General features: G+C 69.7%; 45 protein-coding genes and 1 pseudogene. 25 read left to right on the top strand and 21 right to left on the bottom strand.

What is annotated here, in order from left to right:
- Positions 1–182 precede the first annotated feature (182 nt).
- The 3 genes from HV826_RS24320 to HV826_RS24330 are packed head-to-tail and all read left to right on the top strand — an operon-like array spanning position 183 to position 3,627.
- Complete coding sequence (locus tag HV826_RS24320; protein WP_176419393.1) at positions 183–1,268, top strand: glucose 1-dehydrogenase; 1,086 nt, start codon at positions 183–185, stop codon at positions 1,266–1,268.
- Between the two features lie 22 nt (positions 1,269–1,290).
- Positions 1,291–3,156: a glycoside hydrolase family 15 protein gene (locus HV826_RS24325; RefSeq protein WP_176419394.1), complete on the top strand. Its 1,866-nt coding sequence runs from the start codon at positions 1,291–1,293 to the stop codon at positions 3,154–3,156.
- Between the two features lie 27 nt (positions 3,157–3,183).
- Positions 3,184–3,627, top strand: coding sequence for a hypothetical protein (locus HV826_RS24330; RefSeq protein WP_255217389.1), 444 nt, complete (start codon positions 3,184–3,186; stop codon positions 3,625–3,627).
- 57 nt (positions 3,628–3,684) lie between these two features.
- Here HV826_RS24330 and HV826_RS24335 read toward each other — a convergent pair whose 3' ends face one another.
- Positions 3,685–4,125: a DUF6209 family protein gene (locus HV826_RS24335; RefSeq protein WP_176419395.1), complete on the bottom strand. Its 441-nt coding sequence runs from the start codon at positions 4,123–4,125 to the stop codon at positions 3,685–3,687.
- Positions 4,126–4,281: 156 nt separating this feature from the next.
- On the opposite strand from HV826_RS24335, the gene HV826_RS24340 reads away from it, so the two are divergent.
- The 3 genes from HV826_RS24340 to HV826_RS24350 all read left to right on the top strand — a co-directional run bounded on the left by HV826_RS24340 (position 4,282) and on the right by HV826_RS24350 (position 7,889).
- Complete coding sequence (locus HV826_RS24340; protein ID WP_176419396.1) at positions 4,282–5,403, top strand: App1 family protein; 1,122 nt, start codon at positions 4,282–4,284, stop codon at positions 5,401–5,403.
- A gap of 96 nt (positions 5,404–5,499) precedes the next feature.
- Complete coding sequence (locus HV826_RS24345) at positions 5,500–6,594, top strand: hypothetical protein (RefSeq protein WP_176419397.1); 1,095 nt, start codon at positions 5,500–5,502, stop codon at positions 6,592–6,594.
- 32 nt (positions 6,595–6,626) lie between these two features.
- Complete coding sequence (locus HV826_RS24350; protein ID WP_176419398.1) at positions 6,627–7,889, top strand: hypothetical protein; 1,263 nt, start codon at positions 6,627–6,629, stop codon at positions 7,887–7,889.
- Positions 7,890–7,908: 19 nt separating this feature from the next.
- On the opposite strand, the gene ppk1 is transcribed toward HV826_RS24350, so the two are convergent.
- The gene (gene ppk1 / locus HV826_RS24355) at positions 7,909–10,068 is read right to left on the bottom strand and encodes a polyphosphate kinase 1 (RefSeq protein ID WP_176419399.1); all 2,160 of its coding nucleotides are present in this window, start codon (positions 10,066–10,068) and stop codon (positions 7,909–7,911) included.
- Between the two features lie 182 nt (positions 10,069–10,250).
- On the opposite strand from ppk1, the gene HV826_RS24360 reads away from it, so the two are divergent.
- Positions 10,251–10,748 carry a hypothetical protein gene (locus HV826_RS24360; protein ID WP_176419400.1) on the top strand — a complete coding sequence of 166 codons (498 nt, stop codon included), beginning with the start codon at positions 10,251–10,253 and terminating at the stop codon, positions 10,746–10,748.
- Between the two features lie 87 nt (positions 10,749–10,835).
- On the opposite strand, the gene HV826_RS24365 is transcribed toward HV826_RS24360, so the two are convergent.
- A complete protein-coding gene (locus HV826_RS24365) occupies positions 10,836–13,049 on the bottom strand; it encodes a tryptophan synthase alpha chain (RefSeq protein ID WP_176419401.1) in 2,214 nt (737 codons plus the stop codon).
- A 243-nt stretch (positions 13,050–13,292) separates the two neighbouring features.
- Here HV826_RS24365 and HV826_RS24370 point away from each other — a divergent pair, with 243 nt between their 5' ends.
- On the top strand, positions 13,293–15,569 hold the full coding sequence (locus tag HV826_RS24370; RefSeq protein WP_176419402.1) for an ATP-binding protein: 2,277 nt from the start codon (positions 13,293–13,295) through the stop codon (positions 15,567–15,569).
- 9 nt (positions 15,570–15,578) lie between these two features.
- Here the strand turns inward: HV826_RS24370 and HV826_RS24375 are convergent, their stop codons facing one another.
- The 4 genes from HV826_RS24375 to HV826_RS24390 form a co-directional block, all read right to left on the bottom strand.
- On the bottom strand, positions 15,579–16,478 hold the full coding sequence (locus tag HV826_RS24375) for an MBL fold metallo-hydrolase (RefSeq protein WP_176419403.1): 900 nt from the start codon (positions 16,476–16,478) through the stop codon (positions 15,579–15,581).
- 139 nt (positions 16,479–16,617) lie between these two features.
- The gene (locus tag HV826_RS24380) at positions 16,618–17,121 is read right to left on the bottom strand and encodes a cupin domain-containing protein (RefSeq protein ID WP_217917336.1); all 504 of its coding nucleotides are present in this window, start codon (positions 17,119–17,121) and stop codon (positions 16,618–16,620) included.
- Between the two features lie 183 nt (positions 17,122–17,304).
- On the bottom strand, positions 17,305–18,234 hold the full coding sequence (locus tag HV826_RS24385; RefSeq protein WP_176419404.1) for a TIGR02266 family protein: 930 nt from the start codon (positions 18,232–18,234) through the stop codon (positions 17,305–17,307).
- 142 nt (positions 18,235–18,376) lie between these two features.
- Positions 18,377–19,729, bottom strand: coding sequence for an RtcB family protein (locus HV826_RS24390; protein WP_176419405.1), 1,353 nt, complete (start codon positions 19,727–19,729; stop codon positions 18,377–18,379).
- Positions 19,730–20,006: 277 nt separating this feature from the next.
- Between HV826_RS24390 and HV826_RS24395 the strand changes: the two genes are divergently transcribed.
- Positions 20,007–20,333 carry a hypothetical protein gene (locus HV826_RS24395; protein WP_176419406.1) on the top strand — a complete coding sequence of 109 codons (327 nt, stop codon included), beginning with the start codon at positions 20,007–20,009 and terminating at the stop codon, positions 20,331–20,333.
- Positions 20,334–21,571: 1,238 nt separating this feature from the next.
- On the opposite strand, the pseudogene HV826_RS37420 reads toward HV826_RS24395, so the two are convergent.
- A pseudogene (locus HV826_RS37420) lies at positions 21,572–21,682 on the bottom strand (hypothetical protein); the annotation flags it as partial.
- A gap of 311 nt (positions 21,683–21,993) precedes the next feature.
- Here HV826_RS37420 and HV826_RS37425 point away from each other — a divergent pair.
- Positions 21,994–22,236, top strand: coding sequence for a hypothetical protein (locus HV826_RS37425; protein WP_255217390.1), 243 nt, complete (start codon positions 21,994–21,996; stop codon positions 22,234–22,236).
- 355 nt (positions 22,237–22,591) lie between these two features.
- Here HV826_RS37425 and HV826_RS24410 read toward each other — a convergent pair whose 3' ends face one another.
- The 3 genes from HV826_RS24410 to HV826_RS24420 form a co-directional block, all read right to left on the bottom strand.
- Positions 22,592–23,056 carry a PaaI family thioesterase gene (locus tag HV826_RS24410; RefSeq protein ID WP_176419407.1) on the bottom strand — a complete coding sequence of 155 codons (465 nt, stop codon included), beginning with the start codon at positions 23,054–23,056 and terminating at the stop codon, positions 22,592–22,594.
- Positions 23,053–23,505, bottom strand: a complete 453-nt coding sequence (locus HV826_RS24415; protein WP_163779430.1) for a PaaI family thioesterase — start codon at positions 23,503–23,505, stop codon at positions 23,053–23,055. The genes HV826_RS24410 and HV826_RS24415 overlap by 4 nt, the downstream gene beginning before the upstream one ends.
- 69 nt (positions 23,506–23,574) lie before the next feature.
- Positions 23,575–24,576 (bottom strand): hypothetical protein, encoded by a 1,002-nt coding sequence (locus HV826_RS24420; protein WP_176419408.1) that lies wholly within the window; start codon positions 24,574–24,576, stop codon positions 23,575–23,577.
- Positions 24,577–24,739: 163 nt separating this feature from the next.
- Here HV826_RS24420 and HV826_RS24425 point away from each other — a divergent pair, with 163 nt between their 5' ends.
- The 3 genes from HV826_RS24425 to HV826_RS24435 all read left to right on the top strand — a co-directional run bounded on the left by HV826_RS24425 (position 24,740) and on the right by HV826_RS24435 (position 29,300).
- Positions 24,740–28,147, top strand: coding sequence for an amidohydrolase family protein (locus HV826_RS24425; RefSeq protein ID WP_176419409.1), 3,408 nt, complete (start codon positions 24,740–24,742; stop codon positions 28,145–28,147).
- Between the two features lie 48 nt (positions 28,148–28,195).
- On the top strand, positions 28,196–28,660 hold the full coding sequence (locus tag HV826_RS24430; RefSeq protein WP_163779424.1) for a macro domain-containing protein: 465 nt from the start codon (positions 28,196–28,198) through the stop codon (positions 28,658–28,660).
- Between the two features lie 61 nt (positions 28,661–28,721).
- On the top strand, positions 28,722–29,300 hold the full coding sequence (locus HV826_RS24435; RefSeq protein ID WP_176419410.1) for a hypothetical protein: 579 nt from the start codon (positions 28,722–28,724) through the stop codon (positions 29,298–29,300).
- Between the two features lie 165 nt (positions 29,301–29,465).
- Here HV826_RS24435 and HV826_RS24440 read toward each other — a convergent pair whose 3' ends face one another.
- Both HV826_RS24440 and HV826_RS24445 read right to left on the bottom strand, forming a co-directional pair.
- Positions 29,466–30,344, bottom strand: coding sequence for an SDR family oxidoreductase (locus HV826_RS24440; protein ID WP_163779422.1), 879 nt, complete (start codon positions 30,342–30,344; stop codon positions 29,466–29,468).
- A gap of 46 nt (positions 30,345–30,390) precedes the next feature.
- Positions 30,391–31,059 carry a TetR/AcrR family transcriptional regulator gene (locus HV826_RS24445; RefSeq protein ID WP_176419411.1) on the bottom strand — a complete coding sequence of 223 codons (669 nt, stop codon included), beginning with the start codon at positions 31,057–31,059 and terminating at the stop codon, positions 30,391–30,393.
- A gap of 65 nt (positions 31,060–31,124) precedes the next feature.
- Between HV826_RS24445 and HV826_RS24450 the strand changes: the two genes are divergently transcribed.
- The 8 genes from HV826_RS24450 (at position 31,125) to HV826_RS24485 (ending at position 40,496) form a co-directional block, all read left to right on the top strand.
- Positions 31,125–32,834, top strand: coding sequence for an acyclic terpene utilization AtuA family protein (locus HV826_RS24450; protein WP_176419412.1), 1,710 nt, complete (start codon positions 31,125–31,127; stop codon positions 32,832–32,834).
- 4 nt (positions 32,835–32,838) lie between these two features.
- Positions 32,839–34,455: an acyl-CoA carboxylase subunit beta gene (locus HV826_RS24455; protein WP_176419413.1), complete on the top strand. Its 1,617-nt coding sequence runs from the start codon at positions 32,839–32,841 to the stop codon at positions 34,453–34,455.
- Between the two features lie 14 nt (positions 34,456–34,469).
- The gene (locus HV826_RS24460) at positions 34,470–36,464 is read left to right on the top strand and encodes an acetyl-CoA carboxylase biotin carboxylase subunit (protein WP_176419414.1); all 1,995 of its coding nucleotides are present in this window, start codon (positions 34,470–34,472) and stop codon (positions 36,462–36,464) included.
- A 111-nt stretch (positions 36,465–36,575) separates the two neighbouring features.
- Complete coding sequence (locus HV826_RS24465; RefSeq protein WP_176419415.1) at positions 36,576–37,628, top strand: hypothetical protein; 1,053 nt, start codon at positions 36,576–36,578, stop codon at positions 37,626–37,628.
- 12 nt (positions 37,629–37,640) lie between these two features.
- On the top strand, positions 37,641–38,558 hold the full coding sequence (locus HV826_RS24470) for a hypothetical protein (RefSeq protein ID WP_176419416.1): 918 nt from the start codon (positions 37,641–37,643) through the stop codon (positions 38,556–38,558).
- A gap of 9 nt (positions 38,559–38,567) precedes the next feature.
- Entirely contained in the window at positions 38,568–39,155 is a 588-nt protein-coding gene (locus tag HV826_RS24475) for an imm11 family protein (protein ID WP_176419417.1), read from the top strand.
- Between the two features lie 7 nt (positions 39,156–39,162).
- The gene (locus HV826_RS24480; protein ID WP_176419418.1) at positions 39,163–39,744 is read left to right on the top strand and encodes an imm11 family protein; all 582 of its coding nucleotides are present in this window, start codon (positions 39,163–39,165) and stop codon (positions 39,742–39,744) included.
- A 14-nt stretch (positions 39,745–39,758) separates the two neighbouring features.
- Positions 39,759–40,496 (top strand): Imm49 family immunity protein, encoded by a 738-nt coding sequence (locus HV826_RS24485; protein WP_176419419.1) that lies wholly within the window; start codon positions 39,759–39,761, stop codon positions 40,494–40,496.
- Between the two features lie 15 nt (positions 40,497–40,511).
- On the opposite strand, the gene HV826_RS24490 is transcribed toward HV826_RS24485, so the two are convergent.
- Positions 40,512–41,723, bottom strand: a complete 1,212-nt coding sequence (locus HV826_RS24490; protein ID WP_176419420.1) for an MFS transporter — start codon at positions 41,721–41,723, stop codon at positions 40,512–40,514.
- 62 nt (positions 41,724–41,785) lie between these two features.
- Here HV826_RS24490 and HV826_RS24495 point away from each other — a divergent pair, with 62 nt between their 5' ends.
- On the top strand, positions 41,786–42,838 hold the full coding sequence (locus tag HV826_RS24495; RefSeq protein WP_176419421.1) for an isopenicillin N synthase family oxygenase: 1,053 nt from the start codon (positions 41,786–41,788) through the stop codon (positions 42,836–42,838).
- Between the two features lie 64 nt (positions 42,839–42,902).
- Positions 42,903–43,547 carry a glutathione S-transferase family protein gene (locus HV826_RS24500; RefSeq protein WP_176419422.1) on the top strand — a complete coding sequence of 215 codons (645 nt, stop codon included), beginning with the start codon at positions 42,903–42,905 and terminating at the stop codon, positions 43,545–43,547.
- Positions 43,548–43,595: 48 nt separating this feature from the next.
- On the opposite strand, the gene HV826_RS24505 is transcribed toward HV826_RS24500, so the two are convergent.
- From HV826_RS24505 to HV826_RS24525, 5 genes are all read right to left on the bottom strand, one after another.
- Entirely contained in the window at positions 43,596–43,964 is a 369-nt protein-coding gene (locus tag HV826_RS24505) for a metal-sulfur cluster assembly factor (protein WP_176419423.1), read from the bottom strand.
- The gene (locus tag HV826_RS24510; RefSeq protein WP_176419424.1) at positions 43,957–45,036 is read right to left on the bottom strand and encodes an amidohydrolase family protein; all 1,080 of its coding nucleotides are present in this window, start codon (positions 45,034–45,036) and stop codon (positions 43,957–43,959) included. The genes HV826_RS24505 and HV826_RS24510 overlap by 8 nt, the downstream gene beginning before the upstream one ends.
- A gap of 42 nt (positions 45,037–45,078) precedes the next feature.
- On the bottom strand, positions 45,079–47,355 hold the full coding sequence (locus tag HV826_RS24515) for a PAS domain S-box protein (RefSeq protein WP_176419425.1): 2,277 nt from the start codon (positions 47,353–47,355) through the stop codon (positions 45,079–45,081).
- A gap of 257 nt (positions 47,356–47,612) precedes the next feature.
- Entirely contained in the window at positions 47,613–48,842 is a 1,230-nt protein-coding gene (locus HV826_RS24520; RefSeq protein ID WP_176419426.1) for a type II toxin-antitoxin system HipA family toxin, read from the bottom strand.
- Position 48,843: 1 nt separating this feature from the next.
- A complete protein-coding gene (locus HV826_RS24525; RefSeq protein WP_176419427.1) occupies positions 48,844–50,517 on the bottom strand; it encodes a DUF262 domain-containing protein in 1,674 nt (557 codons plus the stop codon).
- A gap of 450 nt (positions 50,518–50,967) precedes the next feature.
- Here HV826_RS24525 and HV826_RS24530 point away from each other — a divergent pair, with 450 nt between their 5' ends.
- Positions 50,968–52,467: a M20/M25/M40 family metallo-hydrolase gene (locus tag HV826_RS24530; protein WP_176419428.1), complete on the top strand. Its 1,500-nt coding sequence runs from the start codon at positions 50,968–50,970 to the stop codon at positions 52,465–52,467.
- 234 nt (positions 52,468–52,701) lie between these two features.
- Positions 52,702–53,028, top strand: coding sequence for a hypothetical protein (locus HV826_RS24535; RefSeq protein ID WP_176419429.1), 327 nt, complete (start codon positions 52,702–52,704; stop codon positions 53,026–53,028).
- 8 nt (positions 53,029–53,036) lie between these two features.
- Here HV826_RS24535 and HV826_RS24540 read toward each other — a convergent pair whose 3' ends face one another.
- Together HV826_RS24540 and HV826_RS24545 are read right to left on the bottom strand one after the other, a co-directional pair.
- On the bottom strand, positions 53,037–53,939 hold the full coding sequence (locus HV826_RS24540; protein ID WP_176419430.1) for a phosphotransferase family protein: 903 nt from the start codon (positions 53,937–53,939) through the stop codon (positions 53,037–53,039).
- A gap of 9 nt (positions 53,940–53,948) precedes the next feature.
- Positions 53,949–55,678: MDR family MFS transporter (locus tag HV826_RS24545; RefSeq protein WP_255217391.1), on the bottom strand; the 1,730-nt coding region annotated here is incomplete at its 5' end.

A 55,678-nucleotide genomic window follows, 5' to 3' on the forward strand; every position in this document is an offset into this window, starting at 1 on the left:
GTGGGCAGCGGTTTCGTGCATGCACAGCGTTGACCCCTGGGCAACGCGGGCGCGGGCGCTGTTCACCAGCGGGCCCGCGGCGCCACACGTCCGTGTCTGAGCGAGCAGCCGTACCTGGCAGGCAGCACCGTGTCCCGTCCGCGCCTGGCAACGTGCCGGGACGTGCAGCGCAAGGAGGCCGTATGAAGGCCGTGGCCGTCTTCCCCCAGCAGCGCGAGGTGCGCGTCATCACCGACGCCCCCGAGCCCCGCATCCAGTCACCCACGCAGGTGAAGGTGCGGACGCGGGAAATCGGGGTGTGTGGCACGGACAAGGAAATCATCGAGTTCGTCTACGGCTCCCCACCGCCGGGCTCGGACCACCTCATCCTGGGCCACGAGTGCCTGGGCGAGGTGGTGGAGGTAGGCGAGGCCGTCCGGGGTCTCAGCCGCGGCGACTGGGTGGTGCCGCGCGTGCGCCGGCCGTGCCCGCATGCCACCTGCCCGCCGTGCCGCGGGGGCCACCCGGACTTCTGCATCACCGGCGACTACACCGAGCGGGGAATCAAGGGCGCCCACGGCTTCGGCGCCGAGTACTTCGTGGAGGACGCGGCCTACCTGCACCGGGTGCCCACGGAGCTGCGCGAGGTGGCGGTGCTCACCGAGCCGCTCACCATCGCGGAGAAGTCCCTCCGTCAGTTGGAGCGCCTCCAGGACCGGCTGCCGTGGAAGGCGGGCCCGGGCCGCGCGGTGGTGCTGGGCGCGGGGCCGGTGGGGCTGCTGGGCGCCATGGCGCTGGTGCGCCGGGGTCATGCCACCACGGTGTATTCGCGCAGCCCCAAGCCCAACGCGAAGGCCGAGGCGTCGGAGGCGCTGGGTGTGCCCTACCTCTCCTCGAAGGAGGTGCGGCCGGAGGAGCTGGTCCGCAGGGTCGGCGCCGCGGACGTCATCTACGAGGCCGCGGGCGTGGCGAAGGCGGCGCTGGAGACGCTGAAGGCGCTGGGACCCAACGGCGTCTGCATCCTCACCGGCGTGCCGTCGAAGGAGGAGCCCTTCGACGTGTCCCCGGTGCTCAAGGACATGGTGCTGGGCAACCAGGTGCTGGTAGGTACGGTGAACGCGGCGGATGTCGACTTCGACATGGCGCTGGAGGACCTGCGGCACTTCCAGGCCCGCTGGCCCGGGGGGCTGGAGCGGCTCATCTGTGCCCGGCACTCGCCCGAGGACTACCATGACGTCGTCACTGGCAAGAAGGCTGGCGGCATCAAGGACGTCATCCGCTTCATCTGACCCCTTCGACAAGGAGCGACTCATGGCAACGGGAAGCGGCGGCGCTTCGGTGACGGGACAGCCGGTGGCCATCGAGGACCACGGCGTCATCGGTGACCTGCGGACGGTGGCGCTGGTGGCCAACGAGGGCACCATCGACTGGTTCTGTTTTCCGCACTTCGACAGTCCCAGTGTCTTCGCCGCGCTGTTGGACCCTGAGAAGGGAGGCCACTGGAGCGTCGCGCCGGAGCCCGACGGGGTGATGAAGCGGCAGTTCTACTGGCCGGACACCAACGTGCTGGTGACGCGCTTCTACACGCCGGACGGCGTGGGCGAGCTGGTGGACTTCATGCCCATGGCAGGCAAGAAGGGCGTGAAGGAGGAGCGGGAACTCCTCCGGCGCGTGCGCGTGGTGCGCGGGGAGATGACCTTCCGCATGGAGTGCTTCCCGGCCTTCAACTACGCCAGGGACCCGCACGAGACGAAGCTCATCCGCAGCGGGGCGACCTTCTCCTCCCAGACGCTCCAGCTCACGGTGTCCTCGTCGGTGCCGCTGCAGCAGGCGGAGCGGGGCGTCACCGCGTCCTTCACCTTGCGTGAGAACCAGTCCGCCGTCTTCTCCCTGCACCCGGGCGCGCGCACGTCCTGCGAGGCGGTGGTGCATGACCACCAGTCCTCCGAGGACCTCTTCCGGGAGACGGTGGAGTACTGGCGCCACTGGCTGTCGGGCTGTCAGTACAGGGGCCGGTGGCGGGAGACGGTGCAGCGCTCGGCGCTGGCGCTCAAGTTGATGACCTTCGCGCCCACGGGGGCCATCGTCGCGGCGCCTACGTGCAGCCTGCCCGAGTCACCGGGTGGCACGCGCAACTGGGACTACCGCTTCTGCTGGCTGCGCGACGCGGCCTTCACCGTGTACGCGTTCCTCCGCATCGGCTTCAAGGAGGAGGCCGCCGCCTTCATGCGCTGGGTGGAGGCGCGCTGCGCGGAGTATGACACCGGGCCGCTGCCCTTGATGTTCGGCATCGACGGCAAGCGCGTTCCGGAGGAGCAGGAGCTGCTGCACCTGGCGGGATATGGCGGGGCGCGTCCGGTGCGCATCGGCAACGGGGCGGCGGACCAGTTGCAGCTCGACATCTACGGCGAGCTGATGGACTCCGTGTACCTGTCCAACAAGTACGCCGCGCCCATCTCGTATGACTTCTGGCGGCACCTGCGCCGGCTGGTGGACTGGGTGTGTGACAACTGGGAGCTGCCGGACGAGGGCATCTGGGAGGTGCGCGGCGGGCAGCGGCAGTTCGTCTATTCGAAGCTGATGTGCTGGGTGGCGGTGGACCGGGCCATCCGGCTGGCGGACAAGCGCAGCTTCCCGGCGGACCGGGCCCGCTGGCACAAGGTGCGGGACACCATCTTCGAGGACATCATGGAGAAGGGGTGGAACCCCGAGCGTGGCGCCTTCGTGCAGCACTATGGCGGTCATGCGTTGGACGCGGCGAACCTGCTGATGCCGCTGGTGTTCTTCCTGTCCCCGGTGGACCCACGCATGCTCCAGACGCTGGATGTCATGCGCAAGCCGCCGTCCCAGGGCGGCCTGGCGTCGGACGGGCTGGTGTTCCGCTACGACGTGGAGGCCACGTTGGATGGGATTGCCGGCAGCGAGGGCACCTTCAACCTCTGCAGCTTCTGGCTGGTGGAGGCGATGACGCGCGCGAGCGTGGCCCGGCCGGACCTGCTGGAGGAGGCGCGGCTCATCTTCGAGCGGATGCTGGGCTACGCCAACCACGTGGGCCTGTACGCGGAGCAGACGGGCATGTCCGGCGAGGCCCTGGGCAACTTCCCGCAGGCGCTGACGCACCTGGCGCTCATCAGCTCCGCGTACAACCTGGACCGCACGCTGGGCCGGCGGGACTGAGGCCCGCCGCGCGCCTGCGAGGCGGAGGTGCGCGCCCTGGCGCCCTGGGTGACGGTGTCGGGCGGCTGGGCCTGGCACTTCATGGCCCCGCCGCACGAGGAGCTCAAGCGCTTCCACGACCACAAGGACGTGGACCTCTTCGTCGAGCCCGCGCGCTTTCCGGAGCTGATTGCCGTGCTCACCGCGCGCGGCTACCACCGCATCTGGACGCGCTTCGACGCCACCTCCACGCACTTCTACCGCTACGCCCGGCACGATGCGGGCGGCAAAATCCTCCTCGACGTCTTCGTCCGGCGCGTGCCGTCCGTGGACGCCGGCGGGATTCGCGTGGTGGACCCGGCCACGCTGCTCACCTTCTACGGTGACATCCACAGCACGGATGACTGCGTGTCGGTGCTGGCCGCGCGGCGGCTGCTGGACAAGGGCCACAGCCCCCTGGGCCGCGCGGAGCTCGTCACCGGGCCCCGCTGAGCGCGACAAGCAAGCCCCGTGGGCGCGGCGACGCAACCCGCGCCCACGGGCTCGCCGTCACTGCACGGTGAAGAGGTGGTTGTTGCCGAAGTTCGAATCCCAGGCCTGGCAGCCCCAGCGGCTGGTGTTCTCGAACCAGACGGCCAGCGTGCCCAGCGTGTGGAGCGGAATGGACGGCGCGGGCGGGTTGGGCGTGGACGAGAAGCCCGCCACCCAGAAGCGCTGCACCGGGCCGTTGTTGAACTGGTAGTAGCCCGTAATCGTCCACCCGGGCGTGGTGCCGTTGATGTCGCCGCGGCACTGCGGCAGCCGGTCCGCGCTGTAGTGGATGGCCGCGGTGGAGCCGAAGGGCAGCGGGTTGGAGGAGGCGAGCACGTTCCAGCCCTGGGCGGGCGACTGGAAGGTGATGCTGGAGGAGGACTGCGAGGAAGCGGCCGTCCCGGCGAGCAGCACGGCGACGGCGGCGGCGAGGCACCAGCGGGGGGATTGACGCGGCAAGGCGAGGCTCCAGGTCGAGTGGGGACTGCATGGCGGATACGCACACCGCGGCAGGCATGGGCTGCGACGGTCCGCCAGTGGACCCTCACCGGTTTGTGCCGCTCAATCGCTGGACTCCTCTAGAGTCAGGCTCCACACACCGTTACGCCCCGCGCCATGGCCGACTTTCTTCCTCGCTTCTACCGACTCGCCGTCCGCGTGGACGCCCACTATGACGCGCTGAGCCGCAAGCTTCGCCAGAAGCTGGGAGTCGCGCCGCCGCTGCGCATCCTCCCCTACCGGGGCTACGGCACGCCCGAGCGCGCCGTCATCAAGGCCCGCGTGCTGGAGGACCGCAACGTGCGCCCGCCGCAGGAGCGCTACACGCTGGTGGGCAGCGCGGTGGCCTCCTACAAGCGCTACATGACGCGCGAAGTCCCGGGCGCGCACGTCGCGGTGCGGTGGGGCGACAAGCGCTGGGAGGGCACCACCGACGAGGAGGGCTTCCTGGAGCTGTGGGTGCCTCCGCCGGACGGGGTGCGCTCGGGCTGGCACATGGTGGAGCTGGAGCTGCTGTCGCCGGACGCGGAGGGCGTGCCCCGCGTGGCCGCGCCGGTGCGGATGGCCGGGCCCGGCGCGGAGTTCGGCGTCATCAGCGACATTGACGACACCGTCATCGTCACCGGCGTCACCGACGTGCTGAAGCGGGCCTGGGCGCTCTTCCTCACCGAGCACCGCGTGCGGCTGCCCTTCCCGGGCGTGGACGCCTTCTACGCCGCGCTCCAGCACGGCCGGGGCACGAGCGCGGACAACCCCATCTTCTACGTGTCCAGCAGCCCGTGGAACCTCTACGAGCACCTGGACGAGTTCCTCTCCCTGCACAAAATCCCCACCGGTCCGCTGCTGCTGCGCGACTGGGGCCTGTCCAGCCAGGGCTTCGCGCCGGGCGGGGGCCATGGGCACAAGCTGGAGAAGATTCGCGCGGTGCTGGGCACGCTGTCGCACCTGCCCTTCATCCTCATTGGCGACAGCGGACAGGAGGACGCGGAGCACTACCGCACCATCGTCCGCGAGTTCCCCGGGCGCATCCACTGCGTCTACATCCGCAACGTGCCCGGGCATCAGCGCCGGGCCGAGGAGCTGGCGCTCATCGCCGCGGACATCCGCGCCGCGGGCAGCCAGATGCTCGTGGTGGATGACACCACCGAGGCCGCCCGTCACGCCGCGCGCGAGGGGTGGATTCAGTGGCGCGAGGTCCGCGAGGTGGAAGCCCACCGCCGCGAGGACGCCGAGCGCTGAGGCCCCAGGGCTCCGGGCGGAGCCGGAGGGCATGATACGCTGGGAGAAAACAGACACACTCCAGGTGTCTGGCTCCCAGAAGAGACCACCCCGCCCATGCGACAGAACGCGATTGTTCCCACGGTGTTTTTCCTGACGCTCCTGGCCTGTAGCGAGAACCGGGAGAAGCTCCAGGGGAACAGTCCGGCGCAGGCGCCAGCCAAGGCCCTGGCGCGCGCCGAGCCCAATGGGAAGCTCGTCCAGCACAAGCTGCTGGACGACAAGTTCCTGGAGATGGCGACGCTGCCGCTGCCGGACAACTGGATTCTCAACAACGGCAAGGCCGCCATGAGCGGGCCGGGCAACGTGAATGTCTACATGTTCCCCATGCGGACGTTCGTGTCCTCCAACGACGCGATGATGCAGGCGGCGGTCCGCCGCTCGGGCGGGAAGATGCGGGCCTTCACCTCCATCCAGGACGTCATCCAGCAGGACCTGGTCCCGACCGCGAAGAAGGACGGCAGCAAGCTGGTGAAGCAATACGACGCGCCGAAAATCGCGGCGTCCAACAAGGGCTTCTCGGACCTGCTCTACAAGGTGGGGCCCATGCAGCAGCGCTTCCTCGCGCGGGTGACGGAGTGGGAGGACAAACACGGCGCCCCCTACCTGATTGTCGTCCACCTGAGCGCGACGAACCTCGGGAACATGGTGACGTGGAACTACTACTGCCATGCGCTCGAGGCGCCGAAGGAGCGGTACGAGGAGAGCAAGGACATCCTCCTCAACGCCCTGGCGAACACCCGCTACAACCCCGAATACGTCCGGGCCTACAATCAGGCGGAGATGGCCCGGGAGCGCGGCAGCTGGGCGGCCCACAACCAGCGCATGCAGGCGAACAAGGCCGCCTTCGAGGCTCAACAGAGGGCCTTCCACGAGAAGAACGACGCCATCAACCAGGCCATCGCCTCCAATTACGCGCAGGGCAACGCCGCGTCGGACCGCAACCACCACCGCTTCCTCAACTACATCAAGGACGAGGAGACGGTCCGCGACGCCGCCGACGGTCAGCGCCACCAGGTGCGCTCGGGCGCCAACCAGTACTGGATGAACGGCAACGGGCAATACGTCCCGTCGAACAACCCCAACTACGACCCGAACCGGGACCCCTCGCTCAACCACCAGCAATGGCACGAGGCGCCCATCGAAGAGTAGGAGCTGTGACTTTCCTTGGAAGGAAGTGACTCATGCGTGGAACGCTGACGAAGTCGATGGGCTGGGTGCTCTCCGCGCTGCTGCTGGGCGCGTGCAGTCCCACGGAGCTGACGGACGAGGGTGACGCGGAGCTGGGGGCGCGCGAGCAGGGGGTGCTGTATCCCCCTCCGGCGCCGCCGAGCGGCAACATCCTGGACGCCACGGCCTTCATGGGGCCGCTGAGCCTGGGCGGCTCGGTGCAGACGCAGTTCACCACGCAGCCGCAGTACCTCTCCTTCGCCTTCTCGGCGGCCGCCGGCGCGCAGGTGAAGCTCGAGGTGACGCACCTGGGCAGCAGCATGTACCTGGACACGGGCCTGTTCGTGTACGGCCCGAAGGATGCCAGCGGCAGCTACGGCACCACGGTGGTGGCCCAGGACGACGACGCGGGCTACGGGCAGCTGAGCAAGATTGCGTCGCTGTCCTTGCCCCAGGGTGGTGAGTACCTGGCCGTGGTGTCCACGGGGACGGGCGTGGGCAAGCGCTTCCGGCTCCAACTGAACTGCCTCAACGGCCAGTGCGTGGACCCGGCGGTGTACGCCGCGTGTGATTTGGACGTGGCCACGCGCATCGAGGTCTGCGTGCAGGCGCTGGTGGAGGAGGTGGACCCGGTGCTGGGCCGGCCCCACACGGCGGCGGAGGCCTTCGCGGCCTGCACCGACGCGACGGACGCCTACCACGCCTACGTGGAAGGCTGTGCGCCGTCCGCCCCGAAGCCCTGGTGCGCGGACGGCCTGTCGACCTTCATGGAGCGGATGTGGCCGGTGTGCCAGGCCTTCTACCGGGCCTACTACGGCGTGGGCCCGCTGGAGCTGGGCGAGCTGCCGCTGAGCAGCGGCTTGCAGGCGGCGCTGACGGCGGGCAACACGCGGTGCAACACCGGGGAGCGCTGGTGTGACGGCGTCCTCGAGACGTACTCCGTGCCAGGCGTGGCGGGCGTGCCGTGGAGCCTGGACCCGGTGGCGGACCTGGCGCTGTACACCCTGCTGGGCCAGGACGTGCAGTACTACCAGTTCGAGCGGTTGCCGGACCTGACCTACGCGGAGCTCGTCGCGAGCAACGACTACTGGTTCCCCGAGCTGGTGTCGGCGCTGCCCGCCGCGTTGGGCAACGGCACGGAGACGCCGCGGGTGGCCCACTACTACACCCGCATCCCGATGGCCCCGGGTGCCAATGACTACCACCACGTCTACGTGGTGCTCTTCCCGCAGTCGTACCGCGTGGCGGCGTTCCACTTCGTCCAGCACGAAATCTGAGCGCGAGCGCCGCCGCTGTTCAGGACAGCGGACGGCCGCCCTGGACCTGGGCGATGCGCTGGGCGCGCTCCATCATCTCGCCCTGGGCCCAGCGCTTCTCCTCTCCGGCGCGTGGCTGTCGGCGGCGCCAGCTCCCGTCCGCCGTCAGCTCCCAGGCGGACGTGGTGTCGGCCATGCAGCGCTCCAGCGAGTCCTTCACCTGGGCGGCCAGGGCGGCGTCCTCCACCGGCGCGAGGATTTCCACGCGGTGGTCCAGGTTGCGCGGCATCAGGTCCGCCGAGCCGATGAAGCACCGCAACTCCGGGCCGCGCTCGAAGATGTAGATGCGCGAGTGCTCCAGGAAGCGGCCCAGCACGGACACCACGCGGATGTTCTCCGACACGCCGGGGACGCCCGGGCGCAGGCAGCAGATGCCGCGCACGTTCAGCTCCACCCTCACGCCCGCGCGGGACGCCTCGTAGAGGGCGTGGATGATGCCGGGGTCCACCAGCGCGTTCATCTTCATCTGGATGCGCGCGGGGCGCTCGGCCGTGTGCGCGGCGACGGTGCGCTTGATTTGCTCCAGCAGCCCCTGCCGCATGGTGAGCGGGGCCACCAGCAGCTTGCGGAAGCTCTTCGGCCGGCCGAAGCCGGTGAGGTAGTTGAAGACGTCCGCCACGTCCGCGCCAATGTCCGGGTCCGTGGTGAACAGGCCCATGTCCGTGTAGAGGCGCGCCGTCTTCGGGTTGTAGTTGCCCGTGCCGATGTGGACGTAGTGCCGCACCTTGTCGCCCTCGCGCCGGACGATGAGGATGGCCTTCGCGTGCGTCTTCAGGGACGGAATCCCGTAGACGACGTGCACGCCCGCCTCTTCCAGCGCGTTGGCCCAGCGGATGTTGGTGCGCTCGTCGAAGCGGGCCTTCAGCTCCACCATGCACACCGCCTGCTTGCCGCGCTCGGTGGCGGTAATCAGCGCCGGCACCAGCGGCGAGCTGTCCGACGTGCGGTACACCGTCTGCTTGATGGCCAGCACGTCCGGGTCGGCCACGGCCTCGGTGACGAAGCGCTCCACGGAGGTGGCGAAGGACTCGTAGGGGTGGTGGACCAGCAGGTCCCCCCGGCGCATGGACGCCATCACCGTGCCGCCGTCCGGCGCGTCCGCGTCCGTGCGCAGGCGGGCCTGGGTGACGGGGACCCACGGTGGGTCCTTCAGCTCCGGGAAGCCCGGGGCGAAGGCGATGGACTGCAAGTCGTTGAGGCCCACCAGGCCGTGCTCCTCGTAGATTTGCCGTGCCTCCAGGCCCAGGGCCTCCACCAGCGGCTCGAGCAGCTTGGGGCTCATGCCGGCCTGGACTTCCATGCGGACGACGTCGCCGAAGCGGCGCTCGCGCAGCTCCGTCTCCACGGCCTTGAGCAAGTCCTCCGCATCCTCGGACACGGTGAAGTCCGCGTCGCGGGTGACGCGGAAGGTGCTCCAGCTCAGCACCTCCATGCCGGGGAACAAGTCCCCCAGGTGCTGGGCGATGACTTCCTCCAATGGCACGAAGACGTTGCCCTTGAGGGGCAAAAAGCGCGGCAGCAGCTCCTTGGGCACCTTCACCCGGGCCACGCTCTCCTCGTCCGCGTCCGGGTCCCTCAGCAGCACCGCCAGGCTGAGCGACAGGTTGGAGATGTAGGGGAAGTGCCGCCCCAGGCCGATGGCCAGCGGGGTGAGGACGGGGAAAATCTGCTCCTTGAAGCGCTGGTCCACCTGGGCGCGCTGCTCGGCGTTCAACTCCCTGGCGGAGAGGATGCGCAGGCCCTTCTCGGCCAGGGCGGGGCGGAGCACCTTCTCGAAGGCGTCGCCGTGGCGCCGCGTCTGCCTGAGGATGCCGTCGTGCAACTTGTCCAGGGTGTCGCTGGGGGAGGCTCCGTCGGGAACCAGGCGCGCCACGCCGTCGCGAATCTGCTCGTGCAGACGGGCGACGCGAATCATGAAGAACTCGTCCAGGTTGCGCGCGTAGATGGAGATGAACTTCAGCCGCTCCAGCAGCGGAACCTCCGCGGACTCGGCCAACTGGAGGACGCGGTCATTGAAGGCCATCCAGGACAGCTCCCGGTTGAAGAAGAGCTCGGTGTCCTTCGACTCCGCGCCGGCCGGGAGCACGTCCCGGTTGGCGGGCTTCTGGGGGGCGCTGCGACCGCCGCCGCGTTTCGGCATGGTGACTTGACTCCTCGTTGGCTCCCTTGGACGGGATGTAGCAGGCCGACCCCCTGCTCATTGTAAACTCGCGTGTTACCTGGGAAAGGGAGCCGTCAGGCGATGTAGGCCCTCCCAGGTGGGCGGGTAGGGGGAAAGGGCGAGTGGCGTGGACTTTGTTGCATCCGCGATATGAGGACTGCATGTCAGGCGACGTGAGCGCGACGGAGACGAACCCCCAGGTGGACACGGCCAGCGGCCTCTTCACGGCCTTCCAGAAGGAAGGCAAGGTCCCCCGGGGGCGGTGGGCGAGCGCCCTGCTGGCGGCCCTGGTGCCGGTGGTGCTGGTCGTGGGCCTCTGGGCCATCGCCAAGGGCGAGGAGCGGACGTTCCGCATCGTCACGCCCAGTGGCTTCAAGTCCATGCGGGGTGGGATGACCACGGAGCAGGTGCGCGCCGTGCTCGGGCGGCCCATCACCCTGGAGCGGGAGGCCAATGGGGCGGAGTGCTACCGCTACGGGCAGCCCAACTTCGTCAATCCGCAGTTCCTCATCTATTCCGTCTGCTACGAGGACGGGAAGCTGCGGGACGTGAAGACGCACCAGTACTCCGCCTGGAACGTGGACCCCGTCTCGGGGACGTTCGCCGCGCCGGGCGAGGAGCCCGCGGCCTCGGCGCCCGTGCCTGCTCAGGGCGGCTGAGGCGGCCGTTCGTGCTGGGGCGTGAAGGCGAACCGGCAGGCGCCGCACCGCTAACGTGAGCCCCACGGCGTCCGGGCCGTCTCCCCGCTACCAGCAGTCGGAGTCCGCCGAGTCCGCGGCACCATCCGCGTCGTTGTCCGCGCCGTCCGCGCACCGGCCCGTCTCTGTCTCGGCGTGCTCGCTGATGTGCAGCGTGTAGCGGATGGGCGTGTCCTGGTCGGGGTTCGCCATGCCGTCCACCACCACCAGCACTGCCTGGCCCTGTTCCAGCGTCACCTTCACGGCGGGCGAGCCTGGGGGGCCCCCGTCCGGGTTGGAGGCGCAGCCCAGCTCCGTGCCCCGGCAACCGGTGAGCACGTAGAGCGCGTTGCCCCACTCGCTCGGGGCCGTGTCGAAGACGTAGGTGCCCGCCTTGGGCGCCGTCCACAGGTGCGCGCGGTCCTGTTGGAGCAGCGCGCCGCACGTGCCCTGGAAGCCATCACCGGAGCCCGCCGTCTCGCCGTGGAACGTCACCGGCAGCGCGCTGCCCAAATCATGGTGCGCGCAGCCACGGCCGCCGCAGCCCGGCGCGTCATGACAGTCCGTGTCCGCGCAGTCCACCCAGCGGTCCCCGTCATTGTCCATGCCGTCGAAGCAGGCCCCCGCCTCGCTGGCCCGCAGCTCGTCGATGTGCAGTTCGAAGTACCCCGCGCTGAAGCGGTCCGGGCTCGCCGCGTCCACCACCACCAGCACCGTCTGTCCCTGCACCAGCGGCACGGAGACACGCGCGCCGCCGCCGTAGCTGATGCCGTCCTTCGCGCACGCCAGCTCCGCGCCCCCGCAGCCGCCGCTGCGCACGGAGATGAGCGAGCGGATGGCCGACCTCGCCGTGTCGAAGGTGAAGAGCGCGCTCCTGGGCGCCGTCCACAGGAAGCCCCGGTCCGGCGCGCCGCTCCCGCCGCAGGAGGACAGGTGGTCATCCCCCGCGTGCGCGGTGGAGCCCTTCACCATCACCGGCAACTCGCTGCCCAGGTTCCGGTCCACGCACACGGACGCGCTCGCCGCGCAGACGTTGGGGACCCCCGTTGCGCCGCAGGACTCCGGCGCCGTGCAGGTGCCGCACTCCAGCACGCCGCCGCACCCATCCGGCACGGCGCCGCAGTCCTTGCCCAGCAGGCCGCAGGTGTATGGGCGGCAGGAAGGCGCCGCGCACACGTTGGGCGTGCCTCCGCCCCCGCACGTCTCGCCATTCGCGCACGTCCCACACTGGAGCGCGCCGCCGCACCCATCCGGCACGGTGCCACAGTCCTTGCCCAGCGCTTCGCAGGTGGCCGGTGTGCAGAGGGGACGGCCACAGACGTGGTCCACGCCGCCCCCGCCGCACGTCTCACCCGCCGGGCAGACGCCGCAGTCCAGCAGCCCGCCGCAGCCATCCGGCACGGCGCCGCAATTCCTTCCCTGGGATTCGCAGGTGAGCGGGGTGCACACGCCGCCGCCGCACACGTTGGGCTCGCCGCCGCCCCCGCAGGTCAGGCCGTCCGCGCAGCCGCCGCAGTCGAGCATGCCGCCGCACCCGTCCGCCACCGGCCCGCAGTTCTTCCCCAGCGTCTCACACGTCCCCGGGGTGCACGGTGGGTGGCCACAGACATGGGGCACGCCGCCGCCCCCACACGTCAGGCCGTCCGCGCAGCCGCCGCAGTCGAGCATGCCGCCGCAGCCGTCGGACACCTGCCCGCAGTCCTTCCCCAGCGCGTCGCAGGTGGCCCGCTTGCAGAGGCCGCGGCCACACACGTTGGGCGCGCCGCCGCCGCCGCAGGTCAGGCCGTCCGCGCAGCCGCCACAGTCCAGGATGCCGCCACAGCCGTCCGGCACGGCGCCGCAGTCGCGTGCCAGCGACTCGCAGGTGTCCGGCGTGCAGGTGGGCTCGCCGCACACGTTGGGTGTGCCCCCGCCGCCGCAGGACTCGGGGGCCTCGCAGGTGCCGCAGTCGAGCACGCCTTCACAGCCATCCGACACCGGCCCGCAGTTGAGCCCCAGGGCCTCACAGGGGGTGGGCTCGCAGGGCGCCGGGCCGCACACGTTGTGCCGGCCACCGCCTCCGCACACCTCACCGGGGCCACAGGCGCCGCAGTCGAGCGTGCCGCCACAGCCGTCAATGGCGATGCCGCAGTCCATGCCCTGGGAGGCGCACGTCATGGGCTCGCAGGCGGACACCCCCCGGCGGCTGTCCGCGTCCTCGTACGGCTGCGTCTGGCTGCACGCCACCCATAGCACCAGCCCGCACGCCCAGAACCCCGCTCCCCGTCGCCCCGCTCCGCGCATGCGCTCCCGTCCCGCCCTTGCCACCACCCGCGCCCAACGTGGGGCCGGGCTTCGCGCATGCCCAGCCAGGGTGTGAGGCGGGGTTGGACGGTGCACACACCGCGGCGCGCGGGCGCGGGCGCCGTCCCCCCGAGCGCCCGGTTTCCGACGTTCCCGTCACCCGGCGAGCCCCTGGATTCAGGGTGCGGAGCGGCTCACCCTGCCCGAGGGCAAGGGCGGTGGACCGTCCGAGGAGGAGGGGAGGTGGCACGTCCGTGGACGTTCGCGCAGCGCGCGGGCGCCGGCTTCATCATCTCGTTGGTGGTGGCGCTCGTGCTGGCGGGAACGTCCGTGGTGGCGCTGCTCTCCGTGCGGGCCAACCACAAGGCGCGCATCCTGGAACTGTCCCGAGACGTGCTGGACATCAAGCAACTGGAGCGGACCTTCAACGACAAGGTCGTCAGCGGCCGGGGCTTCGCCTTGACGGGAGACGTCTTCTTCGCCCAGGACATGTCCGTCGCGCGCGAGCGCTTCCTCGCCACCTACGAAGCCCTGAAGCGCCGGCTCACCCAGGAGCCCCTGGCCACGCAGCTGGAGGCCGTCTCCCACGCGGAGCTGGAGCACGAGGAGGCCATGCAGGCGCTCATCCTGGAGCGCGAGGACGGCGTGCCCCGCCAGCGACTGGAGCAGATTTTCGACGGCCACGTGGCGGACACGCGCCGCCGCGCCATGGACAGCCTCCGGGTGCTCCATCAGCAGACGGAGGCCCGGCTGTCCCAGGGCATCCATGAGAGCCTGGCCACGGACCGCAGCGCGCTCGGGCTGTCCCTGCTCGCGGGGAGCCTGGGACTGGCGGGCGCGACGATGCTGGCGTGGACGCTGACGCGCAAGCTGCGGCCCATCCAACAGGAGGCCGAGGCCAGCGCCGAGCGCTTCCAACTCCTCGTGGAGGGGGTGCGCGACTACGCCTTGTTCCTGTTGGACGCGCGGGGCCAGGTGGAGAGCTGGAACCCGGGCGCGGAGCGCATCATGGGCTACCGCGAGGCGGAAATCCTGGGCCAGCCCTCCAGCGTCTTCTACCCGCCAGAGGCGGTGGCGGCGGGGATTCCGGAGAAGGACCTGGCGCGGGCCCGGAGGGACGGGCGGCTGCACACGGAGGGCTGGAGGGTGCGCAAGGACGGCTCGCGCTACCTGGCGGACACCAACATCACCGTGCTCCAGGACGCGCGCGGGCAGCCGCGCGGCTTCGCCAAGGTGACGCGCGACATCACCGAGCGGCGCCAGGCCGAGCGCACGCAGCAAGTGCTGGCGGAGGCAGGGGGCCTCTTCCACCAGTTCCAGGACCCCAACCAGACGGTGGCCGAGCTGACGCGCATCATGGTGCCGGAGGTGGCGGATGCCTGTGTGCTCTACCTGATGACGGCAGGTGGTGACCTCTGGCCTCGCGCGGTGGCGCACGCGGTGCCGGAGAAGGAGGCCTGGCTGTGGGACGCGGCGCGGCGCTTTCCCCCGTTGCGCGAGTCACAGGGGGGCATCTGGCAGGTGCTGCGCACGGGGCGCTCCGAGCTCACGAGCGACGTGTCCCCGGAGGCGCTGTCAGAGGGGCTGGAGGGCCCCGAGCACGTGTCGCTGATGGAGAAGGTGGGCGTGCGCTCCTACCTCGGCGTGCCGCTGCGGGTAGGGCAGCAGACGCGCGGGGTGTTCGTGCTGCTGACGTCCGCGCCGGAGCGCAGGCTGACGATGACGGACCAGGTCCTGGTGGAGGAGGTGGTGGGCCGCGCCGCGCTCGCGCTGGACAACGCCCGGCTCTGGAGCGAGGCGCAGGACGCGGTGGAGCTCATCGGCGTGGCGGCGCACGACCTGGGCAATCCGTTGAACACGCTGCAGTTGCTGCTGCGGAAGCTTCAGCGGACGGAGCTCGCGGGGGAGCAGAAGGCGCGCGGCGGGCTGGCGGCGGCGCTGAAGCAGACGCAGCGGCTGGGGCAGCTGCTGCACAACCTGCTGGACTTGTCGCGGCTGTCGTCGGGGAAGCTGATGCTGGACGTGGCGCCGGTGGACCTGTCGGAGCTGGTGCATGAGGTGGTGGAGCGCTTCGCCGAGCAGGCGGCGGAGGCGGGCTGCAAGCTGGAGTTCAACGCGGAGCTGGGGCTGGTGGGTCGGTGGGACCGGCTGCGGTTGGACCGGGTGGTGACGAACCTCTTGTCCAACGCGCTGAAGTTCGGCAGGGGACGGCCGGTGGAGGTCCGGGTGGAGCACGCGGCCGTGGCGCGGGCGCGGCTGGTGGTGAGGGACCAGGGCGTGGGCATTGCCCCGGAGGCGCAGCGGCGCATCTTCGAGCGCTTCGAAAGAGAGCCCGCCGGTGGCCAGCACGCGGGCTTCGGGTTGGGCCTCTATATCGTCCGGCAGCTGGTGGAGGCGCACGGCGGCACCATCCGCGTGGAGAGCACCCCCAGCGAGGGCGCCGCCTTCATCGTGGAGCTGCCGCTGATGCTGCTGGGCGCGGAGCTGCGCGAGCCACCCGATGCGCCCCTTCATTTGTGAGCCCGCGCGTCACGCGTGCAGCGGCGGCTGGGTGTCCACGAAGGCCCGCAGGGGTGACAGCTCCGGCGCCTTCTCCTGCTCCTCCAGCAGCTCGAACTCCAGCGAGTCATGCGCGCAGAACACCGTGACGTTCCGTCCGTGCCGCCGCACCAGCTCGCGCAGCCGGCGCATGTTGTGCCAGCGCAGGTAGCCGTCCTTCTGCATCAGCTTCTGGTAGGCGCGCAGCCCTGGCGTGCACCGGTACCGGTCCGGGGCCATCTCCCCGTGGTAGAAGTACGCGTCTCCGGCGTGCAGCAGCCACCCGCTGCCATTCTGGATGGCCACGCCCGCGTGGCCCAGGGTGTGGCCCGGCAGCGGCACCAGCAGGATTTCCGGCGGCAGGCCCGTCAAGTCCCGCACGCACTCGAAGCCGAACCAGCGCTCACCGTCTCCACCGGAGGGGTACGTCACCCACTGCGTCTCGTGCATCCACTGCAACGGCCGGTAGCGGCGCCGGTCCAACGGCGTCGCCTGGGCCACGGCGCCCCGGTACTCGTCCGACAGCAGGTGGACCCGGGCGTGCGGGAAGTCGTCCAGGCCTCCAGCATGGTCGAAGTCCAGGTGCGTGAGGACGATGTCGCGCACGTCCTTGGCCTGGAAGCCCATGCGCTCGAGCTGCCGGATGGCCGTGGAGCCCTCGTTGAGCTGGGGTCGCGTCAGCAGGTCGAGGAACAGGGGCGACAGCCGGGGACGCCGGTGCCTCACGTCCTCCAGGCCGAAGCCGGTGTCCACCAGGATGAGCCCCCGCCGGCCTTCCACCAGGAGGCAGTGACACGTCAGCGCCGCGGGCCCCGTGAAGCCCTTTCGTCCGTCCACCAGCCGTCCGCCCGGTGGGCACATGGTGGTGCAGTTCAGGTGGTGGATGCGCATCGCTTCCGCTCCTCGGCAGGGAGCCGCTCGGGCGGCCCGGGTCCAGCGCTAAAGGTGCGCCGCGCGGCGCCACGGAGGAATCCGCGGGAGCGGTGTGGCAGAAGGCTCGCCCGCCCGGCGGGGTGCCTGGACGTCCGCCTCAGAGCTGCTGCAGGTGCTCGGCTGTCCGCTCCTCGCGGACGTTGCCGGTGTTGAGCGTGGTAGCGGGCTCGAAGAGCAGGACGTGGACCTCCTCCTCCGCCACGGGCCGGTGCTCGACGCCGCGGGGAATGATGATGAACTCCCCTGGGCCCACGTCCACCGTGCGCTCGCGCAGCTCCATGCGCAGCTGGCCGTGGAGCACGAGGAACAGCTCGTCCTCGGCGTCGTGCTGGTGCCAGACGAAGGAGCCGTGGAGCCGGGCCAGCCGGACGTGTTGGCCGTTGAGCTCGCCCACCACCTTCGGAGACCAGTGCTCGGAGAAGAGGGCCAGCTTCTGCGCGAGGTTGACCTTGTCCACCTCGGGCGCCGGCGCATCCAGGGCGGCACATGCGGGCGGAGTGCCAGTGCCCTCCAGGGCACGGGCAGTGCCGTCGCGGCGGCGGGAGTCCCAGCGCGGACGACGTCCGGCGAGGACCGTGGGGCTGCGATGAGGCGCGCTCATGCGGGTGTCATCTCCTTCCATGGCGCCGCTGCATTGGCTTGCGCCATGAACTCGACGTCGGAGTGTCTGTCTTCTGCGGAGGATAATCCCGCCTGTCAGCGCGCGGGAGTGCCACGAGGTCGGCTACCCGACGGATGGGGTGAAACATCGCGCCCGCGTGTCGTGAAGGCATCTGTCTCAGGCTCAATCCGGGAAGAACATCGGGTCGCGCGTGGTGACGAACGAGGAGATGGCGCTGGCCACCTCCAGTGGCAGCCCGGTGAATTGCACACCTACGCCCGGCATCAGCTCCGGCGTGCGGGAATTGGCCTCGCGCACCCAGCGCACCACGCCCGTCACCTTCATGGGCCGTCCGCCCGGCAGCGTGAAGTCCAGCTCCACCTGCGTGCCGCGCGGCACCGCGTCCACCGTGGCGATGAAGACGCCGCCCTCGCTGATGTCCAGTGAGAAACCCGTGAAGAAGTTGGAGTCGCTGCGCATGTCGATGGAGGTGTGCATCCGCACCCGTCCGTTGCGCCGCGCGTCGTTCTCCGGCGTTGCGGCGGGCCGTGCCGCGGCTGCTGGAAGGGGCGCGTGCCCCTGGGCCCTCGCCGCGGCGGCCGCCCGAGCCAGCTCGGCCTGCCGGGCCTTGGCTGCTTCGTGCGCTGCCCGCGACACGGCTTCCTGGCGGGCCTTGGCCGCCTCGGCCTGACGCTTGAGCACCGCTTCCGCCTCGGCCACCGCACGGGCTACCTGCGCCGCCTGCTCCTGGTGTGCCCGCAGCAGCGACTGCATCTCCGAACCCGCCTGCCGCCGTGCCTGGAGCGCCACCTGCCGTGCCTCCAGCGCCCGGGCGCGCGGCGCCTCCACGTCCAGCGCGGGCGCCGCGGCCAGCTGAAGCCGGGAGGACTGCTCCCCCAGCATGGGGTCGGCGCCGGGGGCCTGGTGGGCTCGCGTCAGCGCCTGCCGCGCCTGCTCCAGCCGGGTGGCCAGCGCGGACGCCTCCGCCGTGGCCTGGGCGATTTGTTCATGGAGCCGGGCCTCCAGCGTCAACAGCTCGCTCTCGGCGTGAGCCAGCTCCGCTTCACGGGAGACAGCCGGGGGCATGCGGGCAGCAGGGGACGGCGAGCTCATGGGCGAAAGACTCCAGGGCCTCCCACTGTAGCGTCCCCTGGACGACCCCACGAGCCCTACGCGCCGACCCGGAAATGACCCGGGGCTGGCCGCGCCCGGGTGCCCGCCAGCAGACAGGCGGCCAGGCCCCGCCCGGGCCGCCTCAGTCCGCGCCCTTGATGCAGGCCACCGGCTTGAGGCGGTGCGCCACCCGGGCGAGCCCCGCCATCTCCACCGTCGCCAGGACGTCGTCCAGGTTCTTGTAGCAGGGGCCGGACTCGTCCAGCGGCGTCTGGCGGGTGTTGAGGAGGATGCCCGCCTCGGCCAGGCGCTTGTCGGTGGCGTCCTGCTTCAGCACGCGCCTCGCCTCGCCGCGCGACAGGCGGCGGCCGGAGCCGTGGTTCACCGAATAGATGGACTTCTGCGCGCCCGGCTCGGCGAAGAGGATGGCGCTGCCCGTCTCCATGGAGCCCGGGATGAGGATGGGGTGGCCCGTCTTCTCCCAGGGGGTGCCCTTCAGCGCGGGGTGCCCTCCGGGGAACGCGCGCGTGGCGCCCTTTCGGGCGACGAACTTCCCCGCCTCCTTCTGGATGAGGTTGTGGGAGATTTCGTAATACACGCTGGCCGTGCCGCCGAAGACGTCCTCCAGCGCGGCGCACACCGCCTCACCGATGATGAGCCGGTTGGCCACCGCGAAGTTGGCCGCCATGTTGTGGAGGTTCCAGTAGTCGCGGCCCAGCGGGCTCTCCGCGTCCAGCCAGACATGGTCCTCGCTGCGGCGCTTGAGGCCCAACTGCGCGGCGCCCTCCACGAAGAAGTGCTTGGCGATGTTCCACCCGAAGCCGCGGCTGCCGGTGTGCAGCATCACCCACACGCGGCCGTCCTGGTCCACCTGCATCTCGGTGAAGTGGTTGCCGCCGCCCAGGCTGCCCAACTGCTCACGCTTGCCGAAGGCGCGCTCGGGGATGTCCACCCGGTCGTCCTCGACGGGGATGTAGTCGCGCTCGGTGACGGACGAGCCCCGGCCCAGGGCCTTGGCGCCGTGGCGCACCACGTCCGCGAAGGTGCGGTCCGTCACCCTGCGCTGCTTCTGCACGCGGCTGGCGCCCACGCCCACGGCGATGCGCCGGGTCACCTCGTCAATCCAGCGGCGGCGCTTCGTGGCGTCGGCGACGTCCTCGGCGGTGAGCGTCGTCTGCAACTGCACCATGCCGCAGCCAATGTCGTAGCCGGCGGCGGTGGGCAGGAGGATGCCGTCCGTCTCCACCACCGTGCCAATGGGCACGCCGTAGCCCAGGTGACAGTCTGGCGTGACGGCCACGCGGGTGACCCCGGGGAAGGATGCCGCATTCACCACCTGGTCAAAGACGGAGTCCTCCAGTCCAGGTTGCTCGGGGCCCTCCCCCCACAGCAACTTGTCGGACAGGAACAGGTCCGCATCGACCTTCATGCTCTTGGTCTTCGCCAGGACGTAATGGCCCTCTGAGACCTTCTCCAGCCGCTGCTTCCAACTCATGACTCGAATCCCCCAGCTGGGATGAACACGCGGCAGCGACGGGAGCGTCCAGGGAAGCTGACGCCAGGAGCCGAAACCCGAAAACAGGAGCAGAGGATGCTGGGGGCACAGGCGGGAAGGCGAGCGAATTCGGAGCCGCACGCGGCCGCGGCCGGGGCGTGCCCGGCCGGGCGAAAGTCAGCCCGCGAGCGGACGGCGAGGTTCCTATCGCCTTGGGACTTGTCACGTCCGGATTCCATTCCCATCCATTCCGCAGCATCCAGGTAGGGGGTGGGCGATGGGTTTCCTTGGTGGGATTTTCCTGGCGGTGGCGTTGCAGGCGGGACCCGTGGAGAAGGAGCAGAAGCCGGTGGCGGTAGCAGCCCCGGTGTTCAATCCCTCCGCGTGCGCGAAGAAGCGGGTGGACCCTTGTGGGTGTCACCATGTGTATGGCATCCGGCACTGCCACCCGAACCGGAAGGGTGACCACTGCGAGGCGCCGGTGAAGGCGGAGGTCGAGGCCCCACGCAAGCGCCAGGACGCCTCGAAGAAGGCCGACACGCAGGCCCGGACGCGCGAGCCGGAGAAGAAGCAGCTCGACCCGAGCAAGTCCGTGTCCATGTAGGACTCAGGCGCGCGGGCGATTCGCGGAGGAACGCGGAGACCTCGCGCGCCAGCAATTCCGGCGCGGTGACGTGGGCCAGCGTCCGCGCCAGCGCACGGCCGGGCCAGGAGCACCTCCGGGCTGTTCGCTCCCAACAGGACGAGTGTGGACGTGTGCACCTGGCGTAGGCCTCCAGGTCCAGGGAGAGCCCTTTCAGGGCGCGCAGCTCCCGGGCGAAGCGGGGTGTCATCTCCACCTGCCGCGACCACTGAGGCGTCTGCCGGAAGGCCGCCAGCGCATGTTCGGGTGTGAGGAGCACCTTCCGGTTGAACGCCACGGGCGCCGCGTCCGGTTCTTCGTGTGCGTGGGTGGCGGTGGCGCCCGAACACGAGCGCAGCAGCTACCGCATCGTCGTCACCGATTGATGCAGGGTATCGGCGGTCATGGTGCCACCATGTGCCATGAACGGCGTCCGCGTTCCTCCGCGCGGGGACGAGGGGCGTGGGCACCGCTGAACCAGCGCTTCGCTCCGACGGAACCGGCCTGGGACAAGGCGCATACGAGGGCGGTGCTTCACCTGCCGCCGCGCTCTTGGTGAACACGGGGGCAGCGCCGGATAAGGGCTCGGGCAGCACTTGCTCACGTGGGCTCATCGTGGCTGGGGACGGTTCAGCCGATGCGATGGGCGCCACCTCTACGCTTGCCTGAGCTGACGTGTCCGCCGTGGGCATTGGATGCGCGTGTTCGCGTCCCGGAGGCGGATTGCCACCACTTCGAGGCTTGGAGGGCTCATCTGAAGAGAGCGCTCTCCAGAGGGCCTCCGCGGCAGTGTCGACGTCTTCTTCGCTCACGACCTCGCCCCGTCCCGCCCGGCGCACGAGCTCCGACAGCACGCCCCACACCATGCACTCATGGAGCCAGGTGCGGCCTTCGGGAAACACCTTCTCGCGCTCGCCATGTTCGAGGACCTCCAGCACCTGCGCGCGCGTCCGTCCGTCATGCTCACCGGGTGTGTCCGTGTCCGGATGGTTGTGAAGGAAGGTGAAGCCCACGAGGTGGGGCTGCAACAGCGCCCAGGTCGCGAACTCGCGCCAGAAGGCGATGAAGACGTCGCGAAACCCCTGTCTCAGCGGATCACCGTCCGCCATCTGGTAGGCGACGAAACCCGTGTAGGACAGCTCGCGCTCGGTGAGGGTCCGTATCGCTCGCGCGATGCCCTGCTTGCTGCCGTAGTAACGGTACAGCGAGCCCACCGAGAGCCGTGTCGCACGCGCGAGTTCCGCGGCCCGGACGTTGTCGAAACCCCGCTGTGCCAGCAGCTCCGCCGCGTCACGCAGCCTGAAAGCGCGCATCTCCGCCAACGTGTACATCCGCCCATCCCCCTGCCTTCGCGGCCGTCGCTTGGAAGGAACGTTCCTTCCACGATGACCTGTCTACAGGGAGGGGCTGACACGAGGTGGGAGGTCGGGTCGGCGAGCCAGCGGCGCTGCCTCCGAGGGCGGGGACACCCGGGTGGCGCCATCGCCCCCGCCGGGTGGGCTGTTCGGCGCGGACCGGGCTGTGATGATTCGAGGCGCGCCATGAACGCGTTGCACCGTCCTCCGATGTCCGCATGTCTGGATGAGAAACCTGCGCGCGGCCTTCGCCAGTGGCTCGGCTCCCGTGGGGGAAGGTGGCGGTGGTGGAAGCGCACCTCGACGGTTGCGCGGACTGCCGGGTGTTGGTGGCGTCCGGCTCCTCCCTGCCGGGTGCAGTCGCCGTTGAGCGTGGGGCGGAGGCGCTTACGCGGTGGGACCCGGGCGCGGCGACGTTGCCGGGCGCGCGGGAGGAGCCGGTCCTGCCGCCAGGGACGCGCCTGGGAGCCTATCTGCTGCAGGGCGTGCTGGGCGTGGGCGGGATGGGCGGTGCTGTACGCGGCGGATGACTTGAGGATGGGGCGGCGGGTGGTGCTCAAGCTGTCGAGGCCGCTGCTCGTGGTCGCGGAGGACCAGGGGATGGAGCGGCTTGCCTGGTGGTATTGGGCGCGGGCCTGGGCGTGCTCCTGTGGACACCGTCTTTTCTGTTCCAGTCTGACGCTGTCACGCCGCGAGCCGAGAGGCCCGGTCGCATCGCCGATTGCCGTGCGCGTCGGCGAGGTGCGCGAGCTGGTCGTTCCTGGACGCCAGCGCATCGCGGTGGGCGAACCGGCCCCCGTCGAAATCACCGTGCCGCGTCACGACGTGGCGCGTCTCAGGGGCTTTGATGGCATCCCACCGTCAGCGGCTCTACACCCGGTGGGCTTACGGCTCCGACAGCAGGAACAACGCATGCGCGCTGGCGATGGGCCGCGTGCGGTCGTCCTGCCACGCGTCCACCCGGACGTTGGCCACGCGTCGGCCCTGGCGGGTGATGAACGCCTTGGCGAAGGTGTCCTGAGGTTTGCCCGAACGCAGGAAGTCCACCGTGAGCGAGATGACCTTCGGCACGCGCTCGGTGTTCGTCTGCAGCAGCAGCTCGAAGACAGCGGCGGATTCCAGCAGCGCGCCGAGCGTGCCGCCGTGCAGGGCGGGAAGCAGGCTGTTGCCGATGTTCCTCGGGTTGAAGGCCATGCGGCAGAGCATTTCGCCGGCGAGGTTCTCCACGCCGATGCCCATGAAGCGCGTGTAGGGGATGGCGTCGGTGAGGCGCTTGTATTCGCGCGTCTTGCGCACCTGGCGCACCAACTCGGCGAGTGGAGGCGTCGTGGACTCGGACATGGCCGTCATTCCTCCGTCCGCATGAAGGTGCCCTGGGCGGAAGCCACGGGGTGGCCCGGGTCGCCCTGGTGGACGAGCGCGCGGACGAAGGCCACCTGGCGGGTGAGCCGGTAGCAATCGGCCACGCAGGTGAGGACAATGCCGGGCCGCGCGGGGCGCAGGTAGTCGATGCGCAGGTCCAGCGTGACGAGCGGAGCGAAGCGGCCCAGCTTGAGGAACACGGCGGTGCCGCACGTGGCGTCGATGAGCGTCGTTACCGCGCCGCCGGCGATGACGCCCGTCTCCGGGTTGCCGACGAGGTTTTCCGCGTAGGGCAGCTCGACGGTGGCCTCGGCGGCGCCGACGTCCACCAGCCGCAGCCCCAGCGCGTGGTTGTGGGGCACGACGTCGGTGTAGAAGACCGCGCAGCGCTCCATCCGCCCGGCCTTGTCCTCGGGAAGCGTGAAGTCGTCCGACATGAGGGGCGCGATACCAGATTCAGGGCCGCGTGGCGCACTGCGTTTTGACGTGGCGTCCGAAACGCCGCGCTAGGCGGCCACGGTCGACGCGCTGGAGAGCTGCTTCCACGCGCCGGCGAGCGACGTGCCGATATCCCGCATCACGCCGTCGTCCGACCAGTAGAAGGGGTGGACCAGGGGCGTCCACGAGAAGAGCGGGCCCGCCACGCGCACGGCGCGGTCCTCCACCGAGGCGTGATAGGCGGCGCTGAGGGGTTGGAGTGGCCAGGCGAAGACGTCGTCCTCGTCGTGGAAGTTGAGCCACCGTCCACCAACCCCCGGATGGTGGCGTGCCAGCTCCGGCGCGGGGACCTGCAGGGGTTGGTCGAGCTCCGCGTGGGGATAGCGCAGGCTCCACAGGGCCATGGGGCTGCCCAGCGTGTAGAAGTGGCTGAGCGTCTCGCCGCGCTCCAGGGGCGAGCTGCCCTGGGCCGCGCGCACCGTCTCCTCGATGATGTCCCGCCCGGCCAGCCGCTGGGCCTGCAAGTCATAGAAGTAGTTGCTGGCGATGACGCTGCCCAGGCTGTGCGCGATGACGCAGAGCGGAGCGGTGTCACCGGCCTGCTGACGCAGGCGGCCCAGGGCCTCGGCGACCTTTCGGTGGATGCCCGTGTAGACGTCCGGGTCGGCGGGGTTCGTCTGATAGGCGATGATGTCGCCCACGAAGTGCACCAGCATCCACCGCAGGCCGGGGTAGCGCAGGTCCATGCCGCGCAGGGACGGCCGCATCAGGCGGAGCATCATCGGCACGAGCGCGGACTCGTGACCCTGGTTCACCGTGCGCACGCTGTCATAGAGGGATTTCCAATACGTGTCCGCGTCGGCCGGGGCGTAGCGGGCGAGCAGGTCCCTCTCCGCACCCTCCAGCACGGAGGCCCAGTTCACCGTCTCGACGGCGAGTGTGTCCGGCCCGGCCCCCGCGTGCTGCGTGAAGTGCTGGCGCAGCAGGCGCACGGCGGTGTCGTAGAGACCCGGGTCATCCACTTCAATGCCGTGGATGATGAGCACGGCGAGCTTCTGACGCGTCTGCATGGAGACTCCCCCCTCGGAATCAGTGCTGCTCGACGGGCGTGAGCTTACACGGCCCGGAAGAGGCTCGCCTGTTCGCCTGTTCTCGGCCGGCATCCAACAGCCCCCCGGGGCCGGATAGTCTCCGCCACCCGACACACGGCTTCTCCCTCAATGAGGACTTCTGGTGAAACGACTGACCTCCTCCCTCCTCGCCGTCCTGCTGATGCCCGCCGTGCCCATGGCCGCGCAGCAGGCTCCGGCGAAGCCTCCCGTGGTCCGGCAGGACCCGCCACGGCCGGCACCCGACACGAAGGACGCCGCGCGCGACGCGGCCCGCGCCGCCGAGGTAGACGCCCCGCGTCCGCCGTCCGGTGAAGCCGCGCAGCAGGCGGAGAAGGAAGGGGGGGACGCCTGGAAGGTGGACGCGCCGGGCTTCCCCGCCCGTCAGGTGAACATCGACGTCACCGAGGGCACGTGGATGAACGTGGACGTCAGCCCGCGCGGAGACGAAATCGTCTTCGACCTGTTGGGGGACCTCTACGTGCTGCCCATGGGCGGCGGTGAAGCGAAGGCGCTGACGTCCGGCGTCGCGTGGGACATGCAGCCGCGCTTCAGCCCGGACGGCAAGCGCATCGTCTTCACCAGTGACCGGGGCGGCGGCGACAACCTCTGGGTGGTGGACCGGGACGGCTCGAATGCGCGGGCGGTGACGGAGGAGAAGTTCCGCCTGCTCAACAGCCCCGCGTGGAGCCCGGACGGGCAGTTCATCGTGGCGCGCAAGCACTTCACCGCGCGTCGCTCGCTGGGCGCGGGCGAGGTGTGGATGTACCACCGCGCCGGCGGCGAGGGCGTGCAGCTCACCGAGCGCACCAACGACCAGAAGGACCTGGGCGAGCCCGCCTTCTCACCCGACGGGCGCCACGTCTACTTCAGCCAGGACGTCTCGCCGGGGAAGACCTTCGAATACAACAAGGACCCCAACGGCCAGATTTACGCCATCCAGCGATTGGATTTGGAGACGAAGGAAATCGAGCCCTTCATCACGGGCCCGGGCGGCGCCATCCGCCCCACGCCGTCGCGTGACGGCAAGCAGCTGGCCTTCGTCCGCCGGGTGCGCGCCAAGAGCGTGCTCTACGTCACCGACGTGGCGTCCGGCGCGGAGCGCCCGCTGTACGACGGGCTCGACCGGGACATGCAGGAGACGTGGGCCATTCACGGCGTGTATCCGGGCATGGCGTGGACGCCGGACAACAAGGCGATTGTCTTCTGGGCGGGCGGCAAGCTGCACCGCATCGACGTGGCCACGAAGAAGGTGACGCCCATTGCCTTCCGCGTGCGGGGGACGCGCACGATTTTCGAGGCCGTGCGCAGCCCGCAGGCGGTGGCCCCCGAGCGCTTCTCCACGAAGATGCTGCGCTGGGTGCAGGTGTCTCCCAAGGGGGACCGCGTGGTGTACCAGTCGCTGGGCAAGCTGTACGTGAAGCAGCTGCCGGCGGGCACGCCCCGGCGCCTGACGAAGCAGGACGACCACCTGGAGTTCTATCCGTCGTTCTCCCGGGACGGGCGCTCCATCGTCTACACGACGTGGGACGACGAGAAGCTGGGCACCCTCCGCGTGGTGCCCGCCACGGGAGGCGAGGGCAAGGTGCTGACGAAGCAGCCGGGCTACTACGTGGAGCCCGCGTTCAGCCCGGACGGCAAGACGCTGGTGTACCGCGCGTCCGGGGACGGCTACCTGATGCCCGGGTTGTGGAGCCGGAACACGGGCCTGTTCGCCATGCCCGCGAGCGGTGGCACGCCGAAGCGCCTGGCGCGTGACGGGGAGCAGCCGCACTTCGGCGCGCGCTCGGACCGCGTCTACTTCCTGCACGTGGAGCGCAAGGAGAAGGAGGACGTGCGCTCGCTGAAGAGCATCGGGCTGAACGGGAGCGAGGAGCGCACGCACCTGACGAGCGCCGAGGCCACCGAGCTGCGCGTCTCCCCGGACGAGCGGTGGGTGGCGTTCCGGGAGAACTTCAACGCCTTCATCGTCCCCTTCGCGCTGGGCGCGAAGTCGGCCACGGTGGGGCCTGGCGCGAAGGCGCTGCCGCTGGCGAAGGTGAGCCGGGACGCGGGTGAGTACCTGCACTGGTCCGGTGACAGCCAGCGCCTGCACTGGGCGCTGGGGCCCGAGCTCTTCACCCGCGCGCTGAAGGAGAGCTTCGCCTTCATTGACGGTGCGCCGGAGAAGCTGCCGGAGGCGCCGGAGAAGGGCGTGGATATCTCCTTCCCGGTGAAGGCTGACGTGCCGGAGGGCACGCTGGCCCTGGTGGGGGGCCGCGTCATCACCATGAAAGGGGACGAGGTCATCGAGCAGGGCGTGGTGGTGGTGCGAAACAACCGCATCGTCGCCGTGGGCCCGGTGGGCAAGGTGCAGGTGCCGTCCGGGGCGAAGGTGGTGGACGTGAAGGGCAAGACGTTGATGCCCGGCCTCATCGACGTGCACTGGCACGGGGCCATGGGCATGGATGGGCTGATGCCCGAGCAGAGCTGGGTGCACGCGTCCTCCCTGGCCTTCGGCGTGACGACGCTGCACGACCCGTCGAACTCCTCGGAAGAGGTCTTCGCGGCCAGTGAGCTGGCGCGGGCGGGCGGCGTGGTGGCGCCGCGCATCTTCTCCACGGGCACCATCCTCTACGGCGCGTCCGGCGCGGGCTACCGCGCGCCCATTGAGACGGTGGACGACGCGCGCTCGCACCTGCGGCGGATGAAGGCCATGGGGGCCTTCAGCGTGAAGAGCTACAACCAGCCGCGAAGAGATCAGCGGCAGAAGGTGCTCCAGGCGGCGCGCGAGCTGGACATGCTGGTGGTGCCGGAGGGCGGCTCGCTGCTCCAGCACAACCTGACGATGGTGGTGGACGGGCACACCGGCGTGGAGCACGCGATTCCGGTGGCGCGCATCTACGCGGACGTGAAGCAGCTGTGGGGCAAGAGCGGCACCGGCTACACGCCGACGCTGGGCGTGGCCTACGGCGGCGTCTGGGGTGAGAACTACTGGTACCAGAAGACGAACGTGTGGGAGGACGAGCGCCTGTTGTCCTTCGTCCCGCGCCGGGTGGTGGACTCGCGCAGCCGCCGGCCCTCCATGCACGTGCCGGACGACGAGTTCAACCACTTCGCCGCCGCTACCGTGGCGCGCGAGCTGAGTGACGCGGGCGTGAGCGTGCAGTTGGGCGCGCACGGCCAGCGTGAAGGCCTGGCGGCGCACTGGGAGGTCTGGATGTTCGGCCATGGCGGCATGAAGCCGCTGCAGGCGCTGCGCTCGGCGACGCTGAGCGGGGCGCGCTACCTGGGCCTGGATGGGGAGATTGGTTCGCTGGAAGCGGGCAAGCTGGCGGACCTCATCGTGCTGGATGGAAATCCCTTGCAGGACCTGAAGCACAGTCGCTCTGTGCGGTACACCATGGTGAACGGGCGCCTGTACGACGCGGCCACGCTCAACGAGGTCGGGACGCGCCAGCGCCCGCGCGCGAAGTTCTTCTTCGAGAAGGACGGGAACGAAGGCTGGAGCCCCAAGGCCACGGAGCACACGCACACGCACGAGTGTGACTGAGCACCCAGGCACACCCATTCGAGACGGGCTGGCGCTAGAGTCCGCGCCATGCCCGTCTCCGTTGTCGAAGGCGACTTGCTGGACCAGCCGGTGGAGGCCATCGTCAATGCCTGGAACCGGAACATCATCCCCTGGTGGCTGCTGCTGCCGCAGGGGGTGTCTGGCGCCATCAAGCGCCGGGCGGGGCTCGCGCCCTTCCGTGAGGTGGCGAAGGCAGGGCCCATGCCATTGGGCACGGCAGTGGTGACCTCTTCCGGGCGGTTGCCATTCAAAGCCATCATCCACGTCGCGGGCATCAACATGCTCTGGCGGGCCTCGGAGCGCTCCATCCAGGACTCGGTCCGCAATGCCCTGGCGAAGGCAGGCGAGCAGGGTTTGCGCTCCGTGGCCTTCCCTGTCATTGGCGCGGGCTCCGGCAGTTTTGATGAAGCGCGCGCGCTTGAGTTGATGCGCCAGGTCCTGGACGTGGAATCCGGCGCCCTCGACGTGCGCATCGTGCGCTTCCGGCCATAGGTCCCGTCAGGTGAATGCAGGGACCAGGATTGACCTGTTCCAACGCCTTAGGATTGAAGTGATGCTTCGATTTTTCAAGAAGAAGAAGCCGGGTCTCATCGTGCTCTCGTTGAATGCGCGGCTACAACCCATGCACCGGGCCGAGTTGGAGGATGCCTTCGACGAGGTTGCCGAAACGCTGGGATTGGGCGCACGCGTCACCGGCGGAGGAACGCTGATGGCGCCGGATGGAGAGGTCGAGCGTTGCGACATCGAAATCGAGCTTGATGACTACTCGCGCGAGCTGGCGGAGAAGGTTGCTGACGTGGTGCAGGAGATGCTGGCGCCGAAGGGCTCCGAGGTCATCCTGCCCGACGATGAAGGCTCGTTTCCGTTCGGCTCACACGAAGGGCTGGGACTTTACCTGAACGGCTCGGACTTGCCCGCGGAGGTCTATGCCTCGTGCGATAGCAATCACGTCCACGACGAATGCGAGCGCTTGCTGGGCGAAGAGGGCATGATTCATAGCTATTGGCAGGGGCCCACGGAAACGGCGCTCTACATGTATGGCCGCAGTTACGAAGAGATGCTGGCCAGGATCAGTGGATTCATCGCCGAGTATCCTCTGTGCCAGAAGTGCCGCGTCGTTCGGCTTGCCTGAGGAGCACGCTGTTCCCATCATGTAGCGCTGCTCCATTTTGAGAAGTCGCACAGAAGTGCAGCGGCCGGAGGCACTCAACCTCCGGCTGCTGCTACCCGGACGGCCTCTGAGATGGCAGCCTCCGCTTCCGCGCGGTGCGGTGCGAGCGGAGGCGGGGCGTTGTTCCTACTCCTTCGACTCACCGCCGAGGATGCGCGGCGCCGCCGCGCGGTGGAAGCCCTCGTAGGGCTTGGAGGCGGTGGTCTCCTCCAGCGGGAAAATCTTCGTGTTGCACGAAGCGCCCCCGTCAATCTTGATGACCTCGCCGGTGATGAAGGCCGCGGCGTCGGTGAGCAGGAAGACGATGGCGGCGCTCACCTCGGACTCGGTGGCGAGTCGCTGGAGCGGCACCTCCTTCTTGAGGAGGGGAATCATCGCCCGCACGCCTTCGTCCTTGTAGCTGTCCATGCCGCTGGAGGCGACCCAGCCGGGCGCCACGGCATTCACGCGCACGCCGGACGCGGCCCACTCCACCGCGGCCGTCTGCGTCAGGTTGAGCATGCCCATGCGCGCGGCGCCGGAGTGCCCCATGCCCGGCATGCCGCCCCACGAATCCGCGAGCATGTTGACGATGGCGCCTCCATGGTTGCTCATGGACTGGAGGTAGACTTCCCGCGCCATCAGGAAACCGCCGGTGAGGTTGGTGGACACCACCGCGTCAAAGCCCTTCTTGGAGATGGCCGACAGCGGCGAGGGGAACTGCCCGCCCGCGTTGTTGACCAGGCCGTGGATGGGGCCGTGCGCGGCGATGATGCGCGCCACGGTGGCCTTCACGCCCTCCTCGTCGCGGATGTCGAGCACCTCGAAGGACACCTTGCCGCCGTCCTCCTGGATTTCCCGCGCGACGGCCTCCAGCTTGTCGGGCTTGCGGCCCACCAGGACGACGTTGGCGCCCAGCGCGGCCAGCTCGTGCGCGGTGCAGCGGCCAATGCCACTGCCGCCGCCGGTGACGACGAGGGTGCGGTTGCTGAAACAGCCCGGTGCGAAGAGAGAGCGGTAGCCCATGGTCAGCTCCTGATGTGGAGGTCTTTCGTGAAACCTGCAGCGGTTTTCAGCCCCCGCGGATGCGCCGGACGCTCAGGGCCTCGTCCAGGGTGAGCGCCCAGCGGTGGAGGACCTTCTTCCTGCGCGCGCTGTCGTCCCTCAGCAGATTGGCCAGCGCGAGCCCCCGGATGAGGTCGAGCGTGCCCTGAATCAGCTCGCGCACCTCCGCGACGCTGTCATCCACGCCGAGCAGCCGCACTGTCAGCCGGTGGAACTCCCGCCCCACGCGGGCCTCCAGCGGAGCCAGCTGCGCGCGCAGCTCCGAGTCCGCCACGGCGGCCACCCACAGCTGCACCGCCGCCGTGAAGACAGGGCTGAGGTAGATGCCGGCCAGCATGTGGAGGATGGCCTCCGTGCGGCGCGCGTCGGCCGGAAGCTGGGCCGCCTTGCGCAGCACGGCCTCCACCTGCTGGTGCCCCACGTATTCCACGGCGGCGGCCACCAGGTCGGCGCGGGTGGGGAAGTGGTGCTGACAGGCGCCCCGGGACACGCCCGCGCGCTCGGCAATCACCGTCATGGTCGCGCCCGCCCACCCCAGCTCGGAGAGCGCGCCAATGGCCGCCTCCATCAGACGCTGGCGTGTGACGCGGCTGCGCTCCTGCTCCTGCCTGCCGGGCGTGCCAGATGCCTCACTCACCCGGCCAGGATGCGAGCTAAGGATTAAAAAAGCAAGCACGCTTGCTTTTTTAGAGTCGCCTGCCCAGACTCACGCGTCTTTGGTTGCTGCCGAGTGGAGAGCTCATGTCCGCGTCCCCCCTGCGTGTCGGCAATGCCTCGGGTTTCTATGGAGACCGCTTCTCCGCGGTCCGGGAGATGCTCGAAGGCGGCCAGCTCGACGTCCTGACTGGCGACTATCTGGCCGAGCTGACGATGCTGATTCTGGGCAGGGACCGGATGAAGGACCCGTCCACCGGCTATGCCAAGACGTTCCTGAAGCAGATGGAGCAATGCCTGGCGTTGGTGGTGGAGAAGAAGGTCAAGGTCGTCACCAACGCGGGTGGGCTGAACCCCGCGGGGCTGGCCGCCGCGCTGCGCGAGGTCGCCGCGAAGCTGGGCGTGAAGGTGCATGTGGCGCACGTGGAGGGAGATGACCTCTCCGCGCGGGCGGACGCGCTGGGCCTGGGCTCGCCGCTCACCGCGAACGCGTACCTGGGCGGGTGGGGCATCGCCGCGTGCCTGCGCGCCGGGGCGGACATCGTCGTCACCGGGCGGGTGACGGACGCGTCGTTGGTGGTGGGCCCGGCGGCGGCGCACTTCGGCTGGAAGGTGGATGACTGGGACCGGCTGGCGGGGGCCATGGTCGCCGGCCACGTCCTGGAGTGCGGCACGCAGGCCACGGGCGGCAACTTCTCCTTCTTCACGGAGCTGGACGCGCGGCGCCCCGGCTTCCCGCTGGCGGAGCTGTACGAGGACGGCAGCAGCGTCATCACCAAGCACGCGGGCACGGGCGGCGCGGTGACGGTGGACACGGTGCTGGCGCAGCTCGTCTATGAAATCACCGGGGCGCGGTACGCGGGCCCCGACGCCACGGCGCGCTTCGACACCATCGCCCTGGCGTCGCATGGCAAGGACCGCGTCCGCATCTCCGGCGTACGCGGCGAGCCGCCACCGCCCACGGTGAAGGTGTGCCTCAACAACCTGGGAGGCTACCGGAACGAGGCGACGTTCATCCTGGTGGGGTTGGACATCGAGGAGAAGGCGCGGCTGGCGCGCGAGCAGCTGGAGGCGGCGCTGACGCGCAAGCCGAAGGAGCTCCAGTGGATGCTCACGCGGACGGACCGCGAGGACGCGGCCACCGAGGAGCAGGCCGCCGCCTTCCTGCGCGTGGTGGTGAAGGACGCGGACGCGAAGGTGGTGGGCCGGGCCTTCAGCGGCGCGGCGGTGGAGCTGGCGCTGGGCAGCTATCCGGGCTTCACGATGACGGCGCCTCCGTCCGACGGCGCGCCGTATGGCGTCTACACGCCGGCCTATGTCGAAGCGGGACGCGTGGAGCATGTCGCCGTCCTCGAGGATGGCACGCGCACCGCCGCCCCTCCTCCCGGCGAGACGCGCGCGCTTGAGCCCGTGGAGCCACCTCCGCTGCCACCGCCAGCGCCGGGCGGACCCACGCGCCGGGCTCCGCTGGGGCGCATCGTCGCCGCGCGCAGCGGTGACAAGGGCGGCACGGCGAACATCGGCGTCTGGGCGCGCACGGATGCGGCGTGGCGGTGGCTGGTGCACGCGCTCACCGTGGAGAAGCTGCGCGACCTGCTCCCGGAGACCGCGCCGCTGCCTCTTGAGCGGCACGTCTTCCCCAACCTGCGGGGGCTGAACTTCGTCGTGGAGGGCCTGCTGGGGGAGGGGGTCTCCTCGTCCACCCGCTTCGACCCGCAGGGCAAGGCGCTGGGGGAGTGGCTGCGCTCGCGGCACATGGACATCCCCGAGGCGCTGCTGCGCGAAGGACAGGAGTAGACCGATGCCACGAATCACCTCGCGAATCGACCCGGGCTCCGAGTCCTTCAAGGCGAACCGCGCGGACATGCTGGCCCGCGTCTCGGAGCTGCGCGCCATCGAGGCGAAGGTCCGGAACACGGAGAACCAGGCGAAGGAGAAGTTCCACAAGCGCGGGCAGCTCCTGCCTCGGGAGCGGCTGATGCTGCTGCTGGACAGGGGCTCGCCCTTCCTGGAGTTGTCCACGCTGTGTGGCTATGGCTACCACGACGACAGTGATGGCTCGCTGGCGGGCGGCAACAGCATCATCGGCATCGGCTACGTGTCCAGGGTGCGGTGCATCGTCTTCGTGAACAACTCCGCCATCAAGGGTGGCACCGCGTCGCCGTGGGGCGTGCAGAAGGCGCTGCGCGCGCAGGCCCTGGCGCTGGAGAACAAGCTGCCCCTGGTGTCGCTGGTGGAGAGCGGCGGCGCCAACCTGATGTACCAGCAGGAGATTTTCATCCCCGGTGGGGAGACCTTCTACAACCAGGCGCGGCTGTCGGCGGCGGGCATCCCCCAGGTGACGGTGGTGCATGGCTCCAGCACGGCGGGCGGCGCGTACCTGCCGGGCCTGTCCGACTACGTGGTGATGGTGAAGAAGAAGGCGAAGGTGTTCCTCGCGGGGCCGCCGCTGCTCAAGGCGGCCACGGGGGAGGTCGCCACGGACGAGGCGCTGGGCGGGGCCCAGATGCACGCGACGGTGGCGGGCACCGCGGACTACCTGGCGGAGGACGACGCGGACGCCATCCGCGTGGCGCGGGAAATCGTGGCGAAGCTCGGGTGGAACGCGCAGCTCCCGCCCGCCGGGCGCCCCACCTATGCGGAGCCCGTGTACTCGCCCGACGAGCTCTGCGGCGCCGTGCCCGTGGACTACCGCAAGCCCTACGACTGCCGCGAGGTCATCGCGCGCATCGTGGATGGCTCGGAGTTCACTGGCTTCAAGGACGCGTACGACGCGCACACCGTCTGCGGCTGGGCGAACCTGTACGGCCACCCGCTGGGCATCATCGGCAACAACGGGCCCATTTCGCCCCAGGGCGCGACGAAGGCCGCGCAGTTCATCCAGCTGTGCTGCCAGAAGGACACGCCCATCCTCTACCTGCAGAACACCACGGGCTACCTGGTGGGCACGCAGCCGGAGCAGGGGGGCATCGTGAAGCACGGCGCGAAGATGATTCAGGCGGTGGCCAACGCGACGGTGCCGCAGCTCACGGTGCTGATTGGCGGTGCGTTCGGCGCGGGGAACTACGGCATGTGCGGCCGGCCGTTCCATCCGCGCTTCATCTTCGGGTGGCCCAACTCACGCACCGCCGTCATGGGCGGCGAGCAGGCGGCGAAGGTGATGTCCATCGTCTTCGGGGAGAAGCTGGCCCGGCAGGGACAGGTGGTGGACGAGGCGCAAATCAAGGCGTTCTGCCAGCCCATCATCGACCAGTTCGACAAGGAGTCACACCCGTTCAACTGCAGCGCGCGGCTGTTCGACGACGGGCTCATCGACCCGCGGGACACGCGGCGGGTGCTCGGGTTCGCGCTGTCGGTGTGCCGTGAGGCGAAGCGGCGGCAGGTCCATCCCAACACGTTCGGCGTCGCGCGGCTGTGAGAGGAGCGGACACGATGGAGCGTTTCAAGAAGGTCCTCATCGCGAACCGTGGCGAGATTGCCGTCCGGGTGATTCGGACGTGCCAGCGGTTGGGCTACCGCACCGTGGCGGTGTTCTCCGAGGCGGACCGCGCCGCGCCGCACGTGCTGGCGGCGGACGAGGCGGTGGCCATTGGCCTGTCTCCGGCGAAGGAGTCCTACCTGGTCATCGGGAAGATTCTGGAGGCGGCGAAGGCGTCCGGCGCGGAGGCCATCCACCCGGGCTACGGCTTCTTGTCGGAGAACGCGGACTTCGCGCGCGCCTGTCACGACGCGGGCCGGGTGTTCATCGGCCCGGAGGCCGAGGCCATCACCCTGATGGGCAACAAGCGTCAGGCGAAGCTGCGCATGATTGCGGCGGGCGTGCCCTGCATCCCTGGCTACGAGGCCGCTGAGTTGGATGACGAGGCGCTGGCGGTGGAGGGCGAGCGCATCGGCTTCCCGCTGATGGTCAAGGCGGCGGCGGGCGGCGGCGGGCGCGGCATGCGGCGGGTGGATGAGGCGTCGCAGCTGCGGGCGGCCCTGCGCGCGGCGCGCTCGGAGGCGACGAACGCCTTCGGGAGCGGCGAGCTCATCCTGGAGAAGGCCGTCATTGACGCGCGGCACGTGGAGGTCCAGGTCTTCGCGGACACGCACGGCAACGTGGTGCACCTGGGCGAGCGGGACTGCTCGGTGCAGCGCCGGCACCAGAAAATCGTGGAGGAGAGCCCGTCACCGGCGGTGAGTCCCGCGCTGCGCGCGCGCATGGGCGAGGTGGCGGTGGCGGCGGCCCGGGCCATTGGCTACCGGGGGGCGGGGACCATCGAGTTCCTGCTCGCGCCGAGTGGTGACTTCTACTTCATGGAGATGAACACGCGGCTCCAGGTGGAGCACCCGGTGACGGAGCTGATTACCGGGCTGGACCTGGTGGAGTGGCAGCTCCGCGTGGCGGCGGGGGAGCCGCTGCCTCGGACGCAGGAGCAGCTTGCCGCGTCGGGGCACGCCATCGAGGTCCGCCTCTGCGCGGAGGACCCGGCGAAGGGATATGCGCCCCAGGCCGGGCGGCTGCTGGCGTGGGCGCCGCCGGTGCGCGAGGGCGTGCGCATCGACCACGGCGTGCGGGCGGGGCAGGAGGTTCCGCCCTTCTATGACTCCATGCAGGCGAAGGTGATTGCGCACGGCCCGGACCGGGAGACAGCGCGCCGGCGGCTGGTGGAGGCGCTGCGCGAGCTGACGGTGTTCGGCGTCACCACCAACAAGAACCTGCTGCTGTACGTGCTGGAGCACGCGGCGTTCTGTTCCGGGGAGTACGACACGGCGTTCATCGCGAAGCACGCGCCGGCGTCGGAGGTGAAGGCGCTGTACCAGGCGGACGCGAAGGCGCGGGCGCTGGCGGCGGCGCTGCTCTTCCATGACGAGGCCTTGACGCTGGCGGACACCGCGGGGCTGGATGCGTCCTTGCTGAACTGGAACACGGCGCACCGTCACCCCGTGCGGATGAAGCTCGCGAGCCGTGGCGCGGAGGAGCACGTCACCGTCCAGCCCGTGTCCGCGGAGGGGTACGAGGTGGCCGTGGGGGACGCGTCGTTCGACGTGTCCGTGTTGGGGCTGTCCGCGGGCGTGCTCGACTTCGCCTGCGCCGGGACGCGGGGCCGCGCGCGCTACCTGCGGGACGGGGACACGCTGTGGTTGGATTCGGGCGCGGGCGCGCACGCCATGACGGACGTGACGTTCCGGCCGCCGTCGAAGTCCGACGGCGTGGGGAGTGGGCGGCTGGCGGCGCCCATGGACGGGCGCATCCTGCGCGTGGACACGCAGGTGGGCGCGGCGGTGAAGCCCGGGGACGTGCTGGTGGTGCTGGAGGCCATGAAGATGGAGTTCCAGGTGGTGGCGGACGTCACGGGCACCGTCGCGGAGCTCAACGTGTCCGTGGGCAGCCAGGTGAAGGCGAAGCAGCTCCTGGTCGCGTTGGCGGCGGAGAAGGCTTCCTGAGTGAAGAGATGTCTCCCCCTGAACGAAAGGGGGGCGACACCAGGGGCGCTGTGCATGGGAGCGCTGACCGCGCGTCTTGGGTCATGTCCGAGGCGCGGATAGAATCCGGGCATGTCACTGGCCATCACCGGACTGGGGATGGTGTCCTCCCTGGGCCACGATGTGGTCTCCGGGTGCGCGGCGATTCGCTGCGGAATGGCGCGCCCCGTTCCGCTGGGGCTGCAGGTGGTCTCTTCCGGAGATGAGCCCGGCGTCGAGTCCGTGGTGGGGTTTCCCATCCAGGGGCTCACGGATGGCTTCGTGGGGCTGGGCCTCCATGTGCTGCTGGTGGAGGAGGCCCTCAAGGACCTGCTCCTCTACTCGGAGCTCACGGGAGCGGATTCCCGCTTCTGGTGGGACACCGCGTTCTTCCTGGGCCTCTCGGGTGCTCGCACGCCCGAGCAGGACCTGCTGGTGGAGCAGCTTCAAGAGCGGCTCCTTCCCGCGGTCAGCCGTCGCAGCGGTCTGGGCTTCTCGCCAAGGCTTCAGAAGGTCCTGGTGCGCGGGCACGTCTCCGTCCTCGCGGCCATGGCTGAAGCGGGCGAAGCCATCACCTCCGGCCAGGTCCAGCGAGCGCTCATTGTCGGCGTGGACAGTCTCACGAGCGACCTGGAGGCGCTCGAGATGCTGGCCATGAAGGGGCGGCTGAAGACGCCGGAGCGCGCCGTGGGCTTCATGCCGGGAGAGGCCGCCGTGGCGTTGCTCGTCGAGGACCCTGCCCAGGCGCGGAGGCGCGGCGCCAGGGTGGAGGCGCGCGTCGAGGCGCTGCGTGTCGGACGGGGAGACGGCGCCGCGCCTTCGATGAGGCTGGTGGAGGTGCTGGAGGGGACGTTGGCCCGGGCGACGCGCATCGGGGACGTGTACGGGGACCTCAACGGCGAGGAGTCACGGGCGATGGAGTGGGGCACGCTCCTCGCGCGGCTCCCCGCGGACTCCGTGTTGGCCGAGGCCCGGAGTCACTGGCCGGCGGTGTCGCTGGGGGACACCGGGGCGGCCAGTGGGGGCGTGTCCATGGCCGTGGCCACGCGGTCGTTCGAGAGGAAGTACGCGCGCGGTGATGAGATTCTCGTGTGGTCGAGGTCTGATGATGGCGCGGTGGCCTCGGGGCTCCTCGTCCGCCCATAGGAGTGAGCACGCATGGCATCCAGCGACACGCATCTGGCGTGGGACCCGAAGACGCTCAACCACACGGACAAGCCCGCTGGATTCGGGTGCCTCTGGCGGCACACGATAACGGACAACGGCGGGTGGAGCTCCCACCCGTGCAACCACATGTCCAATTGCTACAAGGTGTCCTTGAACGAGCGCGGCGCGCTCTACAACAAGGACCACCAGGCGATTGCCCGGCGGATGAAGCTCGTCCAGGAGGACTTCGGCCTGAGCGGCAAGGCGAAGAAGCGCATCTGGAAGCGCTTCCCCGTCAGTGACAGCTCGAAGCGGAAGCTGACCCTGTCGGACTTCTTCGACAGGGCGCGGCAGTCGCTCTACTGGCTGCGCCGGGGGCCGGAGGGCTGGCACATCGGGGTGAAGCACCTGGCCCCCGTGCCCAACCAGACGCTGAAGAAGGGGAACCGGCCTCAGTTCCAGCCGCGTCAGAACCCGACGCAGGGTGGGTATGGGGCTTTCTATCCCTACGAGCACAACTACCACCACCTCATCCCGGTCGGCGCCGTCGAGGAGTGGGTCATCGGCAAGGGTGAGTCGGGGAGTCCGGCGCGCTCCGACCTGGTGGTGAAGCTCATCCTCATCTCGCGCTGGAACATCCACAACGAGAAGAACATGGTCCTGCTGCCGCAGCAGGAGTTCGAGGCGCTCATCGTGGGACTGCCGGCCCACTGTCCGTGGGGTGTGCCCGCGCATGCGGCGTATCAGGCGTCGCTCAAGGACCAACTGCGGGACCTACGGGATGTCATCGACCGTGCCGTGATTGAGAAGCAGCACCCCAAGGAACTCAAGTCAGCTATTCTTGATGAGCTGAACGCTCTTTCGGAAGCGTTGCTTGAGCAAGTCAAAGTGATGAGGGCGGGCGTTCAACTCAGTGCTGTCGATGTATAGAGGCTTTGTATGAAATACTCCTATTTTACGTTCAAACATCCATACGACGCGCGTGCCGTCGAGATCGCCGACCTTCCAGATAAAGTCGAGCGTTACTTCTATCTTCGAGATGGTGTTCCCTCTGCGGCCTATGTGCCCCCATCGACCGAACTCAGCTTGAGTGAGGGCGCTGGTGATATGTTGACGGACTTTATCGATAATCCAGACCGCGTGCTCTATGTTTCACGGCGGGTGCAGGAGGTGTTTTCGAGTCGAGGACTTGTTGGTGGTGCGGTCGAGTTGTTGCCATTTGTGTTGCTGGATAAGCGTGGTCGTCGAGTTCAAGAATCGTATGCCATTGCAAATCCTCTGATGCGCGTGGGATGTGTTGATCTTGAGCGCTCTAAGTGTCGTTACCGCAGCGGCGCAGCGAATCAGATTGTGGAGATTAAATTGCTGCATGTCCGCGAGGATGCGATTCCAGAGCAGGCGCAACTCTTCCGGTTGGCAGAGTTGCCCAAGCTGATGGTCGTTCGGTCCGATTTGCTGGCGGCGATTCAGGAGGCAGGGCTTACTGGGTTGGCAGTTCATCCTGTCGGGATGGATATCCAGGTTTGAGCTGCCCATGTCATATTCCTATTGTACGCTGAGCCCCTTGTTGGACCCGCGCGCGGTTCAGATTGTCGAACTGCCCGACAAGGTCGAGCGCTATTTCTATCTCACGAAGGGCCGCCCTGTGGCGCCCCACCTGCCGCCGACCACCGAGTTCAGCCTCTATGAGCGCGCAGGCGACATGCTCACAGACTTCATCGGCAACCCGGACTGCGTCCTCTACGTTTCAGAGCGAGCGCAGCAGGTGCTGGCGGCTCGCGGCCTCGTCGGTGCGGCGGTGGAACTCTTGCCATTTGTGTTGCTCGACAAGCGCGGGCGCAAAATGAGGGAGCCCTACTTCATCGCGAACCCACTGCGCAGTGTCTCTTGCGTGGACCGCGAGCGTTCGAAGTACCGGTTGGATGGTCCAGATGAAATTGGCGACATCCGGATGCTGCATGTCCGTGATGACAGCATCCCCGGCGATGCGCAGTTGTTCCGGGTGGCGGAGTTCCCAGAGATGATGGTCCTGCGCTCCGACCTGCTGGAGGCCTTCCAGCAGGCAGGGCTCACCGGGCTCGCGGTTCACCCCACAGGTACGGAGATTCCGGGCTGAATCCCGGGCGCCCCATGGACTCGGTCCTCGACAACATCCTCTTCCTGGTGGGCCAGCGGATGCCCCGGCTCCAGTCGTCGGCGGCGAAGCCGGACGCGAAGCTGACGTTGGAGACCGCCGCGCTCTGGCGGCAGTATGGCTGCGGCCTCCTGCTCTCCGAATTGGATGAAGCAGGCTTCCGAGACGGCCTGGAGCAGGCGGCGACGCTCTACCTGAGCCTGCTCAAGCGCCGCGGCGCCTGCTCCGAGTTCGACCAGTACTACCTGGCCCGCAGCAAGGGCGACCCGCTCTTCGACGCCCTGGCCGCGGGCAACTGGGACCTGGCCCGGTCCATCGCCACGGCGATGACGCCGACCTGGATGCAGCGGATGGAGTCCGAGGAGGACTTCCACTACTTCGGCACCCTCATCGCCCTGGTGCTGGAGCAGCCCCACGTAGACGCGGAGCTCACCGCGTTCGAGCGGACCCTTCAAGGTGGAAGCTCCCACCGCTTCGACGTGGTGAAGGCCCTGTCCACGGCGGACGCCGACGCCTTCGACGCGGGCCTCCACGGCATGATTGAGGAGCAGGCCGCCTGGGTCGAGCGCCAGCAGCGCTCCGGCCTCTTCGACCCCTACCGCCACAAGACGGAGGCCTTCGTCTTCATCGAAGGCGTGGCGCTGGTCCAACTGGCCCGCCGCCTGGGTGTGCCAACCCAGGAGCGCTACCGCCTCATCCCCGCCGCGGCCCTGGAAGGCCCGTCCCATCCATGAGGCGCCCCGCTGCCGTCAGGCCTCGGCCGTTTCAGGAACGCCGCCCTTCGGCCCCCGCTTGAGCGCCAGCAGCGCCACGACACACAGCGCGGCGCCGGAGGCGCACACCCCGCTCCATCCCCAGTGCGTCCAGGCGAAGGTCCCCAGCCACGAGCCCGCGGCGCCGCCCGCGAAGTACGTCACCATGTAGAGCGTGTTCAGCCGGCTGCGGGCCTCCGGACGCAGCGAGTACACGCGCGTCTGGTTGGAAATCTGGTTCGCCTGGACACCCAGATCGAGCAGCACCACGCCCAGCGCCATGCCCCACAGCCAGCGCCCCAGGGGCCACATCACGACGAACGACAGCAGCAGCACGACGATGGCCCCGGCGTTGATGCGCCGGTCCCCGCGCTTGTCGGCGTAGCGGCCCACCAGCGGTGCCGCGGCTGCGCCCACCACGCCCACCACGCCGAAGAGCCCCGCCACCTGCGCGTCGTACTGTTGCGGCAGGCTCTGGAGGTACAGCGCCAGCGTGGACCAGAAGACGCTGAACGCGCCGAAGCTGAGCGCGCCCAGCACCGCGTGCAGCCGCAGCACGGGCTCGGTGCGCGCCAGGTGGATGAGCGAGCGCAACAGCCGCGGGTACGGCATGGAGGCCATGGGCGGCTGCGACGGCAGGGTGAAGCGAAGCACGCCGGCCAGCAGGAGCATCAGCCCCGCCGCAATCCAGAACATGGTGCGCCAGCCCAGGTGCGTCCCGACGAAGCCCGCCGCCGTCCGGGACAGGAGGATGCCCATGAGCACGCCGCTCATGACGGTGCCCACCACCCGGCCTCGCTGCGCCGCGGGGGCGAGATGCGCCGCGAAGGGGGCGAGGAGCTGGGGGGTGATGGTGGTGACGCCCACGAGGAAGCTCGTGGCCACCAGCCAGCGCAAGGTCGGCGCGAGCGCCACGCCCACGAGCGCCAGCGCCACCAGCATGTTCATGGTGACGATGACCCGCCGCCGCTCCAGGCTGTCGCCCAGCGGGACGATGAAGAACATGCCCACCGCGTAGCCCACCTGCGTCAGCATGGGCACCAGCCCCAGCGCGCTCCCTGAGACTCCCAGGTCCGCGCCGATGTCTCCCAGCAGCGGCTGGTTGTAATAGAGGTTCGCGACGGTCGCGCCCGCGGCGGCGGCCATGAGCCACACGAGCCCGCTGGTCAGGACGGTGTGGGGAGCTGCCGGAGGGGAATGCGTCGTCATGGAGGCAGGCGGACTCTCGCGCCGCGCCCGGCCGGGGTCCAGACCTGTGTAGGCTCCCGGAAATGACGGGTCCAGATTTCGCACACGGCGGCTTGCCCGTCATCGACATGGCGTCACTGTTTGACGCCTCCCGCGTCACCGAGCGAGCGCGCGTCGCGCGTGAAATCGAGCAGGCCTGTCGCGACAGCGGCTTCTTCTACGTGACGGGCCACGGCGTGTCCGGCGAGGTGCTCGCGCGGCTGGAGCGGGAGAGCCACCGCTTCTTCGCGCTGCCCCGGGCGGCGAAGGAGGCCATCGCCATGGCGCGGGGCGGCGTCGCGTGGCGCGGCTGGTTCCCGCTCGGGGGCGAGCTGACCTCGGGGCGCCCGGACCAGAAGGAGGGGCTCTACCTGGGCACGGAGCTCGGGAGCGAGCACCCGCGCGTGCAGGCCGGCTGGCCGCTGCACGGCGCCAACCTGTGGCCCGCGGAGGTGCCGGAGCTGCGCGCGGCGGTGCTCGACTACATGGACGCCTGCACGCGCGCCGCGCATGCGCTGATGGAGGGCGTGGCGCTGAGCCTGGGCCTGGACGCGGGCTACTTCCGCCAGCACTACACGGCCGACCCGACGGTGCTCTTCCGCATCTTCCATTACCCCGCGGAGGCCCAGCACCAGGAAGAGAACTGGGGCGTGGGCGAGCACACCGACTACGGCCTGCTCACGCTGCTGGCCCAGGACGACCACGGCGGGTTGCAGGTGAAGACGCCGCGCGGCTGGGTGGAGGCACCGCCGCTGCCTGGGACGCTGGTGTGCAACATCGGCGACATGCTCGACCGGATGACAGGCGGCGGGTACCGCTCCACGCCGCACCGGGTGAGGAACGTGAGTGGCAAGGACAGGCTGTCCTTCCCGCTCTTCTTCGACCCGGACTTCGCCGCCGAGGTCCACCCCCTGCCACGCGGCGCTGACGTGGACGAGGACCGCGCCCGCCGCTGGGACGGCGCCAGCGTCCACGCCTTCCAGGGGACCTACGGCGACTACCTGTTGGGCAAGGTGTCCAAGGTGTTTCCGGAGCTCGTGCGGCGGGTGCGGGAGCGCGCACCCACGGCGTTGACGGCGCCCAGGTCGCGTGCTTGAGAACGCTGCGCCGGATGACGAGCTTCAGCGCGTCCATGCCGCTCACCGACCAGGAGACAACACGATGATGACCGTCAGCGCGTTCAAGTGGGTTCCGCCGTTCGCACAGGGCCTGGTGCGGGACCTCCGGGTGCGGTGGGCGCTCGAAGAGGCGGGGCTGCCGTATCAGGTGAAGTTCATCGACAACAAGGTCCAGGCCTCGCCCGACTACCGCAAGCTCCAGCCGTTCGGCCAGGTGCCGGTGCTGGAGGAGGAGGGCCTGGTCCTCTTCGAGTCGGGCGCCATCGTGCTCCACATCGCCAACAAGTGTGAGGCGCTGCTGCCGGCGGACGCGGCGGGCAGGGCTCGCGCGGTGACGTGGCTCTTCGCGGCGCTCAACTCCATCGAAATCATGATTCAGCCGCTCGCCGAGGTGGACCTGTTCTTCGCCCAGGAGGAGTGGGCGAAGCTGCGCAGGCCGGGCGTCGTGGAAGCGCTGAAGGAGCGCCTGGGCGAGCTCGCGACGCAGCTGGGCGAGCGCGAGTACCTGGAGGACCGCTTCACCGCGGGGGACCTGATGATGGTGACGGTGCTCCGCATCCTCCGGCACACGGACGTGCTGGACGGCTTCCCCACGCTGAAGGCGTACAAGGAACGCTGTGAGGCCCGCCCCGCGTTCCAGCGCGCCCTGGCGGCCCAGATGGAGCCGTTCCAGCAGCCTCGCGGTTGAAGCGCCCGGACGCTGGCGGGCACGCACCCGCCAGCGCCGCGGCACGGCTCAGGAGCGGCGCTGCGCCTCGTCACGCGGCAGCAGGCGGCCACCCAGCATGGTGATGCGCTTGGCCGCGAGCCGCTCACGGGCCTCCGGCGTGATGTCCTGAGGCGTCCACTTCAGCTCCTGGTCGAACTCCACGTTCACCTCGGTGACGCCTTCCACCGTCAGCAATCGCTGCTCGATTTCCCGCATGAAGTAGGCGGCCATCATGCACATGGGCGAGGTGATGTGCATGCGCACCGTCACCTGGCCCTCCGTGCGCGTCACCGACTCAATCAGCCCCATCTCCCCGATGCCCAGCGGCACGCCCGTGGCGCAGCTGCACGGGTCGGGGATGTCCTGGATGCGCTCGCGCAGGGTCTGCTCATTCATACAGGCTCTCCTGGTAGCTGTACGGCGGGAGGTCGCCGCGCGCCGCCTTCAGCTTCGCGAACGCGTCGTTGGCGATGTTCTTCTTCACCGCCTCCACGTCCACGCCCGCGTAGCGCGCGTAGTTGCCGCCCAGAATCATCCGCTTCACGTCCGGCGTCACCTGCATGCCCGCCACCTGCACCAGCTCATCCGGGAGCTGGAAGTCATGCCAGAACTTGTGCAGCGCCGGGTGCGGGTGGCTGAACACCGTCCCGGAGCCCCACATGATTTTATCCGGGCCCGCCCACTTGAGCAGCGCCGCCAGGGACTCGGCGAACCAGCGCTCGCGCTTCACGATGAGCGCGCCCGTCACTTCCAGGTTCACATACACGTTGGGGAACAGCGACAACTGCATGCCCGTCTCGTCCAGGAAGGCCATGCCGCCGTGGACGATTTCGAAGTTCAAGTCAGGGAAGGCATCCGCCGCGCCGCCAATGTCATCCACCTTGTAGGGCTCCAGCGGCACCGCGCCCATGGGCAGGCCCTTGTGCACGGCGATGTTCTTGATGCCCAGCTTCTGCGCCCGCTCGAAGAGCGGGAAGGCGATGCTCGGGTCATCCATGCGCCAGCCCGTGTGGCGGAACTTGTCGCCCAGCCACGCCGCCGGGTAGAGCTTCAGGCCGCTGGGCTTGAGCGTCTCGTACTGCTGCTCCAAGTCATCCAGCGCCGCCGTGCCGCGCAGCGGGTCCACGCCCGCGTACACCAGGAAGCGGTGGGGGTAGTTGCGGTGAATCTCCAGCGTCTTCTCATAGGAGCACAGGCCGTCGTGGTACAGCGTCTGGAGCGGCAGCACGTGGTGCACCGCCAGGTCGACGCCGCTCTCCACGAAGAGCAGGTGCGCCAGCTCCTGCACGGACCAGTTCTTCAGGAAGCCTTCCGCCGTGGGGACGCGGTACGCCTCCCCGGACAGTCCGCTGTGCAGCCCCCAGATGAGCCCCGCGAGCGACTCGGCGTACTTGCCGGCGCGGTAGTTCGTGGGATGGAGGTTGTAGGCGTGTGTCACCGCATCGATGACGAAGTTGCCGTCAATCATCCGAGGACTCCTTTCACGGTTGGGCCGGGAGGACGCCCGGCGTCATTCGCTGCCACCAGAGGCACCCAGGAGCTGTCCCAGGCCCTGATGAATCGACTCCACGTCGAAGGGCTTCTCAATCTGGAGGTTGGGCACGCGCTCCAGGAACTGGCGGGCCCGCGTGGTGTACGAGCCGCCGGTGATGAAGATGAAGCGCTCCGCGATGCCGTCCCCGCGCTCACGGACGCGCTCGTAGACGTCCATGCCGGAGATGCCCGGCATCATCAGGTCGCAGAAGACGGCGTCGAAGGGCGCGCCCGACGTCAGCACCGCCAGCGCGTCCTCGCCGTTGTTCACCACCGTCACCCGGTGCTTCATGCCGATGATGCGCGCCAATGAGCGGCCCACGGCGGGCTCGTCGTCAATCACCAGCACCTGTCCCCGCCGCTCGGCGTGGGGCGCGGGCGCCACCGGCGCGACCTGGGGGGGGACGGCGTCCGGCGCCGTGGGCAGGGTGACGGTGAAGGTGGTGCCCCGGCCCAGCTCGCTGCGGACGGTGATGTCACCGCCCAGCTTGCGGATGAGGCTGTGGCAGATGGACAGCCCCAGCCCCGTGCCCTTGCCCACGGGCTTGGTGGTGAAGAAGGGGTCGAAGACGCGGGAGCGCACCGCGGGCGCCATGCCGCAGCCGGAGTCGCTCACGTCCACCAGCACGCTGCCCGGCGGCCCGGCGCGGACCCACACGGTGATGTGGTGCTCCTCGGCGTTGCCTTCGGGGATGGCCTGCGCCGCGTTCACCAGCAGGTTGAGGAACACCTGGCCCAGCCGCGAGCCGTCCGCGTGCACGCGCGGGACAGACTCGTACTTCTTGATGAGCCGCGCCCGGTGGCGCAGCTGGCTGGTGGCCATGTTGATGGAGAAGTCCAGCGGCTGCCGCACGTCCACCGCTTCGCGCCGCTCCTCGTCCTGACGGGAGATGAACTTCAAGTCCCGCACGATGTTGCGCACGCGCATGGCGCCTTCCTGCGCCTCCTTCAGCAGGGCCTCCGTGTCCTGCAGCGTCGCGGGCCACGCCACGCTGGCCGGGCCGCGCTCCCCGGCCCGCGTCAGCTCCGCGCCCAGGCGGTTCACGGACTCCAGGGCCGAGGCCAGGTTGGCCATGACGTAGGTCAGCGGGTTGTTGATTTCATGCCCCACGCCCGCCGCCAGCGTGCCGGCCAGCACCATGCGGTCGTTCTGCAGGAGCTGCGACTGGGCCTGCTTGCGCTCGGTGATGTCGCGCGCCATCACCACGACGGCCTCGTGCCCGTCGAACTCGATGGGGATGCCCACGCTCTCCGCGTCGTACCAGGTGCCGTCGCGCCGCAGGTAGCGGACCTCCCGCAGCGGGGCCAGCTCACCCTTCACGGCCGCGGTGTGCACGCGGTCCTTCACGAGCTCCAGGTCATCCGGATGGACGATGCTCCAGATGGGCTTGGCCATCAGCTCGGCCGGGTCGTCGTAGCCCAGGGCCCGCAGCAGCGTGGGGTTGGCGTAGATGAAGCGCCGCTGGGTGTGCACGAAGATGCCTTCGGGGGCCCGGTCGATGAGCCTGCGGAAGCTCTCCTCCGAGCGGTGCAGCGCCTCCTGCGTGCGCTTGCGCTCGGTGACGTCCTCGAACGCGAACAGCCGGTAGCGCATGGCGTCCCCCGCCACCGAGGAGGACGTGGACAGCCGGCGCAGGGTGCGTCCATCCGACAGCCTGGCTTCGTCCTCCAACAGGCCCGGCACGCAGCCCTGGTCCGGGGCCGCGCACAGGCGCAGGAACTCCGCCGCGTCGCCGGCCTTGAGGCAGTGTTCAATCACCTCGTCATGGGTCAGCTCGCCCCGGTGGATGGTGCCCTCCAGCGCGGTGATGCCCCACAGCTGGCAGAAGCGGTGGTTGACGTAGTGGACCCGGCGCGTGCGGATGTCGACCAGGTAGAGGCCGAAGGGCAGGTAGTCACTCTCCGGCCAGGGCGCGGGGGACGGCTCCGCGGCCTGCCTCACCGTGCAGTAGAGCGGCTCCGACTCCGACGCGGCGGTGATGCGCCAGGACAGAGATAGCCAGGACCCATCCGGCTGGCGCCAGCGGCAGGTGCATGAGGTGGGGCTCCCAGAACCCAGCTTCGCGAACAGGACGGCGGCGTCTTCGGTGGGAATGAAATCCTGCAAGGACATGCCGCGCAGCGACGTCAAAGACAGGCCCACCAGGTGGCCAAAGGCAGGATTGGCTTCGAGCAACACGCCATCACGGCCCAGGATGACGTAGGGCTCCGTGGACTGCTCGAAGAAGCGGTGGGCCCACTGCTCGGTCAACATGCTTCCCTTGGGTTGCCAGGGTGCAGCCAGCGCCGGCTTGAGGGGAAGGCCGGGTCATGGCATGCGAGGTGTTCGTAGATGCCTTTACGCTTTCCAGGACATAGACACTATTTGTGGAAAAATTGCATGTCCTGATTTCATGGACGGTCCCGCTCATACTCGGAGTCAAGACACTGACGGGCAGCCTGCTCGGCGGGGGAGTGAGTACCCATGGTGGGGCGGACCCCACCCGGGACTGACGTCGCGAGGCCTCCGGTTCATTGCCCCTGGAGCAGGGGCACGCGCTTCCAGTGGGCTTCGATGCGGCGGCGGCTCTCTTCCGGCAGCGGGAGCTGCGCGTGGAGCGAGGACCAGGAGTCGAGCGACGCCTCCACCGCGGACTTCACCACGGGGAGCACGTCGGTGACGGGCAGCGCCAGCTTCCGGGCCAGCCGTTCGAAGCCGTCCAGGGAGATGTCCTCGAAGCGCTTGGACTTCGCGAAGTTGAGCGCGAGCGTGTCCGCCGGCATGTACTGGAGCGTGGACACCAAATCGTACGCGGGCGACAGCGTGGCGCGGGTGCCGTCCGGGTAGAGCAGGGACCAGTTCTTGTGGTGCGCGTCACCGTTGCCAATGACGGCGATGAACACCAGCCGCCGCAGGAACTCGTGCAGCGCGTCCAGGCCGGCGACCTTGTAGATGACGTTGGCGACCGTCTCGTAGTTGTACTTCTTGTACTTCTCGTCGGCGTACAGCCCCAGCACCTGCGTCAGGTCCTCCATGTGGACCCGGCGGCCGGGCTCGGGGCGGTCGAAGCGGCGCACGGCGTAGGCCACGTCCTCGCGCAGGGTGATGCCTTCGGGCAGGCCCTGGATGTCGGCCACGTTCAGCAGCGCCACCTCCGGCACGGTGATGCCGGCGGCGCGGGCCCACGTCATCATGGAGAACTCGTTCTCCGGGACGCGGTCGTAGCGGTTGTCCGGCAGCTTCACAATCCAGTTGCCGCCGCGTCCGCCCGCCGGGAGCGTCATCGCCTTGTCCCGGCGCAGCATGGAGAACTTGAGCTGCACGCCCGCCAGCGAGAAGCGCAGCGGCTCCTGCTCCTGCGGCGCGTGGGGCGTCTGGGGCTCTTCCAGGGGCTCCAGGCCGCTGAGTGACAGCACGCTGGCGGGCCGCACGACGATGGCGCCGGGCAGGTCCTCGCCCAGCCGCGCGATGAGGAAGAACTCACGCTGGCGGGCCACCTGCTCGCGCTCCGCGATGAGCTCGCGCAGCGTGCCCTCCGGGAGCAGGTTGGAGAAGAACGAAGGCAGGCGCAGGCGGCTGACGTGCCGGCGCGTGAGGTCGTCCTCGAAAATCTGCCCAAGCACCGGGCGTGGGTAGCGCTGGCGGTACTCCTCCGTGATGACGAACTCGATGCGCTCGTCCTCCAGCAGCGTCAGCGTGCCGACGTGGACGTCGCCCAGGTGGACGTCGAGGATTCCGGCCGTGGTGCGGGTGGGCTCCAAGTCAGTCCTCCTCCTCGACGACCAGCGATTGGAGGGACGGACGGTCCGACTCCTCGTGGCGGGTGCGGGCCCGCAGGAACTCGATGATGTGTCTATCGATGAGCTCCATGCGCTGCATGAGGAATTCGAGCGTGCCGCCCTCGCGCAGCGTGTCGCGCATGGCGGGCGTCACCGCCTGGCTCTGGAGGACCTCGGGCGGCGGCGCGGGCTCGCCGCGCAGCACGTCCAGCAGGGGCTGGCCGGGCAGGGGCGGGTGCAGCAGGTAGTTGGCGGGGGTGAAGAGGAAGGAGCGGTACAGCGCGGGGTCCAGCTTCAGCTCGGCGTCCGGCTCCTGCACGGTGAGGGACTTGAGCACGGGGCTGAGGCTGGCGGGGTCGGTGTCGCTGAAGAGCTGGGATGGCTCCAGCAGGGCGCCGGTGCGCAGGTGCCGCGGCTGGAGCGCGTACAAGGCATTGAGGGCCATGCCCCGCGAGCGCAGCGCCAGGCCAAACGTCGCGGGTTGCGCGTGTTGGGCCAGCCATTCGTCGGACAGGGGCCGCACCTGCGCCAGCAGGGACTGGACGGACTGCTCCTCGTCGGGGCCGATGGCGGCCAGCAGCTCCTGCGGCGAAAGGGCCCGGCTGTCGAGGAAGCTGTCCACCAGGCTGCCGCGCCAGAACCCGCGCGCGAGCAAATCCCGCGTGCGCGGTGACGGCTCCGGGTGCAGGTGGAAGAAGCGCGCGAGCAGCACGAAGTAGAGCGGGTTCGTCAGCAGGCGCCCGTGCGGGATTCCCGCGTCGCGCTTGAGGAAGATGATGACGCTGCGCAGGGCCGCTTCCGTCTGGAGCAGCGTCTGGGTGAGGTCGTCCTCCTCGCGCAGCTGCTTCTGGAAGTCCTGGGTGAAGTCCAGGCCGCGCACCGCGAGCACGGCCTTGAGCAGCAGGGACTCATCGATGCGGCCGAAGCCCAGCTCCAGCAGGCTGGTGGCCAGCGCCTTGAGGTTCGGCAGCCGCGAGCCCGCGGCGCCGCCATAGAGCGCGTTGAAGACCTCGTCGTCGGTGAGCGGCTTTCCGGAGGTGTTGAGCCGCTTGAAGATGATGCGCAGCGTCTTCTCCTCCGCGGCTTCGACGACGTACGCGGGCATCTGGTACTCGCGCGCCGCCTTGCCCAGGCGGATGGCCGCGCGCACGTGCTCCGGGTTCTTCTCGCGCCCTGGGTAGCGGTCCAGCCAGCCCAGCAGCTGCTCGCTGTCGAGCACCCGGTTGAGCGGCAGCCAGTGCAAAGGCGTCGGCTCGCCGTGCGCGGGCTGGACGATTTCCTGCGTGTCCAGGTCGAAGAAGAGCGTGAAGCCGTCCCGCGCGGCGAGCTCCTGCTCTGGGTGGAGGAGCACCGCGGCCAGCGCGGTGATGCGCTGCTGTCCATCCACCACCCACAGCGCCTGGCTGTGGGACGGCGCGTCAATGCGCACCGGGCCGAAGCTCACGCTGGCGGCGGGGGCCTCGCGCTTCCAGAAGAGCAGCGTGCCGATGGGATAGCCGCGGTACACGCTGTCGAGCAAATCCCGCACATCGCCGGCCTCCCAGCGCAGGGGCCGTTGGAAGTGGGGCAGGCGCACCTCACCTCGCCGGACGCGGTCCAGCAGGTCCTCGATGCTGAATGCCGTCGCCTGGGGCCGCCGCGTCAGGGTGGATTGCATGCGCTTGCCTCTGTCCGGCCTGTAACACGCCCCGCACGGGATGCCCGCCTTCCGGTGGAGGCCCCCGGGAATCGCCCGATTTGGACAGTGAGGGTGGAATCGTCTGTCTTCACGGGGTGTGAATGTCAGATTATGGGCTCGGAGGGGGAGCGTGCTTGACGGGCGCCCGCCCGCCCTTCAACATGCCGTCCACGTTTCCTCTTCGGAGTGAGACGCGGCGGCGGTGATTGCCTCCCCCAAAAGCGACACCGCCGTGGAAGTCCCAGTTGAGCCCCGCGCGCCGCGTTCCCCCTCTCGGCGCGCGGTGGCCCCTGGGATTCCCGCTTCGCTCCTCGGTTCCCTGCCTGGATGACGCACGGGCGTTGGCTGCTTCCGGGCGGTGGTGACGCTCATCGTCGCTTGCGAGCCCCAGGGCCTCGGCGGAGAGTGGGCGCCTCCCCTGGAGGACCCTTGCCCGTCGCCACCTTCATCCTGCCCGCTTCCCTCGCGCTCCAGCTGCTTTCGGGAGCCGCACCCGCCGCGAAGTCGGCGCCCAAGGCCGCCCCGGCGAGGCCCGCCGCCACCGCGAAGCGCGCCGCGCCCGTGTATGCGCAGGCGACCGCGGAGAAGCTCATCGGCCCCGCGCTCACGGATGGCCATGCCTATGCGCGGCTCGCCGAGCTGACGGATGGCATTGGCCCGCGTCTGTCGGGCTCGCCAGGCGCCGAGGCCGCCGTGCAGTGGGCGCTGCGGTCCTTCAAGGCAGACGGCGTGAAGGCGTGGCTGGAGCCGGTGAAGGTGCCGCACTGGGTGCGAGGCGAGGCGTCTGGCGAGGTGCTGGCCTCCGAGCGCACGCGGGGGCACCCCCTGGCGCTGCTGGCCCTGGGCGGCAGTCCGCCCACCGCGCCCGAGGGCCTCACCGCCGAGGTGGTGGAGGTGACGTCGCTGGAGCAGTTGGAGTCGCTGGGCGCGGCGGTGAAGGGGAAGTTCGTCTTCTTCAACCACACCATGGCGGTGGCCGCGGACTACGGGCGCTTCGCGGGGCTGCGCTCACGAGGCCCCGCCGCCGCCGCGAAGCACGGAGCGGTGGGCGCGCTGGTGCGCTCGCTGGCCACGGCGTCGCTGCGCACGCCGCACACGGGGGCGACGAACTTTCCCAGTGAGGGGCCGCGCATCCCGGCGGCGTCGGTGGCCACGGAGGACGCGGACCTGCTCCACCGGTTGCTGGCGGGCGGCCCGGTGCGCGTGAAGCTGATGCTGGGCAGCTCCGAGCTGCCGGACGCGGATTCCTTCAACGTCGTGGCGGAGATTCGCGGCCGGGAGAAGCCGCGGGAAATCGTGCTCATCGGCGCGCACCTGGATTCGTGGGACGTGGGCACGGGCGCGCATGACGACGGCGCGGGCGTGGTGATGGTGATGGAGGCCGCGCGCCTCATCGCGAAGCTGCCGCAGGCACCCCGGCGCACGGTGCGGGTGGTGCTCTTCATGAACGAGGAGAACGGCCTGCGCGGTGGGCGGGCCTACGCGGAGGCGCACGCCGCGGAGCTGCCCCGGCACGTGGGCGCGCTGGAGATGGACGCGGGCGGCGGGCGGCCCGTGAGCATCAGCGTGCGCTCGGGCGAGGGCGGACAGGAGTTGCTGCGCCCGTGGCTGCCGCCGCTGACGGCGCTGGGCGTGACGCAGTTCTCCGCGCGTGAGGCGGGTGGGGCGGACATCAGCCCGCTGCTGCCCGCGCGCGTGCCCTTCTTCGGCGTGGAGGTGGACAGCAGCCGCTACTTCGACGTGCACCACACGGAGGCGGACACGCTGGACAAGGTGGATCCGCAGGACCTGGCGCGCAGCACCGCCGCCGTGGCGTGGATGACGTACGCGCTGGCGGAGATGCCCGGCACGCTCACGCGCCCTGAAGCGCCGGCGCCGCGTGGGCCCGCGCCGGTGCCTGTGCAGCAGTCGAAGAGCGCGGGGCACTGAGGGGACTGCCGGTGCGCCCCTCGGATTGCCGAGGGGCGCTGTGGGTGCCGTGCGGGCTTGCGTTGCGCGACGGGGCGTGGCTTTCGGTGTGTTGGCCCGAAGGTGCCTTCCGAGGCGTCGGCGGGCTTGTGTCGCGCTGGCGGCGGTCGACGCCATGGGGAGTGTCTGCTGCCTCTTCTCGTGGTGTATGTCTTGCTTTGCCTGTGCCCGCTCAATGTAGGTCGGAGGTCATTCATGACGAAGCAAGGCAAGCGTGTTCCGGGGCTGAAGTGGGTCATCGCCGCGTTCGTCCTGGCGGGCTGTCGCGGCGCCGAGGGCGAGGTGCCCACGTCGACCGAGTCCAGGCTGTCGTTGAAGGAGGGACAGGTGCTGGGCCCAGCGTGTACCGGGGAGCAGAAGCAATGTCCCGAGGGGCTCACCTGCGCCTCGTTCAACCTGGGCTCCAGCCCTGAAGTCCGCTGCGTCCAGTCCCCGGAAATCTGTGACCTGTTCAAGTGCAGCAGCGGCGAGTGCGTGGTGCTGGAGAGTTACCCCATCCAGGTTCGTTGCAGCGGCTCCTGAGTCGCGCGCTACGCGCCGAAGGCCGGGTGCTCCTCGAGCCCGGTGAGCGCCCGCTGTCCGGCGGCGAGGTACTCCGGCCGCCCCTGCGTCTGGCCGAAGGCGATGTCGGCCACCGCGCGGCAGGCGGCGAACCACCGTGCCCGCGTGAGGACGGCGGGGCTGACCGCGGCATACGTCTCCAGCGCGGAGGTCAGCATGGGCGCCCCGCCCCAGTGGAGCAGGCCGGCCAAATCCCTCGCGGGGTCTCCGACGCACGCATCACTCCAGTCAATGACTCCCGTGGGAGCACCCCGGGCATCGACCAGGACATGCTCCGCGGCGAAGTCGCCGTGGACCAGCCGGGGCGCGCCGCGTCCCTCCGTGGGACGCACCCTGAGCCGCTGCTCCCAGTCCGCCGCCCGGCTCGGGTCCACATGGCCGTGTTCGACGGCGAGGCGCAGGTCGTCCACGGCGGCGGCTGACCATTCCTCGAGCTCCACGTCGTCGTCTCCCGGTACCCCGAGCGCGTCGGCTTCGGCGGGGTCGAGCGCGTGGAGCGTCCCCAGGAAGGCGCCGAGCCCGCGGCCGAGGCCCGACAGGTCGAGCCGCCCAGGCTCGACGAGGAGCGCGGGCGTCCCGGGGAGCTTCTCGTAGCCCGCGAAGTCGGCGGCGGGGTGCGCGAGGAAACGGTAGACGGGGACCGGCAGGGGAAGGCGGGGCCCGAGCCACGCCGTCAGGCGCGCCTCCCACGTCAGGTGCTCGGCGGCTTCGTCGCTCTTGGGAAAGCGGAAGACATAGCGTCCCTCCACCTCGAAGGCCTGGTGGTCCAGGCCCTCGCCCATGCGGACGACCCGGGCCGTCGCGAGCGAGGGAAACCGCGCGTGGATGCGCTCGGCGGCCTCCGCGTCCGTGAGCGTGGGGGGCTGTTGCATGCCGTGACTCTACTGCTCCGGGACGCGGGCACGTGGCTCGATGCGCCGGTGCCTCCGGCGCAGGTGCTGCTCCGGAAGGAACAGCGTCACCAGCAGCGCCGCCAGGGCGATGAACAGGGTGACGCGGTACACGGCGGAGACGCCGCGCGTGAACGCCACCTTCAGCGCCTGGTCCGCCGCGTCCACCGCCGCCAGCGCCTGCCGCTCCTCCGCGTCCACCTTCGCCCGGGCCGCGGGGGCGACGGCGGCCCGCCGCTGGGCAGCGAGCTCCGCGCGCACCCGCGCCTTCACCTCGTCCGCGCGGAACACCTGCCCGGTGGGGCCGCCTTCGCCAGTGACGTCAGGCGCGGCGCGCGTCACCTCGGCCTTCACGGCGTCCGGGAGCGCCGAGGTCGCCTGCGCCATGCGCGCCTCCAGCTCCGAGGACAGCGTGGACGCGAACACCGTCCCCAGCAGCGCCACGCCCAGCGTCATGCCCAGCTGCCGGAAGAACGTGGCCGCCGCCGTGCCCACGCCAATCTGGTCCGGCGGCACCGCGTTCTGGATGGCCATCGTGTAGAGCGGAATCGAAGGCCCCAGGCCCAGGCCCACCAGCACCATCTTCGCCGTCACCTCCGCCTGGGTGGAGTCCGGCGTCAGCGTGAAGGCCATGATGGCGAAGCCCGCCATCAGCAGCACCAGCGAGCCCAGCAGCAGCGCCTTGTAGCGGCCCACCCGGGACACGAGCTGCCCGCTCAGCACGTTCCCCGCCACCACGCCCAGCGTCAGCGGCATGATGGTGAGCCCCGCGCGCGTCGCCGACAGCCCCACCACGTTCACCATGAACAGCGGCAGGAAGACGACGCCCGACAGGAACGCCCCGCCGACGATGAACACCGCCGCGTTGCCCGCGCTGAAGGCCCGCAGGCGGAACAGCTTCAAGTCGAGCAGGGGCTCGGGCGCGCGCCGCTCCGCCCAGAGGAAGGCCACCAGCCCCGCCGCCGACAGCGCGAACAGGCCCAGGATGCGCCACGACGTCCAGGCCCAGTCGCCGCCGTCTTGCTGCCCCAGGCTGAGCGCCAGCAGCAGCGGCACCAGCGCCACCGCGAGCGCCAGCGCCCCCGTCACGTCCAGCCCGCCCCGGGCCTCACGGTGAGGCTTCAGCGGTGGCATGCGCGCCAGCACCAGCGCCAGCGCCACCGCGCCCACGGGCAGGTTGATGAAGAACACCCAGTGCCAGCCCAGGTGGTCGGTGATGAACCCACCGGCCAGCGGCCCCACCACGCTGGACAGGCCGAACATGGCGCCGAAGAGGCCCTGGTACTTGCCGCGCTCACGGGGTTCGAAGAGGTCGGCCACCACCGCCAGCGCGGCGGTGAACAGCGCCGCGCTGCCCAGCCCCTGCACGGCGCGGAAGAGGATGAGCGCCACCGTGGTGCGCGCCACCCCGCACAGGAAGCTGCCCGCGAGGAAGATGAGGATGCCCGCGGCCAACACCGCGCGCCGGCCCAGCAGGTCCGACAGCTTGCCCCACACGGGCACCATCATCGTCGACGCGACGAAGTACGACGTGGTGAGCCACGGGTAGAGCGAGGCGGGGATTCGCAGGTCCGCCTGGATGGCCGGCCCCGCGGTGGCGACAATCGTCTGGTCCAGCGCGGCGAGCAGCAGCCCCAGCACCGCGCCCAGCAAGGTGAAGACCTTCTGGGAGCGCGTGAACGCCGGGAAGACGGACGGCGCGGCGGCGGGGGTGGAGGCGG

The sequence above is a fragment of the Myxococcus sp. AM010 genome (assembly GCF_013372585.1).
Taxonomy (GTDB): Bacteria; Myxococcota; Myxococcia; order Myxococcales; family Myxococcaceae; genus Myxococcus; species Myxococcus vastator.

Excerpts from the sequence above, each read along its gene's own strand:
- HV826_RS24320 (WP_176419393.1), top strand. The coding sequence starts at position 183 with ATGAAGGCCGTGGCCGTCTTCCCCCAGCAGCGCGAGGTGCGCGTCATC.
- HV826_RS24325 (WP_176419394.1), top strand. The coding sequence starts at position 1,291 with ATGGCAACGGGAAGCGGCGGCGCTTCGGTGACGGGACAGCCGGTGGCC.
- HV826_RS24340 (WP_176419396.1), top strand. The coding sequence starts at position 4,282 with ATGGCCGACTTTCTTCCTCGCTTCTACCGACTCGCCGTCCGCGTGGAC.
- HV826_RS24345 (WP_176419397.1), top strand. The coding sequence starts at position 5,500 with ATGCGACAGAACGCGATTGTTCCCACGGTGTTTTTCCTGACGCTCCTG.
- HV826_RS24350 (WP_176419398.1), top strand. The coding sequence starts at position 6,627 with ATGCGTGGAACGCTGACGAAGTCGATGGGCTGGGTGCTCTCCGCGCTG.
- ppk1 (WP_176419399.1), bottom strand. The coding sequence starts at position 10,068 with ATGCCGAAACGCGGCGGCGGTCGCAGCGCCCCCCAGAAGCCCGCCAAC.
- HV826_RS24360 (WP_176419400.1), top strand. The coding sequence starts at position 10,251 with ATGTCAGGCGACGTGAGCGCGACGGAGACGAACCCCCAGGTGGACACG.
- HV826_RS24365 (WP_176419401.1), bottom strand. The coding sequence starts at position 13,049 with ATGCGCGGAGCGGGGCGACGGGGAGCGGGGTTCTGGGCGTGCGGGCTG.
- HV826_RS24375 (WP_176419403.1), bottom strand. The coding sequence starts at position 16,478 with ATGCGCATCCACCACCTGAACTGCACCACCATGTGCCCACCGGGCGGA.
- HV826_RS24380 (WP_217917336.1), bottom strand. The coding sequence starts at position 17,121 with ATGAGCGCGCCTCATCGCAGCCCCACGGTCCTCGCCGGACGTCGTCCG.
- HV826_RS24385 (WP_176419404.1), bottom strand. The coding sequence starts at position 18,234 with ATGAGCTCGCCGTCCCCTGCTGCCCGCATGCCCCCGGCTGTCTCCCGT.
- HV826_RS24390 (WP_176419405.1), bottom strand. The coding sequence starts at position 19,729 with ATGAGTTGGAAGCAGCGGCTGGAGAAGGTCTCAGAGGGCCATTACGTC.
- HV826_RS24395 (WP_176419406.1), top strand. The coding sequence starts at position 20,007 with ATGGGTTTCCTTGGTGGGATTTTCCTGGCGGTGGCGTTGCAGGCGGGA.
- HV826_RS24410 (WP_176419407.1), bottom strand. The coding sequence starts at position 23,056 with ATGACGGCCATGTCCGAGTCCACGACGCCTCCACTCGCCGAGTTGGTG.
- HV826_RS24415 (WP_163779430.1), bottom strand. The coding sequence starts at position 23,505 with ATGTCGGACGACTTCACGCTTCCCGAGGACAAGGCCGGGCGGATGGAG.
- HV826_RS24420 (WP_176419408.1), bottom strand. The coding sequence starts at position 24,576 with ATGCAGACGCGTCAGAAGCTCGCCGTGCTCATCATCCACGGCATTGAA.
- HV826_RS24430 (WP_163779424.1), top strand. The coding sequence starts at position 28,196 with ATGCCCGTCTCCGTTGTCGAAGGCGACTTGCTGGACCAGCCGGTGGAG.
- HV826_RS24435 (WP_176419410.1), top strand. The coding sequence starts at position 28,722 with ATGCTTCGATTTTTCAAGAAGAAGAAGCCGGGTCTCATCGTGCTCTCG.
- HV826_RS24440 (WP_163779422.1), bottom strand. The coding sequence starts at position 30,344 with ATGGGCTACCGCTCTCTCTTCGCACCGGGCTGTTTCAGCAACCGCACC.
- HV826_RS24450 (WP_176419412.1), top strand. The coding sequence starts at position 31,125 with ATGTCCGCGTCCCCCCTGCGTGTCGGCAATGCCTCGGGTTTCTATGGA.
- HV826_RS24455 (WP_176419413.1), top strand. The coding sequence starts at position 32,839 with ATGCCACGAATCACCTCGCGAATCGACCCGGGCTCCGAGTCCTTCAAG.
- HV826_RS24460 (WP_176419414.1), top strand. The coding sequence starts at position 34,470 with ATGGAGCGTTTCAAGAAGGTCCTCATCGCGAACCGTGGCGAGATTGCC.
- HV826_RS24465 (WP_176419415.1), top strand. The coding sequence starts at position 36,576 with ATGTCACTGGCCATCACCGGACTGGGGATGGTGTCCTCCCTGGGCCAC.
- HV826_RS24470 (WP_176419416.1), top strand. The coding sequence starts at position 37,641 with ATGGCATCCAGCGACACGCATCTGGCGTGGGACCCGAAGACGCTCAAC.
- HV826_RS24475 (WP_176419417.1), top strand. The coding sequence starts at position 38,568 with ATGAAATACTCCTATTTTACGTTCAAACATCCATACGACGCGCGTGCC.
- HV826_RS24480 (WP_176419418.1), top strand. The coding sequence starts at position 39,163 with ATGTCATATTCCTATTGTACGCTGAGCCCCTTGTTGGACCCGCGCGCG.
- HV826_RS24485 (WP_176419419.1), top strand. The coding sequence starts at position 39,759 with ATGGACTCGGTCCTCGACAACATCCTCTTCCTGGTGGGCCAGCGGATG.
- HV826_RS24490 (WP_176419420.1), bottom strand. The coding sequence starts at position 41,723 with ATGACGACGCATTCCCCTCCGGCAGCTCCCCACACCGTCCTGACCAGC.
- HV826_RS24495 (WP_176419421.1), top strand. The coding sequence starts at position 41,786 with ATGACGGGTCCAGATTTCGCACACGGCGGCTTGCCCGTCATCGACATG.
- HV826_RS24500 (WP_176419422.1), top strand. The coding sequence starts at position 42,903 with ATGATGACCGTCAGCGCGTTCAAGTGGGTTCCGCCGTTCGCACAGGGC.
- HV826_RS24505 (WP_176419423.1), bottom strand. The coding sequence starts at position 43,964 with ATGAATGAGCAGACCCTGCGCGAGCGCATCCAGGACATCCCCGACCCG.
- HV826_RS24510 (WP_176419424.1), bottom strand. The coding sequence starts at position 45,036 with ATGATTGACGGCAACTTCGTCATCGATGCGGTGACACACGCCTACAAC.
- HV826_RS24515 (WP_176419425.1), bottom strand. The coding sequence starts at position 47,355 with ATGTTGACCGAGCAGTGGGCCCACCGCTTCTTCGAGCAGTCCACGGAG.
- HV826_RS24525 (WP_176419427.1), bottom strand. The coding sequence starts at position 50,517 with ATGCAATCCACCCTGACGCGGCGGCCCCAGGCGACGGCATTCAGCATC.
- HV826_RS24535 (WP_176419429.1), top strand. The coding sequence starts at position 52,702 with ATGACGAAGCAAGGCAAGCGTGTTCCGGGGCTGAAGTGGGTCATCGCC.
- HV826_RS24540 (WP_176419430.1), bottom strand. The coding sequence starts at position 53,939 with ATGCAACAGCCCCCCACGCTCACGGACGCGGAGGCCGCCGAGCGCATC.